Origin of the sequence: Streptomyces sp. DvalAA-43, assembly GCF_900091725.1 — a bacterium.
In the GTDB taxonomy this organism is placed as follows: domain Bacteria; phylum Actinomycetota; class Actinomycetes; order Streptomycetales; family Streptomycetaceae; genus Streptomyces; species Streptomyces pulveraceus.
Map to the genome: position 1 here is coordinate 1 of NZ_FMBW01000083.1, position 57,671 is coordinate 57,671.

Consider the following 57,671-nt stretch of genomic DNA (forward strand, 5'->3'; position numbering starts at 1 on the left):
GCAGCCCGCTCCGGCCGCCGCGCCGGACCGGGCCGCACCCGCGGCTCCGGCGCCCGGTGCCGCCGAGCCGGGGCCGGGAATGGCCCAGGGCGCCGGCCAGGTACGTAACATGTGGCCGGACATCCTGGAGGCGGTGAAGAACCGCCGCCGCTTCACCTGGATCCTGCTCAGCCAGAACGCCCAGGTCACCGGCTTCGACGGCAGCACCTTGCAGATCGGCTTCCTCAACGCGGGCGCGCGCGACAACTTCGCGAGCAGCGGCAGCGAGGAGGTCCTCAAGCAGGCCCTCGCCGAGCGGTTCAACGCGCAGTGGAAGATCGAGGCCGTCGTCGACCCGTCGGGCGGCGCCGGCGCACCCCCGCAGACCGGCGGAGGCCGCCCCCCCGCCCCGCCCGTGCAGCAGTACCAGGCCCCCGCGCCCCAGCAGAGCTACGAACCCCGGCCGGCCGCCGCTCCGCAGCCGCCGAGCCACCAGCAGCCGCCGAGCCACCAGCCGAAGCCGGGGCACCAGCAGTCGGCTGCCGCGGACTCCGCCCCGCAGTCGTACTCCGCTCCCGAGCCCCCGCGCGCGGTCGCTCCCGAGGACGACACCCCCGAGGCCGACGACCCGGACCTCGTCGACTCGGCGCTCTCCGGGCACGAGCTGATCGTCCGTGAGCTGGGCGCCACGGTCGTCGAGGAGTTCACCAACGAATGACGGACGGCGGGACGGCCCTCGGGCATCCCGCCCCGGCTTCCCCCGGCGTCCCGCCCCGGCTTCCCCGGGTGTCCGCCCCCGCTCCCCGGGGTGTCCACGGAGCGGCGCCCCGTCAAGGGCGCCGCGCCCCGGCGGCTAGGCTGCACCCCGTGAAGGTCCTCGTCATCGGCGGCGGCGCCCGCGAACACGCCCTGTGCCGCTCTCTGTCCCTCGACCCCGATGTCACCGCTCTGTACTGCGCTCCCGGCAACGCCGGTATCGCGGAGGTGGCCGAACTGCACCCGGTCGACGCCCTCGACGGTGAGGCCGTCGCGCGCCTCGCCACCGACCTGGGTGCCGAGCTGGTGGTCGTCGGCCCGGAGGCGCCGCTCGTCGCCGGGGTCGCCGACGCCGTGCGCGCCGCGGGCATCCCCTGCTTCGGCCCATCCCGCGAGGCGGCCCGGCTGGAGGGCTCCAAGGCGTTCGCCAAGGACGTGATGGCCGGGGCAGGCGTCCCGACCGCCCGTAGCTACGTCTGCACCACCCCCGCCGAGATCGATGCCGCCCTGGACGCCTTCGGCGCCCCGTACGTCGTCAAGGACGACGGCCTCGCCGCGGGCAAGGGCGTCGTCGTCACCGACGACGTCGAGGCGGCCCGCGCCCACGCCCTGGCCTGCGACCGCGTGGTCATCGAGGAGTTCCTCGACGGCCCCGAGGTGAGCCTCTTCGCGATCACGGACGGCACCACCGTGCTGCCGCTCCAGCCCGCGCAGGACTTCAAGCGCGCCCTGGACGGCGACGAGGGCCCGAACACCGGCGGCATGGGCGCGTACTCCCCGCTTCCGTGGGCCGCCCCCGGGCTGGTCGACGAGGTCATGGAGTCGGTGCTCCAGCCGACCGTCGACGAACTCCGCCGCCGCGGCACCCCGTTCTCCGGGCTGCTCTACGCAGGCCTCGCGATCACCTCGCGCGGCGTCCGGGTGATCGAGTTCAACGCCCGTTTCGGCGACCCCGAGACCCAGGTGGTCCTGGCCCGCCTGAAGACCCCGCTGGCCGGTGTCCTGCTCGGCTCCGCCAACGGCACGCTCGACGAGCTGCCCCCGCTCACGTGGCGCGACGAGGCCGCCGTCACCGTGGTCATCGCCTCGCACAACTACCCGGGTACGCCGCGGACGGGTGACCCGATCGAGGGGCTCGACGAGGTGGCGGAGCAGGATGCCCCGCACGCGTACGTCCTGCACGCGGGCACCAGGCGAGAGGGCGACACGATCGTCAGCGCGGGCGGCCGGGTGCTGTCCGTGACCGCGACCGGCAAGGACCTCGCGGGCGCCCGGGAGCGCGCCTACGCGGCGGCGGCCCGGATCCGGCTCGACGGCTCGCAGCTCCGTACGGACATCGCCCGGACGGCCGCCGAGGGCTGAGCCCGACCGGCGTCGTCGAGAACGGTGCAGCCGGGGCGGGCGTCGTCAGGACCGGTGCAGCCGGGGCCGGTGTCTTCGGTCCCGGCCTTGCCGGGTGTCGGCCTCGCCGGACCCCACCTCGCCGGAAACCCCGTCCGAACCCCGCCGCACCCACCCCGCCGACCCGCACCGACGCGCCGCTGCCCCAAGGACAGCGGCGCGTCAGCACCTTTGCCCAAAGCCATTCCATCGAGTGACGACTGCGCCATCCGGATGACGCCCGCCGAGGCCCCAACTAGGGTGCGGCGCAAGCATTCCGGCACTTGGCTCACTGGCATTGCGATGTCAGTGACGGGTGCCACAGTGGGGGAGTGAACAACACCGCCGCGGGGGCAGAGGGGGTGACGTCCGGCCGTGTCCGGTACCGGTACAAGTGAGGAGCTGGGCGCGCTGAGTGCGCGCGCCCGAGCTCATGCCCTGCTGCGCATCCGCGGCAGGGCGACAGCCGTGGCGATCCTGCCCGCCGCGGTGGCCGTCGTGCTGCTCGTGGCGGGCGCCCAGGGGTTCGCCGTGGGCAGCGGCTGGGACACGGCGCGCTGGGCCGTGACGCCCTGCGCGGTCGTCGTGCTTCTGATCGCCGTGGCCGTCGCGGTCGCGATCGTACGGGCGAGGCCGGCGGTCAGTCCGACCGTCCCGCTCCCGGAGGAGTCCGCCCCCGATCTCTATCGCCTGGTCAGGGACCTCGCCGACCGGCTCGGGGTTCCCGCGCCCTCGGCGATAGCCCTGACGCCCGACTGCGACAGCTGGCTGGAGGACCGTACCCACCCCTCGGCGCAGCCCGCCGCGGAGACCGGCCCGGAGCCGGCGGCGCGTTCGGCGTTCCGGGCCCGCCGCCGGGTCCAGGCCGCTCCGGTGCTGGTCATCGGATCGCCGTTCCTGTGGTGGATGCGGGTCGCGGAGCTACGGGCGGTGCTCGCCCCGGTCGTCGCGGGCACGGGCCCGTCCGCCCATCCCGACATAGCAGCGGCCCGCCGTTTCGTCCGGGGGCTCGACGGTGCGGTCGCCGACGCCGCCGTGCCCGTACCGGGACCGCTGGCCGGGGTGCGCAGAGTGCCCCGGGCCTTCGTCGGCCGGATCGCCAGGCTGTTGCTGCACAGGTGTCGTGGCCACGCCGCCGAGATGGAGCGGAGCGTCGCCGCCGCCGCGTCGTTCCGTGCACAGGGTGTGGATTACGGTCTGCGGATCGTCGCCCAGGAGCAGGTCGGCCTCGCCTACGCGGGCTGGGACCGGCTGCTCACCCGGGTCGCCCTGCCCGCCTGGCGGATGGGCCGCTGGCCGTCCCGGCTGGACGCGGGCGTGGTCTCCGCCCTCACCGAGCTGTCCCGGCGCGACCGGCTCGCCGACGGATTCGCCTCACGGCTCGGCGAGCGCCCCGCCTGCGACCTCCTGGAGGAGCCGGGCGCGGCCGACGAGGCGGCCTCGCTGCTGGCGGCCCGGCTCTTCCACGGCGGCCCGGCCCGGCCGGGTCCGGACTGGTCGCCGGTCGACTGGCAGCAGTACCCCGAAGAGGTCGTCGACCGGAAGTGGCGCAGCGAGGCCGCCCGCCTGCACCGCGTCCTCGACTCGATGACCGCCACGCCCGACGCTCCCGCCCCGGCGCCGGTGTCCGCACCGCTCGCCACGGGCCCCGGCGATCCCGGCGGCCCGGACGATCCCCAGGGCTTCCACGCCTCCCGGGGCCACCACGCCTCCCCTGCTCCCCACGCCTCCCACACCCCCTCCCCTCCCGTACGCCCCGTGGACACGGGGCTGCCCACGCTGGCCCGTGTCGTCGAGCATCTGGCCGGCCGGGCCGGGAGCGGTGAGGAGCTCGCCGCCGGGATCAGCGCCGCGGTGGCCCGCGAGGAGGCGGCGGCCCAGCAGCACCGGACCGGCGGCGCGGTGGGCGCCCCGTCCGCCTTCGGCGCGGGCGGGGACATCCTGGACCCCTGGGGCCCCGATCCCCTCCCGCTCTTCCCGCTCCAGCCGCCCCGTACGGGCACGGAGCTGCTCGCCGACCATGTCACGGCGATGGTCTGCTGTGCGGCGGTGGACACGGCGGGCGCGGCACCCGGTCTCGACTGGCTCGACGGCCCCGCCCTGCTGATCGACGGCGAGCGCCGTGCGGACCTGGGCAGTCCCGTCCTCAGCCTGGTCGAGGACGGCGACGCGGAACCGCTGCGTTCCTGGCTGGATGCGATCGGTGTACGCACCGACAAACCCGTCCGCCTCGTCTGAACCGCAGACAAACAGTCCGTCTCGCTCGAACCACAGACAAAACGTTCGTCTCACATGAACCACCAATCCCGCCCGTCACACCCCAACACCCGGAACGGTACGTTCCGTTCACGGCAATTCGCGACGAACGGTGACGGACCGCATGCGTTATGTGATGTGCTGTGGATCGACGCTGACAGTCGGCGCACCGCTGTTGGCGCACCGATGACGCATGACCACCGGCGATCGACCATCGGCGTCGACTGCTGCCCGGGGGACTCGCCATCGGCCATCGACTGATGTCCTGGGGGACTCAAGGGAGGGAAACGCCATGGGGGCGGAGCACATTCGACGCTGGGAGTCGGGCGCCCTCGCGCATGCCGTCTCCGATCCTTTCGGCCAAGGTCCAGTGCCTTGGCTGCGCGGCAGCGAGAACTACTTCGACGACACCGGGCACGTCGTCCCCTGGTACGCCGACCCCGCCCTGGGCCACGGCTCCACCGACGGCGGCACACGTACCGCCGACGACGTGCACCGCCAGATCAAGGGCTTCATCTCCACGGGCGCCGCGGCCCCCGGCGAGGCGATCGACTTCCACATCACCGTGGACCCGCCCCAGCAGTTCTCCGTGGACATCTACCGCATCGGTCACTACGGGGGCGACGGCGCCGCCCAGATCACTACGAGCCCCCGGCTCTCCGGCATCGTCCAGCCCGCGCCGCTCACCGCCGACCGCACGGTCTCCTGCCACCACTGGTGGCAGTCCTGGCGGCTGCAGATTCCGAGCTACTGGTCGATCGGCGCGTACGTCGCCGTGCTCACCACGGTGGACGGCTACCGCTCCCACATCCCGTTCACGGTCCGCGACGACCAGCCCGCCGATCTGCTGCTGGTCCTGCCGGACGTCACCTGGCAGGCGTACAACCTCTATCCGGAGGACGGCCGCACCGGCGCCAGCCTCTACCACGCCTGGGACGAGCAGGGCGGTCTGCTGGGCGAGGAGGACGCCGCGGTCACCGTCTCCTTCGACCGCCCCTACGCGGGCGCCGGTCTACCGCTCCACGTCGGCCACGCCTACGACTTCATCCGCTGGGCCGAGCGGTACGGCTACGACATCGCATACGCCGACACCCGCGATCTGCACGCGGGCCGCGTCGATCCGGCCCGCTACCGGGGCATGGTCTTCCCCGGCCACGACGAGTACTGGTCGGTGCCCATGCGCCGTACCGTCGAACGTGCACGCGACGGCGGCACCTCGCTGGTCTTCCTCTCCGCCAACACCATGTACTGGCAGGTCAGCCTCTCCCCGTCGCCGTCCGGCGTTCCGGACCGCCTGCTCACCTGCCGCAAGCGGCGTGGCCCCGGGAAGCCCGCCCTCTGGCGCGAGATCGACCGACCCGAGCAGCAGCTCCTCGGAATCCAGTACGCGGGCCGGGTCCCCGACCCCCACCCCCTGGTCGTACGGAACGCCGAGCACTGGCTCTGGGAGGCGACGGGCGCGGGCGAGGGCGACGAGCTCGACGGCCTGGTCGCGGGCGAGGCCGACCGCTACTTCCCGCGCACCCCGCTCCCCGAGCACGAGAGCCGCATCCTGCTCGCCCACTCCCCGTACCTGGACAGCGAGGGCGTCAAGCGTCACCAGGAGACATCCGTGTACCGGGCCCCGTCCGGGGCGATCGTCTTCGCCTCGGGCACCTTCGCCTGGTCTCCGGCCCTGGACCGCCCAGGCCATGTGGACCCCCGCATCCAGCGGGCCACCGCCAATCTCCTCGACCGCATCTGCAAACGCGACTGATCCACGCCGGACGACGACTGATCCGCGCCCGGCCAGCGCCGGACCACGACCACCGAACCGCGCCCGGACGACGTCGGCCGAACCGTGCCCGGACCCAAGGCGGTCGGCGCCACGGACGCCCCCGTTCCACCCCACCGCACCCGATACGGGAGAATCGGCACGACTCCTGGATCAACCTACGCGGAGGCAGCGTGTCCGGATTTGTAGAAAAGCCCGAGCCAGTGCAGGTCCCGGGGCTCACCCACCTGCACACGGGCAAGGTGCGCGACCTGTACCGGAACGAGGCGGGCGACCTCGTCATGGTCGCCAGCGACCGGATTTCCGCGTACGACTGGGTCCTGCCGACCGAGATCCCGGACAAGGGCCGCGTGCTCACCCGGCTCTCGCTCTGGTGGTTCGACCAGCTCGCCGATCTGGTGCCGAACCACGTCCTGTCCACGGAACTCCCCGCCGGAGCCCCCGCGGACTGGGCCGGCCGCACCCTGATCTGCACATCGCTGCGGATGGTCCCGGTCGAGTGTGTCGCCCGCGGCTACCTCACCGGCTCCGGCCTCGCCGAGTACCAGGAGTCCCGCACGGTCTGCGGCCTCGCGCTGCCCGAGGGGCTCGTCGACGGCTCCGAGCTCCCGGCGCCGATCTTCACGCCCGCCACCAAGGCGGCCGTCGGCGACCACGACGAGAACGTGAGCTTCGAGGAGGTGGCCCGCCAGGTCGGTACGGAGACCGCCGAGCTGCTGCGCCGCACCACGCTGGATGTGTACGGCCGGGCACGGGACATCGCGCGCGAGCGCGGCATCATCCTCGCCGACACGAAGTTCGAGTTCGGTTTCGCGCCCACGCCCGACGGCGGCGAGGAGCTGATCATCGCGGACGAGGTGCTGACCCCGGACTCCTCGCGCTTCTGGCCCGCGGCCACCTGGGAGCCGGGCCGGGCCCAGCCCAGCTACGACAAGCAGTTCGTACGCGACTGGCTGACCTCGCCGGCCTCCGGCTGGGACCGCAAGAGCGAGCAGCCGCCGCCGGCGCTGCCCCAGGAGATCGTGGACGCGACCCGGGCGAAGTACCTGGAGGCGTACGAACTCCTCACCGGCACGCCCTGGCAGTAGCGCCTGCCGTCGAACACGAAGAAGCCCCCGGCCGGAAGGCCGGGGGCTTCTTGCTGAACCGAGCGGACGACCAGGTTCGAACTGGCGACCTCAACCTTGGCAAGGTTGCGCTCTACCAACTGAGCTACGTCCGCAAGCGCCGAAGCGCGAGCACCACTATACCCATCCGCGCTGCCGTGCGAGACGCACCGCGGCGTGGCGATTCTCCGCGCCGAGCTTGGAAGCGGCCGCGGAGAGGTAATTCCGTACCGTTCCCTGCGACAGCGACGCCCGCTCGGCGATCTCCGCGACGGGCGCCCCGTCCGCCGCCAGCTCCAGCACCTCGGCCTCGCGGGCGGTCAGCGGCGAGTCCCCGGCGGAGATCGCGTCGGCCGCCAACTCCGGGTCCACATAACGGTTTCCGGCATGCACGGTACGGATGATCCCGGCCAGCTGCCGGGCGCTCACGGTCTTCGGCACGAAGGCCCGCACGCCCGCCGCGAGGGCCCGTTTGAGGTGTCCGGGCAGGCCGTGGCTCGTCACTATCATCGTCCGGCAGTCGGGCAGTTCGGCCCGCAGTGATGTGGCGACACTCACACCGTCTGCGCCCGGCATCTCCAGATCGAGGACCGCCACATCGGGCCGGTGGGCCAGCGCCATGGCCAGCGCCTCCGGGCCGGTCGCCGCCTCCGCGACCACCACGAGATCGTCCTCCAGGGCCAGCAGCGCGGCCAGCGCGCCCCGGATCAGATGCTCGTCGTCGGCGAGCAGCACCCGTACGGTCGTCATCGTCGTTCCTCCTGGAGGGCAGGCGCCTCCCGGCCGATAAGCGGCTTCTCGTCGTGAAGAGCGGGTGCCTCCGGGGCGGTGTGCGGCTCCGCGTCGCGAGGCCCCGTGTCGCGAGGAGCGGATGTCTCCGGAGCGGTGGCCTGCGGCTCCGCGTTCCGAAGAGCGAGTGTCTCCGGGGCGGCGGCCAGCGGCTCCGCGTTCCGAGGTTCCGCGTCGCGGGGGCCGGTCACCTCCCGGTAGGCCGGTGGCCTCTCCTGGCCAGTCGGTGGCTCCTCCCGGTCGGCGGAGGGCGCCGTCGGCGCGAAGGGGATCGTCGCGGTGAGCCGGAACAGGCCGTTGCCCGCCGGGCCCGCTTCCAGCGAACCGTCGAGCACGCGTAGCCGCTCCCGCAGCCCGGTCAGCCCGGAACCGCCCGGTCCGGGGGCGCCGCCGGCCCCGGCCCCCTCGTCCGGCCCCGAGGCTGCCACCGCCACCCCGTCGTTCTCCACCCGCAGCACGACCGCTTCCGCCGAGGACCCGAGCCGGATCGTGCAGTGGCGGGGATCGCCGTGCCGCAGCACATTGGTCGCCGCCTCCCGCACGACCCAGGCCAGCGCCGACTGCACGGGCGCGGGCAGCTCTCGGCCGGCGGCGCCCACCACCTCGCAGTCGATCCCGGCCGCTTTCAACACCCCCCGGGCACCGGCCAGTTCGGTGCTCAGATCCGCCTCCCGGTATCCCCGTACGACATCCCGTACCTCCTGCTGGGAGGTGCGGGCGATCCGCTGCACCTCGACCATCTGGTCCACCGCCTCCGGCCTGCCGCGCTGCGCCAGTTCCACGGCCAGTTCGCTCTTCAGGGCTATCACGGCGAGATTGCGGCCCAGCACGTCGTGCATGTCCCGCCCGAACCGCACCCGCTCCTCGGCGACCGCGAGCCGGGCCTGGAGGTCCCGGGCCTCCTCGGCCTGCCACATCACGCCCAGGCTCCAGGCACTGGGCCGTACGGAGATCAGGGCGAGCAGACAGGAGAAGAGCGTCGCCGGCGCCACCCCGAGAAGCGTCCCGCCCCGCACTCCGACCGCGGCGAGGACGCCGAGGTTCAGCGCGGTGAGGGCGCACGCCTGGATCAGGAAGGTGCGGACGGGGACCAGCAGGGTCTGCGTGATTGCGAACGCCATCGGCGCGTTCGAAGCCATGAGGAGCAACCCGGCGCCGTCCACCCCGTCTACCCCGACCAGCGCCGTCAGCAGGCCCAGATGCACCAGCAGCAGCGCCATCGGCGTCAGCTGCCGCCGTCGCGGAAAGACGGCGGTGCCGAGATAGTGCTGGTACGACAGCTGCACATTGCGGTTGCTCAGCAGACATTGCACGAGACTCACGAGCAGCAGTGCCACGCCCAGCGAGATCGGGAGCGGCGCGTGGCGGATGTCGGACTTGAAGGGGACCAGCTGCCACGACAGGGCGAAGAGCCAGGGGATCACCCAGAGGGTGAGCCGCGAGTACAGATCGATCCGCTCCAGCTTGCTGCGCCGCTGCCAGCTGCGGCGCAAGCCCCCTACGAGCACCGACACGGCACGTCCTCTCTCAGCTCTCAGCTCACAGCTTTCCGCTCTCAGCGTCGCGGATCCCAGCGGAACCGACGCTGCACAGCAAACACGGCGAAAGCGGTCCAGGCCAGCCCGGTCAGAGCAGCCACGAGCAGGTCGGAGCCCTCGGCCCCGCCCAGCCAGCCCGTCCGGACGAGCGTCATCACTCCGGTCGCCGGCAGCAGTTCGCACACCGATGCCATCGGGCCGGGCATGATCTCCAGCGGCACGAAGAGCCCCGAGCCCATCATCGAGATGAAGAACAGCGGGAGGGTGGTGAGCTGCGCCGTCTGCACGGTGCGGGTCACCACGGAGGTGGCCGCGGCCAGCGCCGTCAGCAGCACCGCACCCAGCAGCAGGCCCGTCAGCAGCAGCTCGGGCCGCTGCGGCGCGTCGAGGCCGAAGAAGGCCGTCCCCGCCACGATGATCACCACGGTCTGCGCGAGCGCCAGCGCGACCGACGGCAGGGCGGTGCCTATGAGGATCTCCCGGTCGGTGACCTCGCCGGTGCGCAGACGCTTCAGGACCAGGTCCTCGCGCCGTGCCACATAGGCCGAGACCAGGTTCATGTAGACGGCCTGGATCAGCACGATGCCGATGCCGCCGGTGAGCGCAGCGGCGGCGACGGTCAGTCCGGTCCCGTCGAGAACGGACTGCTTCATCGTCGACTTCATCGCCAGGACCATGGCGGCGGGCATCAGCAGCGCGACGAATATCGCCGTCCGGTTGCGGGCGAGCAGGGTGACCTCGGCCCTCCCGAGGGCGGTCAGCCGCCCCAGGAGCGTCGTGCCGGTCCTACCGGCTGTCGTGGCCGGGCCGGTATTCGTGGTTGTGCTGGTCGTCATCACGCAGCCACCTTTTCGGACTCCGACGCGCTCTGCGCGATATCGAGGAACGCCTCTTCGAGCGAGGCCGAGCGGGCATCGAGACCGTGCAGCCGGATGTCCGACTCCCGCGCCCAGGTCAGCAGTTCGTCCAAGGACTCCTGCAATCGGTGGGTGCGGATCTCGATCCGGCGGTCCTCGGCGGCGGCCCGCAGCCCCAGCGGAAGCCGGGCCGCGGGCACTCCCTCCGGCAGCTCGAACCGGATGCGTGCGGGGCGGGCGGCCGTCACCTCGGCGGTGGTGCCCGCCGTCACTATCCGTCCCCGGTGCATGATCGCCAGCCGGTCGGCGAGTGCCTCGGCCTCTTCCAGATAGTGCGTGGTGAGGAGCACGGTGGTACCTCCGTCGCGCAGCTCGCGTACCAACTCCCAGGTGTCGCGCCGCCCTTCGGCGTCGAGCCCGGTGGTCGGCTCGTCCAGGAACAGCACTTCGGGGCGGCCGAGCAGGGCCAGGGCCAGATCGAGGCGCCGCCGCTCGCCGCCGGAGAGCTGCTTGACCCGCACCCGCGCCCGGTGGGTGAGCCCGACCAGGTCCAGTGCCTCGCCGGTCGGGCGCGCGCCGCTGGTGCAGCCCGCCCACATCCGTACCGTCTCGGAGACCGTCAGGTCGGACGGGAAGCCGCCCTCCTGGAGCATCACCCCGATCCGCGGCCGGACGGCGGCGCGCTCGCGGAACGGGTCGTGGCCGAGCACCCGCACCGTGCCGGCGTCGGGCCTGGCCAGGCCCTCCAGCAGCTCGACGGTGGAGGTCTTCCCGGCGCCGTTCGTACCGAGCAGCGCGAAGAGCTCGCCGCGCCCCACCGAGAAGGAGACTCCGGCCACGGCCTCGAAGCCGCCCGCATAGCGCCGCCGCACCCCGTCCGCCTCGATCACCGCACCGGAGGCGGAGAAGGGTGTGGTGGATGCCACAGCCTTCTGGGCCGCCCCGCCCCCGGTCCTGTCCGCCGCCCTGCCCGTGCGGCCGCTTGGAATGTCGTTGCTGGTCATGTCTACAGATTCCCGCCGGATCGGCGCCGGGATCAGTGCGAGCTGTCATCACAGCTCATGACAAACGTCATGGGATGAGGGGCGCGGGGGCGGGGAGAGTCCAGAGAACGCAGAGGGCGCAGGAAGTGCACGGAGCGCAGAGAGCAAGGACACCGCGAGAATCGCAGGTGGGAACGGTGGGAACGGTGGGAACGGTGGGAACGGTGGGAACGGTGGGAACGGTGGGAACGGTGGGAACGGTGGGAACGGTGGGAATACGACGAAGGCTCTGGTCGATATCGACCAGAGCCTTCATTCGATCAAGAGCGGACGACGAGATTCGAACTCGCGACCCTCACCTTGGCAAGGTGATGCTCTACCAACTGAGCCACGTCCGCATTGCTGCCGCTCATTGTACTCCCCGAAAGGAGATTCATCGGGCGGTGCGAGCATCACCCTACCCGATCCACCGGAGTGGTCGATAAGAGCGATGCAGAGCGGGTGACAGGAATTGCACACTGCGCCTTCCCCCTGGAAGGGGGATGTTCTGCTACTGAACTACACCCGCACGCTGCGTGAGGTTCGGCTTTGCGGCCTTGCCCTTCGGCGTGCTCCAGACTTTAGCCGACCTGCGGGGGTGTTGCGCAAGTCGGTGCCCGCAGGGTGTCGCCGAGGAGGGTGCCGGCCGCTCCGGGAAGGCGGTGCGGGCGGCCGGATCCTGGCGCTCAATCAACTCGCTTCGCGGAACGCCTCGTAGACCTTCTTGGGAATCCGGCCGCGGGCCGGCACCTCCATCCGGTGGGAGCGGGCCCAGGCGCGCACGGCCGCCGGGTCGGGGGCGAGGGACGTGTGCCGGTACGACGCGGGGGTCTTGCCATGCCTACTGGCATTTGTCTGCTTTCGGCCCGCCGCCATGTACGGCGCGAGAGCCTTGCGCAGTTTCTTCGCATTGGACGGATTGAGGTCGATCTCGTACGACTTCCCGTCCAGGGCGAAGGTGACCGTTTCCGCTGCTGCTCCCCCGTCGATGTCGTCGGAGAGCGTGACCACTACGCGCTGAGCCACGGATATCGGTCCTTTCCTACGGTATCGGCGCGTCTGGCATGCGCTGATGCCGGCCTTCCGGCTGCTAGGCGGATACGGGGTCGACGGTTGCCGACTGTTTAGGGGCCAAGGTTGCATTCCCCGGTAATCATTTGTACAGCGGTGGGTGCCGCATTGTGAAGCCCACCCAATTACCTCCGCGTGTCAGCCTTCTATGTGTGCTGCCGGTGAGGATTTTTTTTGCAGGACTTTCCCCGTGCGTTGTCACGTCCGATATCTGGGCGTGATCAAGGAGTCATGCGAGGAGTCATGATATCTACCCGCGTAGAATTTCTGGCCAGGTACGCTGAGGGGACCTGCGGGGGTCTGGGGAGCCCCCCGGAGAAACAGCCGCACCACACCACCACCGGGAGTGCCAGTGGCACGCGTCGTAGTCGACGTCATGCTCAAGCCCGAGATCCTCGACCCGCAGGGACAGGCGGTGCAGCGTGCACTGCCCCGTCTCGGCTTCGAGGGAATCGCGGACGTACGTCAGGGAAAGCGTTTCGAGCTAGAGGTCGAGGGGCCGGTCGACGACGCCGCCCTCAGCCGTATTCACGAGATGGCCGAGACTTTTCTCGCCAACACCGTCATCGAGGACTTCACCGTGAAGGTGGAGAAGGCCGAGGAGTCGAAGTGACTTCCCGCCCGTCTCCCACCACCACCCGTGAGGGAGGCCCTTCGGGCCGCGGTAACACCCGAATCGGAGTCGTCACCTTTCCCGGCACGCTCGACGACCAGGACAGCCTGAGGGCCGTACGGCTCGCGGGCGCCGAACCCGTATCGCTGTGGCACCGCGACAAGGACCTGCACCAGGTCGACGCGGTCATCCTGGCGGGCGGCTTCTCCTACGGCGACTATCTGCGGGCCGGCGCCATCTCCCGCTTCTCGCCGGTCATGGAGACCATCATCGAGCAGGCGAAGGCGGGGATGCCGGTCCTCGGCATCTGCAACGGCTTCCAGATCCTGACCGAGGCGCATCTGCTGCCCGGCGCGATGCTGCGCAACAACCACCTGCACTTCATCTGCCGCGACCAGAAGCTGCGCGTCGAGAACGCGGAGACCGCCTGGACCTCGGACTACTCCGAAGGCCAGGAGATCTCCGTACCGCTCAAGAACATGGACGGGCGTTACGTCGCCGACGAGCGCGTGCTCGACGAGCTGGAGGCGGAGGGCCGTGTCGCCTTCCGCTACCTGGACATGAATCCCAACGGCTCGCTCCGCGACATCGCCGGCATCACCAACGCCGCGGGCAATGTCGTCGGCCTGATGCCGCACCCGGAGCACGCCGTCGAGCCGCTGATCGGAACCGGCCGCACCGACGGTCTCGGTTTCTTCACCTCGATCATCAAGAAGCTGGTCAACGCATGAGCCTGGATACGGTCAAGCACGCGGCCGGGACCCCGGACGTCGCGCAGCCCTGGAAGGAACTCGGCCTCAAGGAGGACGAGTACGCCCGGATCCGCGAGATCCTGGGCCGCCGTCCCACCGGTGCCGAGCTCGCCATGTACTCCGTGATGTGGTCCGAGCACTGCTCGTACAAGAGCAGCAAGGTCCACCTCAAGCAGTTCGGCGAGAAGGTCCCCGTCAACGACGCGATGCTCGTCGGCATCGGCGAGAACGCCGGTGTGGTCGACGTCGGTCAGGGGTACGCGGTCACCTTCAAGGTCGAGTCGCACAACCACCCCTCGTACATCGAGCCCTACCAGGGCGCGGCCACCGGCGTCGGCGGCATCGTCCGCGACATCCTCGCCATGGGCGCCCGCCCGGTCGCCGTCGTCGACCCGCTGCGCTTCGGCGCGGCCGACCACCCCGACACCAAGCGCGTCCTGCCGGGCGTCGTCGCGGGCATCGGCGGCTACGGCAACTGTCTGGGCCTGCCGAACATCGGCGGCGAGGTCGTCTTCGACGCCTGCTACCAGGGCAACCCGCTGGTCAACGCCGGCTGCATCGGCGTGATGAAGCACGAGGACATCCACCTGGCCCAGGCCTCCGGCCCCGGCAACAAGGTGATCCTCTACGGCGCCCGCACCGGCGGCGACGGCATCGGCGGCGTCTCGGTGCTGGCCTCGGAGACCTTCGAGTCGACCGGCCCGGCCAAGCGCCCGGCCGTCCAGGTCGGCGACCCGTTCCAGGAGAAGCTCCTCATCGAGTGCACCCTGGAGATCTTCAAGGAGAAGCTCGTCGCGGGCATCCAGGACCTCGGCGGCGCCGGGCTCTCCTGCGCCACGTCCGAGCTGGCCTCAGCCGGTTCCGGCGGCATGCGCGTCGAGCTGGACACCGTGCCGCTGCGCGACTCCTCCCTCTCGCCCGAGGAAATCCTCATGAGCGAGTCGCAGGAGCGCATGTGCGCGATCGTCGAGCCGCAGCACGTCGAGCGCTTCCTGGAGATCTGCGAGAAGTGGGACGTCATCGCCACCGTCATCGGTGAGGTGACCGAGGGCTCCCAGCTGGAGATCTTCTGGCACGGCGAGCAGATCGTCGACGTGCCGCCGCGGTCCGTCGCCCACGAGGGCCCGACGTACCACCGCCCGTTCGCCCGCCCGTCCTGGCAGGACGCGCTGCAGGCCGACGACGCGGGCAAGCTGGCCCGGCCGGCGAACGGCGCGGAGCTGCGCGAGCAGGTCCTCAAGCTGGTCGCCTCGCCGAACCAGGCGTCGAAGTCCTGGATCACGGACCAGTACGACCGGTTCGTGCAGGGCAACACCGTGCTCGCGATGCCCGAGGACGCCGGCATGGTCCGCATCGACGAGGAGTCCAACCTCGGCGTGGCCATGGCGACCGACGGCAACGGCCGGTACGCCAAGCTCGACCCGTACACCGGCGCGCAGCTCGCGCTGGCGGAGTCGTACCGCAACGTCGCCGCCTCCGGCGCCAAGCCGCTGGCCATCTCGGACTGCCTGAACTTCGGCTCGCCCGAGGACCCGGACGTCATGTGGCAGTTCGCCGAGGCCACCCGTGGTCTCGCGGACGGCTGCCTGGAGCTGGGCACCCCGGTCACCGGCGGCAATGTGTCGCTGTACAACCAGACCGGTGAGACGGCGATCCACCCGACGCCGGTCGTGGCCGTGCTCGGTGTGATCGACGATGTCACCCGGCGTACGCCGGTCGCCTTCGCGGAAGAGGGCCAGCTCCTCTACCTGCTGGGCGACACGCGTGAGGAGTTCGGCGGCTCGGCCTGGTCCGAGGTCGTCCACGGCCACCTCGGCGGCATGCCGCCCAAGGTCGACCTGGGCCGCGAGAAGCTGCTCGGCGAGATCCTGATCTCGGCCTCCCGCGACGGCATGATCGACGCGGCGCACGACCTCTCCGACGGCGGTCTGATCCAGGCGGTCACCGAGTCCTGCCTGCGCGGTGGGAAGGGTGCCCGGCTGGTCGTGCCGGACGGTCTGGACGCGTTCACCTTCCTCTTCTCCGAGTCGGCGGGGCGCGCGGTCGTCTCCGTACCCCGGAGTGAGGAGCTCCGCTTCAACGACATGTGCGGGGCGCGGGGTCTGCCCGTCTCCCGGATCGGTGTCGTGGACGGCGAGGAGATCGAGATCCAGGGCGAGTTCAGCATTCCGCTGAGCGAGCTGCGTACGGCGCACGAGGCGACCATTCCGGCCCTGCTCGCCTGATGTCGTCGGTTCCTTCGGTTCCTTCCTGACGAGGACGGCCCCGCCCGGTTCATGGGCGGGGCCTTTTTCGTGTCCCGATGAGGGCCGGGGAGGGGTCCGTAGGGGCTGGTGGGATTCCGTTTCACCGGTGGAGCGACGGCGTTCCGGCGCCCGCACCGGCCTCCGGCTCCGCTTCTGCCTGCACCTTCACCGGTTCTGGATTCACCGGTTCCGGTTCGCGCCGGGTGGGCAGCCGGGTCGCCAGTACGGTCGCCAGGAGCATCACTCCGGTCGCGGTCCAGAAGACCACGTTCGTCGAGGTGACGAAGGCGTCCAGCGCCTGCCGACGGGCATGGCCGGTCAGCCGGCCGATGGTGCTGGTCGTGCCGCCGGGCCCGTGGGCCGCGTAGACCCTGCTGAGTACGGTGCCGAAGAAGGCGGCGCCCAGCGCGCTGCCGAGGGTCTGGAAGAACCGGACGCCGGTGGTGGCCACGCCCAGCTGATCGGCGGGTGCGGTGTCCTGGACCAGGTGGATCAACTGCCCCACGAGCTGCCCGAAACCGATGCCCATCAGCAGCAGCGCGATGCGGACCGTCCAGAGGCTGGTGTCCGTGGAGAGCGTGGCGAGCAGTGCCAGGGCGGCGGACGCGCTGACGGTGCCGCTGACGACGAAGGTCTTCTGCGACCAGCCGGCCGTGGTGAGCCGTTCGGAGAGCAGGCCGACGGCCGCCATGCCGATCGCCATCGGGATCAGATAGAGCCCGGCCGACGAGGCGGCGATACCGCGGACGACCTGGAGATAGATCATCACGTAGACCATCGAGCCCATCATGGCCGCGCCGACCAGGCCCTGGATGGCGAAGCCGTACCGGAGCTCACGGATCCTGAACAGGCCGAGCGGCAGCACCGGTTCGGCGGCGGTGGCCTGGCGGCGTACGAAGAGGACGAGCGCGGCGACGGTCGCCACGAGGAGGCCGATGATCAGCGGGGACGACCAGGCGTGGTCCTTGCCACCCCACTCGGTGACGAGCAGCAGCAGGGTGGAGAAGGCGGCCGCGAGCCCGGCGCCCAGGAAGTCGATCGTGCGGCGGGTGGTCCGTACGGGCAGCTTCAGCACCCGGACCGCCGCGGCCAGGACGGCGAGGCCGAACGGCAGATTGACGTAGAAGATCCACCGCCAGTCGGCGTGGTCGGCGAGCGCCCCGCCGAGCCACGGCCCGAGCGCCATCCCCGCCCCCGCGACGATCCCGCCGACGCTGCCGCCCTTGCCGCCGTCCTTCTCCTCGGGGCCCTTCAGCTCACGCAGCACGACCATGGTGACGCTCATCAGCCCGCCGCCGCCGATGCCCTGGAGCGCGCGGGCGGCGATCAGCCACCCCATGGAACCGGCCATTCCGCACAGCGCCGAACCGGTGAGGAAGGTGGCGACGGCCCCGATGAAGACCTTCTTGGCGCCGAGTACGTCGCAGAGTTTGCCGTAGAGCGGCAGCGCGGCGGTCGCGGCGAGCTGATAGGCGGCGATCAGCCAGGGGATCTTGTCGACGCCGTGCACCGGGTCGAGATCCCTGACGATCGGCACGGTCGCCGACGAGACGATGTTCGTGTCGAGCACGGCCAGCAGGATCGTGGCGATGCAGAGCACGAACCCGATGATGCGCTGACGGTCGGTCATGACGGGTGGTCCGGCTGCGGACATGACGGGGCTCCCCCTCCGGAGCGGCGTGGTGCCGCTGTGGCAGGCACCACCATGACCCAAGAAAATATATTGAGTCAAGAATTAATCTAGGATCAAGATTCATCCTGGTACAGTGACGCCATGACCGAGGGGATGAGCCTGCGCGAGCGCAAGAAGCTCCGGACACGGCACCGCCTGCTGGCCGCGGCCACCGAACTCTTCGCCGAGCGAGGCTTCGACAAGGTCTCGGTCGCCGAGATCGCGGAGGCGGCCGACGTATCGAAGATGACCGTCTTCAACTACTTCTCCGGCAAGGAGGACCTGGTCCTCGCCCCCATGGAGGAGCACGTCGGCGATGTCGCGCGCGCGGTACGGGACCGGGCCCCCGGCGAATCCGCCCTGGCGGCCGTGCACGGGCAGTTCCTGGCCGGGGTCGAGAACCGCGACCCCTCGGTCGGAATGAGCGATGCGCCGGTGGTACTCAGGGTGCGCCGGCTGATCGTGGAGACCCCGGCGCTCCTCACCCGGGCCCACGCGTTCTCCATGCGCTCCTTCGACCTGCTCGCCGAAGCGCTGGTCGAGGAGGGCGAGGAGCCGTACATCGCCCGGATCGCGGCGGCCCAGCTGATCGGCACCCGTAACGCCCTCATCAACGCGAACCACGTGCGGCTGCTGGCGGGTGACCCGGCGGACGCGATCGCACCTGACGCCGTCGCGCTCGCCGAGCGCGGTTTCGGACTGCTCGCCGACGGCCTGGCCGACTTCGCGACCCGGGCCTGAGGCCGCCGGGGCCGTTCGCCCTCCGCGCCGCACCGGCCCCGGGCAGGCCGTAGGCTCCCGGGCATGCCGCCGTCCCAGAAACGCGCCCGCCGCTACGACCCGGTCCGGACCCGCAGCGCGGTCCTGGCGCAGTTCGCCCATGTCCGCGAGGCAGTCAGGACCCTGACGCCCGGACAGCTCGCGCTGCCGACCCGGCTCGGCGACTGGACCGTGCGCGAGCTGGCCGCCCATCTGACCATGGCGCTCTCCGGCGTCACCCGGAGCCTGGACATGCCCGCCCCCGCCCCGGCGAAGTCCGAGCTGACACTCGTCGAGTGGCCGGCCTCGACCGCCGACCGGGCCGCGCGCATCGCGGACGACACCCGCGCGCTCGCCGCCGGCCACCCCGACCTGGACGCGCTGTACGGGGAGGTCGCTGGGCGGTTCGAGGAAATGGTGCCCGGGGCCGGCGACGAACGGCTGCTGACGACGCGGGTCGGGATGATGCGGCTGGCCGACTTCCTCGTCACCCGTACCGTCGAACTCGTCGTGCACACCGACGACCTGAACGAGGCGGCCGGCCTCGACATCCCGTACGACCGGCAGGCGCTCGCCGCCTGCACCCGGCTGCTCGCCGACGCCCTCGCGGAGAAGGCCCCGGGCGGCTCGGTCGAGGTGCGGATCCCGCCGTTCGCCGTCGTCCAGTGCGTGCCCGGCCCCCGGCACACCCGCGGTACGCCGCCCAATGTCGTCGAGACCGATCCGCTCACCTGGATCCGGCTCGCCACCGGGCGTACGGAGTGGGCGCGGGCGCTCGACGAGGCGAAGGTCGGAGCCAGCGGGGAGCGCGCCGATCTCGCCGCCCTGCTGCCCCTGATGGGCTGAGCGGGGAACCGTACGGCCGCCCGCGCCGTCCCAGCCGCATGCGGAATCAATGGATGGCCGTAGCAGCGCTCGCTCTCCTCGCTCTTGCCGCCTGCGGCAGGGAGACGGGGTCCGGGGCCGGTTCGGGGGACGGCGACGGCAGCGGTTCGGTACGGACCGGGCCGCGCGTGACCGGCGTCCACTGGAACGTCGACTCGGTGACGGCCGGGGGGCGGCGGACCGCGGCCCCGGACGGCGCCCATGTCGTGATCGACGCCAAAGGCAGGGCCACCGGAAATTTCGGCTGCAACCGCTTCACCGCCGAGACCCGCACGGACGGCGACACGATCACCGTACGGCAGGCCACGACCACGGCGATGGGCTGCGAGAAGGACGCCGAGCGGTTCGAGAAGGCCATGTCCCGCGCCTTCGGCGGCGAACTCGCCGTCGCCGTCACGGGCAGGAACCTGACCCTGACCACGGCGACCGGCGACTCCATCGCCCTCACCTCGGAGCCCCCGGCCCCGCTCACCGGCACCACCTGGACCGTCACCTCGCTGGTGTCCGGCACGACCTCCTCGTCGCTGCCCGGGAACCCCGAGAACGCGGAGCGCAAGGCCCGGCTCACCTTCGGCGAGGACGGCTCCGTACGGGGCACCCTCGGCTGCAACTCGTTCCGCGGCACCGCGGAGGTCACCGGTTCCACCATCACCTTCGGCCCGGCCGGCGGCACCAAGATGATGTGCCCGGACCCCGGGATGAAGCTGGAACGCGCCCTGCTGGCGATCCTGGACGGGCGGACCACGTACCGGATCGACCACCGCACGCTGTCCCTCACCGCGGCGAACGGCGAGGGACTGAGGGCCGTCCCGCAGGCGTGACGGACCGAATCCGGCATCTGGCAAAGCCGGTCACGGGGGAGGAGGACGTGCGGACGGCGGTCCCGAAGGCCGCATCCCGGGCATCCCGGTGTGAGGCTCGCCACGAAACGCGTGTTCGGCCGGGCTCCGTACCGGGCCGCCGACCGCCTCACCGAGCGCCACCATCGGGCCCGGCGGGCCGCCCGGCCCGAATGGCCGGAATCCGACGGTAACCGGGCGCTGATCCGGGCGACCGCCGCCCCCTGGCCCGATCCGAACCCCGCCGGAGCCGGTGGATGATCACTCCGGGTGACGGCCGGAAGGCTCCTCCGAACCACCGCCGGGAGCGCTTCCCCGGTGGTCCGGCCCGGTATCCCTAATTCGGACCAGTGGTCGATCTCGCCTACACTCGGTGGCGTGCCTCGTGGTGATGGACGACTCAACCACGACCTGCTCCCCGGAGAGAAAGGCCCCCAGGACGCTTGCGGCGTCTTCGGTGTCTGGGCTCCGGGCGAAGAGGTCGCCAAGCTCACCTATTTCGGACTGTATGCCCTGCAGCACCGTGGACAGGAGTCCGCGGGCATCGCAGTGAGCAACGGGTCCCAGATCCTGGTCTTCAAGGACATGGGACTGGTCTCGCAGGTCTTCGACGAAACGTCTCTGGGATCCCTCCAGGGCCATATCGCGGTCGGTCATGCCCGCTACTCCACCACCGGTGCCTCGGTGTGGGAGAACGCGCAGCCGACGTTCCGTGCGACCGCGCACGGCTCGATCGCCCTGGGTCACAACGGCAATCTGGTCAATACGGCCCAGCTCGCCGAGATGGTCGCAGACCTTCCCCGCAAGGATGGCCGCGCCACCCAGGTCGCCGCGACGAACGACACCGATCTGGTGACCGCGCTGCTCGCCGGCCAGACCGACGACGACGGCAAGCCGCTCACCATCGAGGAGGCCGCCGCCAAGGTGCTTCCCGAGGTGCGGGGCGCCTTCTCCCTCGTCTTCATGGACGAGCACACCCTCTACGCCGCCCGTGACCCGCAGGGCATCCGCCCGCTGGTCCTCGGCCGCCTGGAGCGCGGCTGGGTGGTGGCCTCCGAGTCCGCCGCCCTCGACATCTGCGGTGCGAGCTTCGTCCGCGAGATCGAGCCGGGCGAGCTCGTCGCCATCGACGAGAACGGCCTGCGCACCTCGCGCTTCGCGGAAGCGAAGCCCAAGGGCTGTGTCTTCGAGTACGTCTATCTGGCCCGCCCCGACACCGACATCGCCGGGCGCAATGTCTACCTCTCCCGGGTGGAGATGGGCCGCAAGCTGGCCGCCGAGGCCCCGGTCGAGGCCGACCTCGTCATAGCGACGCCGGAATCCGGCACCCCCGCCGCCATCGGTTACGCGGAGGCCAGCGGCATTCCGTTCGGCGCCGGACTGGTGAAGAACGCCTACGTCGGCCGGACCTTCATCCAGCCGTCCCAGACAATCCGGCAGCTGGGCATCCGCCTCAAGCTGAACCCGCTCAAGGAAGTCATCAAGGGCAAGCGCCTGGTGGTCGTCGACGACTCGATCGTCCGCGGCAACACCCAGCGCGCACTGGTCCGGATGCTCCGCGAGGCCGGTGCCGCCGAGATCCACATCCGGATCTCGTCCCCGCCGGTGAAGTGGCCCTGCTTCTTCGGTATCGACTTCGCGACCCGCGCCGAGCTGATCGCCAACGGGATGAGCGTCGACGAGATCGCCACGTCGATGGGCGCGGACTCGCTCGCGTACATCTCGCTCGACGCCATGGTCGAGGCGACGACGATCGCCAAGCCGAATCTGTGCCGTGCCTGCTTCGACGGCGAGTACCCCATGGAGCTCCCGGACCCGGAGCTGCTCGGCAAGCAGCTGCTGGAGACCGAGCTGGCGGCAGGCCCGGCGGCGACCGCCGCGTCCGACGCACTGCGTCGTCCGTGACGGCCCAGCCGTACACCTCCGGCCACCAGCCCCGTATTTCCACACGAAAGATCCCAGGCAATGTCTGAGACAACAGGTGCTTCCTACGCGGCAGCGGGCGTCGACATCGAGGCCGGCGACCGCGCCGTCGAGCTGATGAAGGAGTGGGTGAAGAAGACGCAGCGCCCCGAGGTCGCGGGCCTCGGCGGCCTCGGCGGCTTCGCCGGCCTCTTCGACGCCTCGGCGCTCAAGCGCTACGAGCGTCCGCTCCTCGCCTCCGCCACCGACGGCGTCGGCACGAAGGTCGACCTCGCCCGCAAGATGGGCGTGTACGACACCATCGGCCACGACCTCGTCGGCATGGTCGTCGACGACCTGGTCGTCTGCGGTGCCGAGCCGCTCTTCATGACCGACTACATCTGCGTCGGCAAGGTGCACCCCGAGCGGGTCGCGGCCATCGTGAAGGGCATCGCCGAGGGCTGTGTCCTCGCGGGCTGTTCCCTGGTCGGCGGCGAGACGGCCGAGCACCCGGGCCTCCTCGGCCCGGACGACTTCGATGTCGCCGGTGCCGGTACGGGCGTGGTCGAGGCCGATCTGCTGCTGGGCCCGGACCGTATCCGTAAGGGTGACGTGGTGATCGCCATGGCGTCGTCCGGTCTTCACTCCAACGGGTACTCGCTCGTCCGGCACGTGGTCTTCGACCGGGCCGGCTGGTCGCTGGACCGGCAGGTCGAGGAGTTCGGCCGCACGCTCGGCGAGGAGCTCCTGGAGCCCACCAAGATCTACTCGCTGGACTGCCTGGCGCTCACCCGCACGACCGAGGTGCACGGCTTCAGCCACATCACCGGCGGCGGCCTGGCCAACAACCTGGCCCGGGTCATCCCGGACGGGCTGCACGCCCGGGTCGACCGCTCCACCTGGACGCCCGGCGCGGTCTTCGACCTGGTCGGCCGCACGGGACAGGTCGAGCAGCTGGAGCTGGAGAAGACGCTGAACATGGGCGTCGGCATGATCGCGATCGTCCCGGCCGAGTCCGTGGACGTGGCACTGACGACGCTGGCCGACCGCGGGGTCGAGTCCTGGGTCGCGGGCGAGATCACCGAGCGCGGGGCGCACACCTCGGGCGCGGAGCTCGTCGGTGGGTACGCGCGATAGCCGAGGGCGGGCACACCGGGTCGCCCCGGTGTCCGTCACTTCCTCGGCCGCCGGGATTCCCAGTGGATCCGGCGGTCGGGGAGAGCGTCAGGCAGTCCGGTTCCCCGACCGGACCGGGGCAGCACAGAACCCGGTCCGGGACAGGCCCGGACCGGGTTGATGTGTCAGCGCGAGGTCAAGCGCCGCGGCGCCGTGACGACGGACCGGACTTGTCGTCCTCGTCCTCGTCCTCGTCGTCGTTGTACAGATCCGCGTACTGTGCGTACGGGTCATCTTCCTCGTCGTCGTCCTCGAACGGCTCTGCGTTCGGTGGTTGACTCGAAGGCGATGCGCCCAGCTCATTGGCCAGACGCGACAGGTCAGTCCCGCCGCTGCTGTACTTCAGCTGGCGGGCGACCTTTGTCTGCTTGGCCTTTGCCCGGCCGCGCCCCATGGCTCGACCCCCTCGGTGACGGGGCTCGACGGCCCCAGAGTCTTGACACGCGTTCATGTTTCAGGACGGACTCTCGGCTGAGAGACCGTGCCCGTAGGGCTTTAACGGTACCTGCTTCCGCGGCCATACGGTACGCCGCCCGCATCACGCGCCCCGGAAGGAGACCTGCGAGAAGCCCCGTCCTCGCTGGTCAACTGCGATTTTAACCTCTTCTTGGCATGCGACCCGCCGACCGGCGTGAGTCTTGTCTCGCCGGTCGGCGGGTCGGTGGACCACGAGCGGTGCGGACGCGGGGTGACGCGTCCGGCACCGTCAGCGTCGGCGGGCTTCGGCCATTCGCTGCTCGGCGATCCGGTCGGCCGCGGCGGCCGGCGGAATACCGTCGGCCTTCGCACGTGCGAATATGGCCAGCGTGGTGTCGAAGATCTTCGTCGCCTTGGCCTTGCAGCGGTCGAAGTCGAAGCCGTGCAGCTCGTCGGCGACCTGGATGACCCCGCCCGCGTTCACCACGTAGTCGGGCGCGTACAGGATCGACCGGTCCGCGAGGTCCTTCTCGACGCCGGGGTGCGCGAGCTGGTTGTTGGCCGCCCCGCACACCACCGAGGCCGTGAGCACCGCGACGCTGTCGTCGTTCAGCGCGCCGCCGAGCGCGCACGGGGCGTAGATGTCGAGGCCCTCGGTACGGATCAGCGCGTCGGTGTCCGCGACGACGGCGACCCCGGGATGCTTGTCGGTGATCCGGCGTACGGATTCCTCCCGCACATCCGTGATCACGACCTCCGCGCCGTCCGAGAGCAGATGCTCGACCAGGTAGTGGCCGACCTTGCCGACCCCGGCGACCCCCACTTTTCGGCCACGCAGCGTCGGGTCGCCCCAGAGGTGCTGTGCCGAGGCCCGCATGCCCTGGAAGACACCGAACGCGGTGAGGACCGAGGAGTCGCCGGCGCCGCCGTTCTCGGGGGAGCGGCCGGTGGTCCAGCGGCACTCGCGCGCGACGACGTCCATGTCGGCGACGTAGGTGCCGACATCGCAGGCCGTCACGTACCGCCCGCCGAGCGAGGCCACGAACCGGCCGTAGGCCAGCAGCAGTTCCTCCGACTTGATCAGCTCGGGGTCGCCGATGATGACGGCCTTGCCACCGCCGTGGTCGAGACCGGCCATGGCGTTCTTGTACGACATTCCGCGCGCGAGGTTCAGCGCGTCCGCGACGGCCTCCTGCTCGGAGGCGTACGGATAGAAACGGGTGCCGCCGAGGGCCGGGCCCAGGGCGGTGGAGTGAAGGGCGATGACGGCCTTGAGGCCGGTGGCGCGGTCCTGGCAGAGCACGACTTGTTCGTGTCCACCCTGCTCCGAGTGGAACAAGGTGTGCAGTACATCAACAGGCGCGCCGGTCACATCGGTCACTGTGGTGACTCCCAAGTACGAAGCGGCGAGGACCCTCCTGAAGGTGGGGAGGGCCGTGGACCGGCCGGCACGGCCGGTCCGACAGGGCAAGAGGGTAAGTCCTCCGCGGACGCGGATCCGGTCCAGTGCCCGGGATCACCCCCCGGCGGAGTACGGGCGTGACACGATCTGCTGCATGTCGGTGGTGTCTTCGGTGCTCGTCCCTTACGCGTCCTACCTCCGGGTGTACGAGCCGCTGGCCGCCTTCCCGGAGCCCGAACGCGCCCACTGGGCGCGGTACGCCGGGCGGGCCCGGATCCCCACGGCCCAGGACGAACTGCGCCGCTCGCTGGCCGACTTGGCGGCCACGCCGCCGGTCGCTGTGCCGGTCCACGAGAGCGGGGACGCGTTCGTCGCCGAGGTCGACGGGGTGGTGTGCGTCTGTCCGTGGCGGACCAGGCTGCGCGGCTGGCTGGCGCTGGAGGGGCTGACGGAGATGTTCCCCGGGCCGGTGCTCGACGCGGTGCTGCCGCCGGTGGTGCGCGGGCAGGCGGCCGTGGACCACGAGCGGTGGGCGGAGCGGAATCCGGACGCCAGGCCGTGGATCCGTACCTCGGTGTGGCAGGTGCCGGTGCGGTGGTTCGTGCTCTTCTCCGACGAGGAGCGGGAGCACGTGGCGGCGGGCGAGGACGGTGCCGCGCCGGTGCTGCGGTACCGGACGCCGATGGTGCAGGCCCGCCGCAGGCTGGCCCGCGCGCTGAAGACGCTGCGGGACTCGGTGGACGGGGGAGGGCTGACCGAGGGGCTCGTGGACGTGGGGCGCTGGCTGGAGGAGTTCCATCCCCGTGCGCTGGTCGAGCTGGACTACGGCGGTCTGGTGCACGCGCTGTCGGCGGAGCAGCTCGCCGGGGACCGGTCGGCGGCCGATGTGGCCGAGGGCATCGCGGCGCTGCGGACCGGGGACACCGAGCGGGCGGGCGAGGCGTACAGCCGGCTGGCGGAGCGCTGGCGAGCCGTGAGGGATCGTCAGTTCGCGAACTGATGAGGCGGAATCCGCGTCTGTCCCTGTGTCCTGTGTGACGGGTGGGAACGAAGAGGCGGAATCGTACTCCTGTGATCTTGGGACCTACGTCCCGAACCGGGCCTTTGCCCTCAAGCGTGATGGATAGCACTAACTGGGCCCTTGCGCCCTTCCCTACTCCTCATGCCAAAATAGGACAAGGAGCCCCGGGAGGGCGCCTTCCGTCCAACTAAGGGCGGAATGCTCGGCATTGCACGCTATGGGGGGTCTGATGGCTCCTGATCGCTCTGTGACTGATCGTCACGGCGGGGTGACTGTCCGCTATGGCATGGTCCATCGGCTTCCGTCGCTGATGAACACCTGGGAGGGCAATTCCATCGGTTTGGCCGACGTGGCTGGACGGATGGTGTAGTTGTAGTGCCGAGGACAAGCCGTTCGTCCTATAACCGACTCGGCCCGCGTCCGCCATTTCGGGCAACGTGGGTCAAGGTGCAGAATTTAGAGGAAAGAACCGAGATGGTTCGGTTCTCCCGAGGAGGCCGCTCATGACCGCTCGCACCCCTGATGCCGAGCCGCTGCTGACCCCGGCTGAGGTTGCCACGATGTTCCGCGTGGACCCGAAGACGGTTACCCGCTGGGCCAAGGCCGGCAAGCTCACGTCCATCCGCACGCTCGGTGGACATCGCCGGTACCGCGAGGCAGAGGTCCGCGCACTGCTTGCGGGTATTCCGCAGCAGCGCAGCGAGGCCTGACACACCCCCTGTCACGCCGCAACAACCGGGCTTCCGGGTCCCCCAACCCGCACAGGCCCACCCATAGCTCCACATGACGGGCGCCCGCCCCAACGGGCGCCATACCTGTGCCTTACGGGTGCGTCATCCGATCGCGCTGGACTCCGCCGGGTCCAGCGCGATCTTTTTGTGCCCGCGTCCGTGCCCGCGCACCCGGCGGCCGGGACCGTCCGGCAGGGGTGCCGGAAACCGCGCGTGCGGTCCGGTCCGGACGGGTCGGCGTGCGGGCTTGGGCGGGTCTGTTCGGGACTGTTCCGGACTGGCCGGGGAGGCCGGGCCGGGTGAGTCCGGAAGGTTCTGCGGTGCCCCCGTCCGACAGGTGCAATTGCACATATTAAATTCGCCAGTTGTAGGAAGGGAGTAAAGTCACCACTTCGCAAAACTCTTTCGGTGACTCCCGTCACACTGCGCGAGCCTTGCCAAGTACGAGCCTGCCACCGCCGGGAAGGGGAATGCCCCGCCATTGGTCACCCGCTCGGGGGACTTTCGTCCCTGGCTTCCACGGGGCCGCCCTGGCGCCCTGTGCGGGGGTCCGGCGGTTCGGGGGCGGAATCGGTCCGGCGGGCCGTCACGGGCTCCATGGCGAGCCGCAGGAGCCGATGGCAGACCGGACAGTGGCGGGTGAGGTGGCGGCCGGAAGCGGCGGCCAGATGGGCGCGCAGCAGCGCGTGGGTCTGGTGTGCGACGGATGCGGCCATACGCGCCACCTTCCGGTGGACCGCCGCCCCGCACCGGGAAATCAGGGGCGGCCCCTCCTGTCTGACTACTCGTCGGCGGCCGCCGGAGTCAAGACACGCGAAAGCCCGGATCCAGAAGGATCCGGGCTTTCGTTACTGCGGTCCTGACGGGATTTGAACCCGCGGCCTCCACCTTGACAGGGTGGCGAGCACTCCAAACTGCTCCACAGGACCAGGTTTTCGCTGCCTTCCTTGCGGCTGGCTGCGAAGACAGACTGTACAGCAGGTCAGAGGGTCAGGTCGAACTCACCGTAGGTGGCGGCTCCGTCACGGCCGGAACGGACCGTCCGGACGGTCGGTCTCACGGTGCCGCGGCGTCGATCGCCTTCACGATCCGCTTGTCGGAGACCGGGTAGGCCGTCCCCAGCGCATGGGCGAAATAGCTGACCCGGAGTTCCTCGATCATCCAGCGGATGTCCAGGACCTCCTGCGGTACGGGCCTGCCCCGCGGCATCTGTTCGAGCAGCCAGGCGTACTCGTCCTGCATCTCGTGGACCTTCTCCATGCGCGTGGTGTCGCGCTGGACGGCCGTCGGCATCTGCTGGAGCCGGCGGTCCACGGCGACCAGGTAGCGCATCAGGTCGGGCAGCCTGCGCAGCCCGGTCTTCGTCACGAAGCCCGGCGGCACCAGGGCCGCGAGCTGGTCCCGCGCGTCGGTGACGTTGTTGACCAGGACCAGGCTGTTGGTGGCCTTCAGGCGCCGCTCGCAGGCCTGCCAGGCGGCCAGCACCTGCTGGACCTGCTTGACCGTGTGCTCGGTCAGGGCGACGAGGTCGGTACGGACCTTGTCGTAGAGCTTCCGGAACGATTCCTCGTCCCAGGCCGGGCCGCCGTGCGCGCCGATCAGCCGGTCGGCGGCCGCCGTCGCGCAGTCCTCGAACAGCGCCTGGATGGAGCCGTGCGGATTGCGGGACAGGGCGAGCTTCTGCTGGTTCGTCAGCTTGTCGGAGGCGAACTTCGCCGGGTTCACCGGGACGTTCAGCATGATCAGCTTCCGGGTGCCCAGCCACATCGCCTGCTGCTGCTCGGCCTCGGTGTCGAAGAGCCGTACGGCGACGGTCTCGCCCTGGTCCACCAGCGCCGGGTACGCCTTGACCGGCTGACCGGCCCTTCTGGTCTCGAAGACGCGGTTCAGCGTGCCGATCGTCCAGTCCGTGAGGCCCGAACGCTCGATGGACTCGCCCGAGGGCCCCGCGGTGGCCGCGGCGGCCTTGGAGAGCGCCTGACGGGCCTTGGGGCGCAGCTGGACCTTCAGCGCCTCCAGGTCCTTGTCCTCGGCCACCTTGCGGCGCCGCTCGTCGACGATCCGGAATGTGATCTTCAGGTGGTCCGGGACGCGGCCCAGGTCGAAGTCGTCGGCCGTGACCGGGACGCCGACCATCCGCTGGAGCTCCCGGGCGAGCGTGACCGGCAGCGGCTCCTGGAGCGGAACGGCCCGGTCCAGGAACTTGTCCGCGTAGTTCGGCGCGGGGACGTAGTGCCGGCGGACCGGCTTGGGCAGCGAGCGGATCAGCTCGGTGACCACTTCCTCCCGCAGGCCCGGGATCTGCCAGTCGAAGCCCTCGGCGGTGACCTGGTTGAGCACCTGGAGCGGGATGTGGACGGTCACACCGTCGGCGTCCGCGCCCGGCTCGAACTGGTACGTCACCTTGAACTTGAGCTTCCCCTGGCGCCAGGAGTCCGGGTAGTCGTCCTTGGTGACGGCCCCGGCCTTCTCGTTGATGAGCATCGAGCGCTCGAAGTCCAGCGCGTCCGGCTCGTCCCGGCGCTTGTGCTTCCACCAGGAGTCGAAGTGCGCCCCGGAGACCACGTGGTCGGGGATCCGCTGGTCGTAGAAGTCGAAGAGCGTCTCGTCGTCCACGAGGATGTCGCGGCGCCGGGCGCGGTGCTCCAGCTCCTCGACCTCGCCGAGCAGCTTGCGGTTGTCGTGGAAGAACTGGTGGTGGGTCCGCCAGTCGCCCTCGACCAGGGCGTTGCGGATGAACAGATCGCGGGAGGTCTCGGCGTCGATACGGCCGAAATTGATCTTGCGCTGGGCGACGATCGGCACCCCGTAGAGCGTGACCCGCTCGTACGCCATCACCGCCGCCTGGTCCTTCTCCCAGTGCGGCTCGCTGTAGGTGCGCTTGAGCAGGTGCTGGGCCAGCGGCTCGATCCACTCCGGCTCGACCCTGGCGTTGACCCGCGCCCACAGCCGGGACGTCTCGACCAGCTCGGCCGACATCACGAACCGCGGCTGCTTCTTGAAGAGCGCCGACCCCGGGAAGATCGCGAACTTGGCGCTGCGCGCACCCAGGTACTCGTTCTTCTCGGTGTCCTTCAGCCCGATGTGCGACAGCAGCCCGGCCAGCAGCGAGGTGTGCACCGACTGCTCCGGGGCGTCGTCCTCGTTGAGCTGGATGCCCATCTGCTTGGCGACCGTACGCAGCTGCGCGTAGATGTCCTGCCATTCGCGGATGCGCAGGAAGTTCAGATACTCCTGCTTGCACATCCGGCGGAAGCTGGACGAGCCGCGCTCCTTCTGCTGCTCGCGGATGTACCGCCACAGATTCAGGAACGCCAGGAAGTCGGACGTCTCGTCCTTGAAGCGGGCGTGCTGCTGATCGGCCTGGGTCTGCTTCTCCGAGGGCCGCTCGCGCGGGTCCTGGATGGAGAGCGCCGCCGCGATGACCATGACCTCGCGGGCACAGCCGTTCCGCTCCGCCTCGATGACCATGCGGGCCAGGCGCGGGTCGACGGGCAGCTGCGAGAGCTTCCGGCCCAGCGGGGTGAGCCGCTTCTTCGGATCCTTTTCCTCGGGATCGAGTGCGCCGAGCTCCTGGAGGAGCTGGATGCCGTCGCGGATGTTCCGGTGGTCCGGCGGGTCGATGAAGGGGAACTTCTCGATGTCGCCCAGGCCGGCCGCGGTCATCTGGAGGATGACGGAGGCCAGGTTCGTACGGAGGATCTCCGGGTCGGTGAACTCCGGGCGGGTCAGGAAGTCGTCCTCGGAGTACAGCCGGACGCAGATGCCGTCCGACGTACGGCCGCAGCGGCCCTTGCGCTGATTGGCGCTGGCCTGCGAGATCCGCTCGATCGGCAGCCGCTGGACCTTGGTGCGGTGGCTGTAGCGGGAGATGCGGGCGTTGCCCGGGTCGATCACGTACTTGATGCCGGGGACGGTCAGCGAGGTCTCGGCGACGTTGGTCGCCAGGACGATCCGGCGGCCGGTATGGCGCTGGAAGACGCGGTGCTGCTCGGCGTGCGAGAGCCGGGCGTAGAGCGGGAGCACCTCGGTGTGGCGGAGGTTCCGCTTGTTCAGGGCGTCCGCCGTGTCACGGATCTCCCGCTCGCCGGAGAGGAAGACCAGGATGTCGCCCGGACCCTCCGTCTGGAGCTCGTCCACGGCATCGCAGATCGCGGTGATCTGGTCGCGGTCGGAGTCGTCCGTGTCCTCTTCGAGGAGCGGGCGGTAGCGCACCTCGACCGGGTACGTACGTCCGCTGACCTCGACGATCGGCGCCTCGCCGAAGTGCCGCGCGAAACGCTCCGGGTCGATCGTCGCGGAGGTGATGACGACCTTCAGGTCCGGGCGCTTGGGCAGCAGCCGGGCCAGATAGCCGAGCAGGAAGTCGATGTTCAGCGACCGCTCGTGGGCCTCGTCGATGATGATCGTGTCGTAGGCGCGCAGCTCGCGGTCCGTCTGGATCTCGGCGAGCAGGATGCCGTCCGTCATCAGCTTCACGAACGTGGCGTCGGGGTTCACCTGGTCGGTGAAGCGGACCTTCCAGCCGACCGCCTCGCCCAGCGGCGTCTTCAGCTCGTCCGCGACGCGCTCGGCGACCGTACGGGCCGCGATCCGGCGCGGCTGGGTGTGCCCGATCATGCCCCGGACCCCGCGCCCCAGCTCCATACAGATCTTCGGGATCTGCGTGGTCTTGCCGGAGCCGGTCTCCCCGGCGACGATCACGACCTGGTGGTCGCGTATCGCCTCCAGGATCTCGTCCTTCTTCTGACTGACCGGGAGCTGTTCCGGGTACGACAGGGCAGGCATCCGCGCGGCACGCGACGAAAGCCGCTCGGCCGCCTGCCCGGCCTCGGCGGCGATCTCGTCCAGCACGGCCTGCCGGGCCTCGGGCTTGCGGATGCGGCGCGCCCCTTCGAGGCGGCGGCCGAGCCGGTGCGCGTCGCGGAGCGAGATCTGTCCGAGCCGGTTCTGGAGATCAGCGAAGGAAGTAGACATACGGAGCCCAGGATCTCACCCGGGCCCGAGGAAGGGCGAACACATTTCGTGCGGCCCGGGTCACCCCCGGGCACCGCGCGGAGGCGTGGGATCACAGCACGTACCATTTCGGGCAGCTGATCCCGTCGCCCCTGTCACCCCTGTCGCCCCCGTCCGGAAAGGCCGGTCGCCGTGTCCCGTACGCAGTGGTGCTGCCTGTCGGCGGTGCTCGCGGTCGTGCTGGGGCTGTTCTGCGGACCGGCGACGGCCGCCCCCGGCGACGTCGCGTCCATGACCGCCGTCGTGGCCGCCGCCACGCCCCCGGACGCACCCGCGACCACGGACGGGGCCACGAGCGCGGACGCTCCGGCCGACCCCGGGCCCGCGGTGGCGGCGCCCGCCGACCGGCCCCCGGCGCCGGGCTGCCGCAAGACCAGGAAGCACGACGGCGAACCCGCGCTCCCGGGCCGGGCGCGGGCCGCGTACGACCAGGCCCCCGGCCTCGCCGGGTGGGGCCTGCCCGCCGCCATCGGCCAGGGCCCGCTCCACCCGCCCGTACGGCTGAAGCTGCGCGCGCCCGCGCCCGCCGCGCCCACTCCCGTCGAACTCTCCGTGCTGAGGGTGTAGCCGGCCGCCTCCACCCGGCCGTCCCCCTTCCCTCCCGCATCACCAGCACGGAGTCCCGCATGCCCGAGTCCACGCCCGCACGCAAGCCCTCGTCCGCACGCAAGCCGTCGCCCGCACGCAAGCCCACGCCCGGGAACAAGAACAGGAAGCCGCTGATCTACGGCGCCGGAGTCGTTCTCGCCGCCGCGCTGCTCGGCTTCGTCTCCTACCGGGCCACCGCCCCCGACCACTCGTCCCCCGGCTCCTCCTCGGTCGCCGACACCACCGCCGACCCGGACACCGGCGTCTACCCGGAGCTGGCGAAGCTCGCCCGCCGCGACGCCGCCGACAAGCTCGCCCAGGGCCGGGCCGACGCGCCCGTGGTCCTCATCGAGTACGCCGACTTCAAGTGCGGCTACTGCGGCAAGTTCGCCCGCGACACCGAACCCGCCCTGGTGAAGAAGTACGTCGACAACGGCACCCTGCGCATCGAGTGGCGCAACTTCCCGATCTTCGGCGCCGAGTCCGAGGCCGCCGCCCGCGCCGCCTGGGCCGCCGGGCAGCAGGACCGCTTCTGGCAGTTCCACGCCGCCGCGTACGCCGAGGGCGCCAAGGAGAAGGGCTTCGGCAAGGACCGGCTCAAGGAGCTCGCCCGCCAGGCCGGGGTCGCCGACCTCGCCCGCTTCGCCCGCGACGCGGACAGCCCCGCCGCCTCCGCCGCCGTGTCCGAGGACCAGGAACAGGGGTACGGGATCGGCGCCACCTCCACCCCGTCGTTCCTGATCAACGGCCGCCCGATCGCCGGAGCCCAGCCCATGGAGACCTTCACCTCGGCCGTCGAGGCTGCGGCCGAGAAGGCCCGCGCCACCGAGGACGCCAAGAGCGGCAAGGGCGCCGGGGACGGCGAGAAGTGACCGCCGACATCGGCTACTTCGCGGCCTTCCTCGGCGGACTGCTCGCCCTGGTCAGCCCGTGCAGCGCACTGCTGCTGCCCGCCTTCTTCGCCTACTCCATCGACTCCGCCTCGCGGCTCCTGGCCCGTACCGGCATCTTCTACGCCGGACTGGCCACCACCCTGGTCCCGCTCGGCGCGGCGGGCTCGTTCGCCGGACGGCTCTTCTACCGCCACCGCGACGCGCTCGTCCTCGGCGCGGGCTGGCTGATCATCGCGCTCGGTATCGCCCAGATCGTGGGTCTGGGCTTCGCCTCGCGCCGGATCGCCGCCCTCAGCGGCAGGATCCGCCCGACCACCGCCCTCTCGGTCTACGCGCTGGGCGCCGTATACGGACTGGCCGGCTTCTGCGCCGGTCCGATCCTCGGCAGCGTCCTCACCGTGGCGGCGGTCAGCGGCAGCCCGGTCTACGGCGGACTGCTGCTCGCCGTCTACGCCCTGGGCATGGCGGTCCCGCTCTTCCTGCTCGCGCTGCTCTGGGAACGCTTCGACCTGGGGCGCCGGGCCTGGCTGCGCGGCCGCACCTTCCGGCTCGGCCGCTTCGAGCTGCACACCACGACCCTGCTGTCCGGTCTGTTCTTCATCGCGCTCGGCGCGTTGTTCCTCGTGTACGACGGGACGACGGCGCTGCCCGGACTGCTGGACGTGGACGATTCGTTCGCCGTCGAGCAGTGGGCCCAGCGCATCGGCGAGCATGTGCCGGACGCCATGGCGCTGGTGGCCGTGGTCGCGGTGGTCCTGCTGGTTCTGGCGGTACGGGCGTGGCGCGGCCGGGCCGGTGTGAACTCGGCGGACCAAGAAGAGGTCTGACACGGCGAAGGCCCCGTCCAGTGGACGGGGCCTTCGGGTGGTGGCTGGGGCCGGGATCGAACCGGCGACCTATCGCTTTTCAGGCGATCGCTCGTACCAACTGAGCTACCCAGCCACGCAGCTCAAAAAGCTGCAGCGGTCCTGACGGGATTTGAACCCGCGGCCTCCACCTTGACAGGGTGGCGAGCACTCCAAACTGCTCCACAGGACCAAGCTAATGTGCGAGACAAGTCTCGCACACAGTAAAGCGTGCCCCCAACGGGATTCGAACCCGTGCTACCGCCTTGAAAGGGCGGCGTCCTGGGCCACTAGACGATGAGGGCTAAGGGCCCACCTGCGCGCTTTCCAGCGCGTCGGGGACGTGAGAAGCATATGGGATGGCGGCGGCTATCGCCAAAACGGTTTACGGCGGGGGAGAAGCGGGGGTGTGGGCGCCGTCGCGGAGGGGCGGTCGGGCCGGGGCGCCGCGGCCGGTCGTACGGGACAATGGCGGGGTGCTGGAGATGACGCGCGAAGAGTTCGAAGAACTGGTCGCCGAGGCGCTGGACCGGATCCCGCCGGAGCTGACGCGGCTGATGGACAACGTCGCGGTGTTCGTCGAGGACGAGCCCGATCCGGGCGATCCGGAGCTGCTCGGGCTGTACGAGGGCACGCCGCTGACCGATCGCGGCGAGTGGTACGCGGGGGTGCTGCCGGACCGGATCACCATCTACCGCGGGCCGACCCTCCGGATGTGCGAGTCCCGCGAGGACGTGGTCGCCGAGACCGAGATCACGGTCGTCCACGAGATCGCCCATCACTTCGGCATCGACGACGCGAGGCTGCACGCGCTCGGCTACGGGTGAGCGCCCTCCCCGGGGGCGTTCGACGGGGCGTCCGCCGGGGGGTTCACGGCGGCGCGCGGGCGGGGCGTGGCGGGTGTGCGGGTGGTGTGCGGGCCGGGTCGGGGCGTGTCCCCGGCGGGGCAAAGGAAGTTGGGCACGGCGCCCCCTCTCCTTCCCGTACCGCCCCGCTCCCTACCCCGTATCCCGGAGGTGCCCCTCGTGCGCCAGTTGTCCGTTCCTCTCCGATGGGCGGCCGTCATCGCCGCGACGGTCGCCGCGTCCACCGGCTGCATGAGCATCGGCGACGACGAGGGGAAACCGGAGCCGTCGCCCACCCCGTCGACCGGGCACGGGGGGAGCGCGGCCCGGCCGGACGGCGGCACCGTGGCGGGCACGGGCCGGGTCCGTACCGGTGGCGGTGGGGCCGAGGCGCACTCCGAGCGGGAGGCCGTCGAGTCACCGGAGCCGAGCGGTTCCGCCGGGTCCTCGTCCGGCCCCGGCGACCCGCGCCCGGGGGCGGAGCCGGGCAGCGCGGAGCCGACGCGGGGCGGCCCGCTGCCGACGCCCTCGGCCTCGAAGCCGGGGCCCGGGGTGCCGCAGCAGTCCGCGTCCCCGGAGCCGTCCGGGCCGGCGACCCCCGAGCCGCCGAGCTCGCCCGAGCCGGAACCGTCCGAACCTCCGCCTCCGCCGCCGTCCGCCTCGCCGGCGGCGCGGCTGCGCAGTGAGGCGATGCGGGCTCTGGGGGAGTCGGTGCCGCTGCGGACGCCTGAGGCATCGCCGCAGGTGGGGCCGGTATAGCGGGGGGCTGGGAACGGCCGGTTTGCGCGATGTGGGGGGGAGTGCGTATGGTAGTAGATCGTTTGATCCCATTGCCCGGCGCCGAAACAGAAGCGCGCCGTGTGGCGCGTACTCTCCCTTGCCGTGGCTGGACCGCATTGAGGCGGTCGAAATTGCGAATCACGGAGTTACGGGCGCGTGCCGAGACTCCGGAAGGTTTCGCATTTCGCATGTCAATTTCCAGTTCTGACCACACCGTCATGCCCGAGAACATCGAGAACGACGAGCTCGTCGAGGCCGCAGAGGCCGTCGTCGCCGAGTCCGCCGACTCCATCGAGGCCGACGCCCCCCTGGCCGAGCAGGCCGACACCGACTCCGCCGACGCGGAGGCGGACGCCGACGCCGAGCCGACCATCTCCTTCGCCGACCTGGGCCTGCCCGAGGGCATCGTCCGCAAGCTCGCGCAGAACGGTGTGACGGCGCCCTTCCCGATCCAGGCCGCGACCATCCCGGACGCCCTGGCCGGCAAGGACATCCTGGGCCGCGGCCGTACCGGCTCCGGCAAGACGCTCTCCTTCGGTCTGCCGACCCTGGCCACGCTGGCCGGCGGTCACACCGAGAAGAAGAAGCCCCGCGCGGTCATCCTCACCCCGACCCGTGAACTCGCGATGCAGGTCGCGGACGCGCTCCAGCCGTACGGCGACGTGCTCGGCCTGAAGATGAAGGTCGTCTGCGGCGGTACGTCGATGGGCAACCAGATCTACGCGCTGGAGCGCGGTGTCGACATCCTCGTCGCCACCCCGGGCCGGCTGCGCGACATCATCAACCGGGGCGCCTGCTCCCTGGAGAACGTCCAGGTCGCCGTCCTCGACGAGGCCGACCAGATGTCCGACCTGGGCTTCCTGCCCGAGGTCACCGAGCTGCTCGACCAGGTTCCGGTCGGCGGCCAGCGCATGCTCTTCTCCGCCACGATGGAGAACGAGATCGGCACGCTGGTCAAGCGCTACCTGAACAACCCGGTGAGCCACGAGGTCGACAGCGCCCAGGGCAACGTCACGACCATGACGCACCACGTCCTCGTCGTGAAGCCGAAGGACAAGGCGCCGGTCACCTCCGCCATCGCCGCCCGCAAGGGCCGCACCATCATCTTCGTCCGCACCCAGCTGGGCGCCGACCGCATCGCCGAGCAGCTCGTCGAGGCGGGCGTCAAGGCGGACGCGCTGCACGGCGGCATGACGCAGGGTGCCCGCACCCGCGTGCTCGCCGACTTCAAGGACGGTTACGTCAACGCGCTCGTCGCGACCGACGTCGCCGCCCGCGGTATCCACGTCGACGGCATCGACCTGGTGCTGAACGTGGACCCGGCCGGTGACCACAAGGACTACCTGCACCGCTCGGGCCGTACCGCGCGGGCCGGCAAGTCCGGTGTCGTCGTCTCGCTGGCGCTGCCGCACCAGCGTCGTCAGATCTTCCGTCTGATGGAGGACGCGGGCGTCGACGCCTCGCGTCACATCGTCGGCGGCGCGGGCGCCTTCGACCCGGAGGTCGCCGAGATCACCGGTGCCCGTTCGCTGACCGAGGTCCAGGCCGACTCCGCGAACAACGCCGCCAAGCAGGCCGAGCGCGAGGTCGCCGACCTGACCAAGCAGCTGGAGCGCGTCCAGCGCCGCGCCGGTGAGCTGCGCGAGGAGGCCGACCGCCTCGTCGCCCGTGCCGCGCGCGAGCGGGGCGACGACCCCGAGGCCGCCGTGGCCGAGGCCGCCGCCGAGGCGGAGGCCGCCATCGAGGCCGCCGTCTCCGTGCCGGAGCAGCCCGCCGCCCGTGACGACCGTCGCGACGACCGGGGCAACTTCGACCGCCGGGACAACCGTGGGGGCGACCGCGGTGGCTACCGCGGTGGCAACGACCGCCGGGACGACCGCGGTGGTGACCGCGGTGGTTTCCAGCGTCGTGACGACCGTTCGTCCGGTGGCTTCCGCCGGGACAACGACCGTCCGTCGTTCAACCGTGACCGTCGTGACGACCGTCCGTCGGGCGGCTTCCGCTCCAACGACCGTCGTGACGACCGTCCGTCCGGTGGCTTCCGCCGCGACAACGACCGTCCGTCGTTCAACCGTGACCGTCGCGACGACCGTCCCTCGGGCGGCGGCTTCCGTTCCAACGACCGTCGTGACGACCGTGGCGGCCGCTCCTTCGAGCGCCGCGACAACGACCGCCCGTCGTTCAACCGCGACCGTCGTGACGACCGTCCCTCGGGCGGCTTCCGCTCCGGCGGCAGCGACCGTCCGTTCAATCGCGACCGTCGTGACGACCGTCCCTCCGGCGGCTTCCGCTCCGGTGGCGGCGACCGTCCGACCGGCCGCCGCGACGACCACCGGGGCACCGGCACCAACACCGGTTCCTTCGGCCGCCGTGACGACAAGCCGCGCTGGAAGCGCAACGGCTGAACACCGTGAGGACCTGCTGAAGGTCCGCTGAACGGTCTGCGGAAAGCGGGCCCGCTCTTCACGAGCGGGCCCGCTTTTCTTTTCGCTTCCCTCACATGAGCGACCGCTGCTAACATCCGGCGACTTGCACAGGGGCGGGGCCGGGGCCGGGGGGCTTTGCGGGCTTTACGTGATTCCTTTGCGGCGGGCCGCCGTCGATCACCTGTGCCCTTCATGCCTTCGGGCATTTCGGGGAGGACTGACCCTTTTGGCTCGCCTTGCTTCTCCACGCGGTCGTGGCGCCCGGCGCCGTACCGCCGCGCTGGCCGCTCTCACCGTGGTCGCGGCCGGTCTCGGTACGGTGCCGAGCGCCGTCGCCGCGGATGCGCCGACCCCCATCGCGACGAACGGTGTCTGGGGCATCGACTTCGCCGGCGGAGTGCTGAACACGGTGGAAGTCGCCCCGAGCGGCCCGCAGTTCGCGTTCGCCCGCCAGATCTCCCCGGGCGGGACGACGGTGGGCGCTCCCACCTCGATGGGGTACGTGGACACCTACGCGACCGGCGCGCATGCGAAGCGGGTGCCGTGCGACGCCGGTGACTGCGTACTCCTGCGCGCCACCGGCAACGGCCATCTGGGCCGCTTCTTCGTCGACAACGGCCAGGAACGCGCCCAGATCTGGCTGACGGGGAACACGCTCCACGGTTTCGACGAACCCGCCGTGACCGGGGGCCGGTTCGTGGACGCGACCGGACGCTACTTCGTCTACGAGGCGGCGTCGACCGGCAAGCAGTACATCGACGACGTCGGGATCCGCAGGTCGGACGTGCGGATGACCCGGTCCATCACCGCGGCCTCCGTCTGGGGATCGGTGCTGTGGACGGCGGCCTCCACCGCCGGAGCGGTCACCGCGACCGACCTCGAACAGAAGAAGGTCGTCCAGACCGTCGCCACCGGCGCCCCGTGCGTGATCAAGGAGCTCCAGACCATCGGCCGCTGGATCTACTGGAACTGCGGCCCGAACGGTGCCGCCGGGGTGTACGACCGTACGGCGAAGAAGAGCGTCACCGTGCCGTCCGGCGCCGCGCTCGTCGGCGACGGCTATCTCGTCCGGCACGACCGCACCGCCGGGAAGCTGCTGCTCACCGACTTCCACACCGGGAAGGCCGCACCGCCCCGGGAGATCGCGGACCTGCCCGCGGGCAGCACCGCCGACCAGCGCCGGCTGACCTGGGCCGTGGACAAGTTCGGCGGCGACGTCGCGTACGTCGGCCCGGACAAGGCGATCCGGATCGTGGAGAGCGGGGTGCCCGCGCAGCCGCTCGCGAAGATCGAGTCGGACCTCAACGCCGGGTACGTCGATCTCAAGAACGACGGCGGCGGCCAGATCTGGGAGAGCACCTGGCAGCTCAACGCCCCCGCGACCTGGACCTTCGTGGTCAAGGACATCCGCGGCCGGGCGATCCGTACCCTCTCCGGCGGCCCCGGTGCCGAGGTGGCGGTCGCCTGGGACGGCAGGATGGACACCGGCCGTCCCGCCGCCAACGAGATCCACACCTGGACGCTGACCGCCAAGGCCGTCAAGGGCGGCGGCACGTACACCACGAGCGGGAAGATCTCGGTCTCCGGCGGTGTCCAGGGCCATCACGACCAGGGCGGCAACGACTTCGGCGAGCTGGTCACGCTCAACTCCGCCGGCGGACTGACCCTGCACTACACCGAGGGCAAGGGGAAGCTCGACTGGAAGCGCTCCGGCGCCGGCTGGCCCAAGGGCACGGTCGCGGTCCCGTTCGGGGACATGGGCAGCGACCGGTGCGCCGAGATGCTCGTACGGATGCCGAACGGGGAACTGCGCCGGTACGCCGGGAAGTGCGGCTCCCCGTACACGCCGAACAGCAGCCACACCTCGCTGGGCACGGGCTGGAACGCGTACGACGTCCTGACCGTGCCCGGCGATCTGACCGGTGACGGCCGTCCCGACCTGCTCGCGCGCAAGGCGTCCACCAGCGATGTCTACCTCTTCGCCAACGACGGCCACGGCAAGCTGAAGGCCGGGGTGAGGATCCGCTCGTCCTGGACCGGCTACACCAAGGTCGTGGGTGCCGGGGACCTCAACGGCGACGGGTACGGCGATGTGCTGGCCCACCACAAGGACGGCACGCTCTACCGCTACGACGGCACCGCGAGTGGAAAGCTGAAGGAGCGGGTGAAGGTCTTCGGCGCGTGGGGCACCTCGTACGACACCGTCGTCGGGGTGGGCGACATCACCGGCGACGGGAAGGCCGACCTCGTCGAGCGGGACCGCTCGGGCAACCTCTTCCGGAACAACGGCAACGGCAAGGGGTCGTTCGGCTCCCGTACGAAGATCGCCACCGGGTGGCAGGTCTACAAGGGGGTCTTCTGATGCGCAGGGCGTTCCCGGCGCGGGCGCTCATGACCGCGGCAGCGGCCGGAGCCGTGCTCGCCGGCCTGCTGGGCTCCGCGCCGCAGGCGCGGGCGGCCACCACGGTCCCCTCCTGGCTGATCCCGCTGCACTACACCGACGACGCGGACGGCTCCCACCGCGCCTGTACGGGCATCACGCTGTCCAGGACCCGGACCCTGGCCACGCCCGACTGCTTCACCGGCCGCAGCCACGCCGACATGGAGTGGGACCACGACCTGTCGAGCGGCCGGCTGTCGAGCGGCGTCAGCGATCCGCGCTACCGCAGCCACCCGACGTACGACGCGGCCACCCGCCGGGGCGCGGTCTCGGTGGCGGTCAAGGCGACCCCGGCCTCGTACGGCAAGCCGGTGCTCGCGTCGTCGGCCGACACCGCGCTGTACGCCTCGGGCGCCAAGGCCACGTTCTACTCGTGGTCCGGACTGGACCTGGACGACGCGCCACGGGTCCGCCACAGCGAACAGGTGGTGCTGAAGCCGGCGGCGTCCTGCGCCGCGCTGCTCGGCCGCACGCTGCCGTCCGGCACGCTCTGCACCGTGCCGGCCCCGGGCGCGCCGCCCGTCGCGGACGAGGACCAGTGCTTCGGGGACGCGGGCGGGGCGCTCGTCGGCGGCGGCCGGCTCCTCGCGATCTCGGCCACCAGGGCCACCGGCTGTGTGACGGGAGGGGTGCGGCTCTACACCCGGATCTCCTCCTACCGGTCCACGATCGTCGACTGGACCCGTGACGTCGACCTCGACGAACGGATCAGCGGCTCGGTCCTGGCGCGGGAGCCCGGTCGTCTCATCGACCTCTGCACGACGGACCAGCGGGGCAAGCTCGACGACTGCTACGTCGACGGCATCGGCTCGATGATCGACGGGCGCGAAGAGTTCGACTTCATGACCGAGGCGGGCGACCTGGGCGGCGACGGCGGGGGCGACCTGCTGGCCCGTACGCGGGGCGGCACGCTCTACCGCATCCCCAGCCCGCTGAGCCGCAGCGATCTCAGCAAGGCCCCGAGGGTGAAACTGGGCACCGGCTGGTCCAAGTACAACCGGATCGTGGCCACCCGCGACCTCAGTGGGGACGGCCTGCCCGACATCCTCGCCCGTGACGCCGCGGGCGTGATCTGGCTCTACCGGGGCAAGAGCGGCGGCTCCTTGGCCGGCCGTACGAAGGTCACCACCTGGAAGGGCTACACCGCCTTCGCCGGACGCGGGGACCTCTCGGGCGACGGGCGTGCGGACGTCGTGGCCCGGGACGGTGCCGGGGTGCTCTGGCTCTACCGGGGCAACGGCAAGGGCGGTTTCGCGCCACGTACGAAGATCGGCTCGGGCTGGGGCAAGTACAACGTGATCGTCGGCAGCGGGGACATGGACCACAACGGCCGCCAGGACATCCTGGCGCGGACCCCGGCGGGCGCGGTGTATCTCTACAACGCCGACCACACCGGGGGTTTCTCGGCGCCGAGGAAGCTGGCCGACACGCGCTGGAAGAAGTACGCGAAGATCACCTGAGCGCTGCGACGGTTCCTGGGGGGCGTGGCCTGCGGGCCGCGCCCCCCTTCGTTGCCGGGGCGCGCGGTCCTCTGTCGCCGGGCCGCGCCCTCCTCTGCTGCCAGGGCGTGCTTTCCCCAGTCGTGACCCCGGCGGCCGCATGTGTGCTCCGACCCCAGGGAATCGCTGGGGACATGACAAATGACTTGAGTGAGGACCCACCCCCGGGCGTCTCCGACGAGGAGCGCCTCGCACAGCTCGGGTACACACAGACGCTGGCCCGGCGGATGTCGGCATTCTCCAACTACGCCGTCTCGTTCACCATCATCTCGGTGCTCTCCGGCTGCCTCACGCTCTACCTCTTCGGCATGAACACCGGCGGACCCGCCGTCATCACCTGGGGCTGGATCGGCGTCGGCCTGATGACGCTCTTCGTCGGCCTGGCGATGGCCGAGATCTGTTCGGCGTACCCGACCTCCGCCGGTCTCTACTTCTGGGCCCACCGCCTGGCCCCGCCGCGCACGGCCGCGGCCTGGGCGTGGTTCACGGGCTGGTTCAACGTACTCGGCCAGGTCGCCGTCACCGCCGGGATCGACTTCGGGGCGGCGTCCTTCCTGGGCGCGTATCTGAACCTCCAGTTCGGCTTCGGGGTCACCCCCACCCGTACGATCCTGCTCTTCGCCGCGATCCTGCTGCTGCACGGCCTCCTCAACACCTTCGGGGTGCGGATCGTCGCGATCCTGAACAGCGTGAGCGTCTGGTGGCACGTCATCGGGGTCGCCGTCATCGTCGGCGCCCTGACCTTCGTACCGGACTCGCACCGGTCGGCGTCGTTCGTCTTCACCGAATTCGTCAACAACACCGGCTGGGGCAGCGGCCTCTACGTCGTGATGATCGGCCTGCTGATGGCCCAGTACACCTTCACCGGCTACGACGCCTCCGCCCATATGACGGAGGAGACCCACGACGCGGCGACGGCCGGACCGCGCGGCATCGTCCAGTCGATCTGGACCTCCTGGATCGCCGGCTTCGTCCTCCTCCTCGGCTTCACCTTCGCCATCCAGTCGTACGACGGAGCGCTGAACTCCCCGACCGGCGCCCCGCCCGCCCAGATCCTGCTGGACGCGCTCGGCGCCACCACCGGAAAGCTCCTGCTGCTGATCGTGATCGGCGCCCAGCTCTTCTGCGGCATGGCGTCCGTGACCGCCAACAGCCGCATGATCTACGCCTTCTCACGCGACGGGGCCCTGCCCTTCTCGCACGTCTGGCACACGGTCAGCCCGCGCACCCGCACCCCCGTAGCCGCGGTCTGGCTCGCCGCCGCCGGAGCCCTGGCGCTGGGGCTGCCGTACCTGATCAACGTCACGGCGTACGCGGCGGTGACCTCGATCGCGGTGATCGGCCTCTACATCGCCTACGTCATCCCCACCCTGCTCCGGCTGCTCCGGGGCGACGACTTCACCCCGGGCCCCTGGCACCTGGGCCGCTGGTCGCGCCCGATCGGCATCGTGGCGGTGGTCTGGGTCCTGATCATCACGGTGCTCTTCATGCTGCCGCAGCTCTCGCCGGTCACCTGGGAGACGTTCAACTACGCGCCCGTCGCGGTCCTGGTGGTCCTGGGCTTCGCGGCGGCCTGGTGGCTGGCGTCGGCGAGACACTGGTTCCTCGCACCGGATCACAAGCGCACGATCACCCCGGACGAATCCCCCTGACGGCCCGGTATGTCACCATGCCGGGGCCCAGTGGCCGATACCCGATCGGCGACCGGGCCCCGGCGGGCTATGCTCAGGGGTGATTCGCCGAGGGCCGTTAGCTCAATTGGCAGAGCAGCGGACTTTTAATCCGTTGGTTGTGGGTTCGAGTCCCACACGGCCTACCGCCAGCAGTGCGGGGAAACCCCCCTCTGAGCTGCTACTCAGCGCCTCGATCGGTTTCGTCCGGTCGGGGCGCTCCGTCGTTCCCGGGCTCTTGCGTGAGCGGACGGCCCGGCAGCAGGGGCTACGGAGGGGGCCTTACGGGTACGTTGCACCAGCGCGGCGGCGGCTTCTGCCGCGGCTTTGTCGACCTCGGGCAGCAGGCTCGTGTACGTGTCCGACGTGAGCGTGATCGTGGAGTGGCGCAGGGTCTCCTTGATCGTGTAGAGGTCACCACCCCCGCCGTGGGTGAGAGTGGCCGCGACGTGACGCAGGTCGCGCAGAGTGATCGGCGACAGGTCGGTGGTGGCGAGGACGCGGCGGAACGTCTCGGAGACCGTCTCCGGGTGCAGCCCAGGAGCCGTCCTCGCGGGTGAACACCTTGCCGCTCTCGTTCCAGGCGTCGCCCCACTTCTCCCGGGCGCTCAGCATCGCCTTGTGGTGCTCCCGCAGAAGAGCGGCGTTGACGCTGTCCAACGCGATCGTGCCGGCGCTGCCGCCAGGGAGGGATGAGCCAGGCCAAGGTGCTTTTTGATCGAGTATCCGATGCGTTCGGCCACAATTCGCGTCCAGTCCCTGTTGGCGCGGCGTTGAGGAGCCGCCCCAGTCATGGTTCGAAGGGTGCACTTTCCAGACACCTGATTCCGACTCCCCAGGGGCGTCCAGATGAGCGACGTCGCCTTCGGCCCCTTCCTCCGCTGCTTCGTGTCGAAGGCCGGAGCCGTCAGCAGCGGGCTGATCTGTGCCACCCGGTGTCGGCCATGTCCGAGGGAGCGCCGCACACGTCCGGCCGGTCCGCCGCGTTGCCGTACACGTGCGCGAGGCGTCACGCGAAAGAGCCGCCGAGTCGAACTCCAATGCCTCAATCGCGTACAGCTGCGACAAGCCTTTGAATTCGAAGGGCGCCGTGCTGGAGAGTGGGCGCCTCGGTCTCGGTAATTCGGCTCCGGCCGGAGACGGGCCGTCCTGGACGGACTGCTCCGCCTGCCGCCGCTCCGCCTGCCGCCCACGGGGCGTACCGCCTCGTGGCGGACAACCGCGAACGGATGCCGGGAGGCGCCTCGACGTATGCGATCAACTTCCCGCACTGACCATTCCCGCGTACGCGTAAATCGCGCCGAATTTTCTTGATCGGCTTACGCCCTGCTGTGCCGAACAGGCCTGGCCCATGGCGCCCGTGCTGGCATCTCAACACACTTTGTATTAATTGCCTTTAAGTCCTTTCGGGTTGCGCCCGGGCGTGGCGCGAGAATTCTTCTATCCTGTCTAGCCATGACTGCGACCTGGGCATATGCCGATCGCGGGGCGTCGATTGACACCCTTCTGGATCATTCACTCGTTCGCGCATCACCCCCTGTCCGCTTCCTGCCTACTCTTGTACGCATCTCTTTCCATGGGCTCCCGCCGCTCAGGTAAATGGCTATTTTCAGGCTGCCGTTGGAAAGAGGGGATTGATGAATTGCTGTCCGTGGGCGGGATGTCCGACGGACTCTCGCCTTTCCCCACGAAGAGAGTGGAATCATCGATGAAATTCAGTGCTCGGGGCTTGCCGGGTCGGCGTGCCCTGGCAACATCGATCGCGTCGGCTGTGATGGTTGCCGTTGCCGGGGTGGTGGTCACACCGACCCCTGCCGCCGCGATCGCGACGGCCGTTCCCCTCGGTACCGCCGACAGCTTCGCGGTGCTTGCCGGTCAGTCCGTGACCAACACCGGCGCCTCAACGGTCACGGGTGACCTGGGCGTCAGCCCGGGTACGGCGATCAGCGGCTTTCCACCAGGACTGGTGAACGGCGCGACACACTCCGCCGATGCGGTCGCGCTCCAGGCCCAGACCGACCTGACCACCGCGTACAACAACGCTGCGGGACAGGCGCCGGACGCGAGTCTCTCCGCGGACCTCGGCGGCCTGACCCTGGCCCCCGGCGTCTACAACGCGTCGTCCTCCATCGGGCTCACCGGCACACTCACCCTCGACGCCAACAACAACCCCAACGCGGTGTGGGTCTTCCAGATCGGCTCGACGCTGACCACCGCGTCCGCCAGTCGGGTTCTGCTGGTCAACGGCGCCTCGCCCTGCAACGTGTTCTGGAAGATCGGTAGTTCGGCCACACTCGGCACGAATACCACGTTCGTCGGCACGATCATGGCGCTCACCTCGACCACCCTGAACACCGGCGCGTCGATCACCGGCCGCGCGCTGGCCCGCAACGGCTCCGTGACGATGGACACGAACTCCATCACCAGGCCTTCGTGCGCCACCACCACCGGCGGCACGACCACCGGCAGCACCACAACCGGCACGACCGCAGGCACAACCACCGGCACCACAACCGGCACGACCGCAGGCACAACCACCGGCACGACCGCAGGCACAACCACAGGCGGGCTTCTCGGCGGTGTCACCACGGGTGGCCTGCTGGGCGGGGTCACCACCGGCGGCCTGATCGGCGGCAGTTCCATCGCGGGCAACACCGTCGGCGGCAACACCGTCGGCGGTGGGAACACGGTCGGTGGCAACACGGTGGGCGGCGGCAACACCGTCGGCGGAACTGTGGGCGGCAACACGGCGGGCAACACGGCGGGCAACACGGCGGGCAACACGGCCGGGAACACCGGCGGCAACATCGGGGGCGGCCAGGGCAAGCCCCCGCACCACGGAAAGCCGGTCCACGAGGGCAAGCCCCCGCACCACGGAAAGCCGGTCCACGAGGGCAAGCCCCCGCACCACGGAAAGCCGGTCCACGAGGGCAAGCCCCCGCACCACGGAAAGCCGGTCCACGAGGGCAAGCCCCCGCACCACGGAAAGCCGGTCCACGAGGGCAAGCCCCCGCACCACGGAAAGCCGGTCCACGAGAGCAAGCCGGGCGAGTCCGATAAGTGGGACAAGAAGCAGGACTACGGAAAGTCGGTCCAGCAGTACTGACGCTTCGCCGTTCCGGCCCTGCGGGCGCAGCGATGCGCTCGCAGGGCCGGACGCCGTACGCCCGTCAGGCACAAGGAAGTTCAGCGGAAGAGTTGTGAGAGGAGGGCCGGGATGACACCGACTGGCCCAGGAGACGTACTGAACGGGGGCGAACCGGTGAGTTTTCCGCCCGGTAGCCCCGTCACCGTCCGTCGTACGGTGACGGGAAAGCAGGGGGGCGCCCAGCCCGGCCCCGACGAGTTGTCGCGGCTGCCGTTTCCGTTGCGCACCGCGACGAAGGGTGCCGCGGTCCTGTTGGTGTGCGTGTCCCTGCTGCACATGTTCTTCCTGTTCCTGCACGTAGCCCCGCCGAACCAGATCTCGCAGCGGTACGCCCGGCAGGTCCAGAGTTGGGTGTACCCGCTGTTCGAGCAGAACTGGCGGCTCTTCGCCCCCGAGCCGGAGTCGTCCGTCCCCCAGATCTCGGCTCGTACGGTCAGGACCACCGCTGACGGCTCGCAGCGGATCAGTGGCTGGTTCGACCTGACCGCCGTGGACGACGCCGAGGTCCGGCACAACCCCTTCCCGAGCCACACCAACCAGAACATGCTCCGCAGGGCGTGGACGGGCTATCTCGAATCCCACGGCAACAGCGACGAGTCCTACTCGGATCGTGCGGTGATGTGGCAGGAGTACCTGCGGAACATCGCCGTGGACCGGATCACCGCCAAGCGGCCGGGCGCCGTCGAGGGAGTTCAACTCCGCGTCCTCACACGGCCGGTGGCCGCCTTTGACGCAACCGGCCAACGCCGCCCGGTATCGCGGTCGGTAGTCGACACCCGCAATCTGCCCTGGTGGAAGGTGCCCGCGCATGGCCACTGACCGGACTCCGATGCCCTTGCTCAGCAAGGACGATGCCTCACGAGCGTCCACGGCGGAGAACGTGCCGGTGACGTTCCGGCACCTCGGCGACCTGCTCACGCTGCTCACTCGCCGCCCCGTCTCGCTGTACGCGGCCGCGACGCTGCGCATCGGCTACGGCCTGTGCTATCTCGTGTTCCTGTTGCGCGAACTCCCGCACCGGGACGAGATCTGGGGGCCGGGCTCCCAGTGGACCCCGGCGCTGGCGAACCGGCTGTTCGACCAGACCGGCTGGTTCAGCGTCCTCACGCTCTCCGACAGCAAGGTGTACTTCAACCTCTGCTACGTGGCGGCGCTCGCCGTCTGCGTGATGTTCCTGCTCGGTTGGCGGACCCGGGCGACGTCCGTGCTGTTCGCCCTCGTCGTGGTGTCGTTCCACGCGCGGTCGATCTTCATGACCGACGGGGGAGACAACCTGATCCTCCTGATGGCTCTCTACCTCACCGTGACCGCCTGCGGGCGCCGCTGGTCACTCGACGCGCGCCGAAATGTCCTCCGCGCCCGGACCGACCGGCCCGGCCGCTGGGCGCTGTGGCGCGCGGGCAGCGACCTGTGGCCCCAACTCGCCGTGGCCCGCGCGTCACTGACCACGGTCCTGCACAACTGCGGCATGTTCGTCATCGCCGCCCAGGTCTGCCTGCTCTACGGCTCGGCGGGCCTGTACAAGGTGCAGGGTGGCTCGTGGCAGGCGGGAACCGCCCTGCACTACGTCGTCAACCTCGACCTCTTCCGGCCCTGGCCGGCTCTGTCCGCCTTGGTCGACAGCTACCCGCTGTTCATCGCGGCGGCCGGCTACCTGACCGTACTGATCCAGGTCGCCTTCCCGTTCACTCTGTTCAGCCGCTTGAAGTACGCCCTCCTCGTGATGCTCCTGGGCATGCACATCGGCATCGCGGTCCTTCTGGGCCTCCCGATCTTCTCCGCCGCCATGATCGTCGCCGACGCCGCCTTCCTCCCGGACCGCTTCTACCGCGCAGCGGACCGAGCCACCCGCCGTACCCTCGCCCGCCTGCGCTCCCGCGAGTCCCCGGCTGTCCCTCGGCGAGTCCTGCTCGTCCCGCCCCAGTCGCCCGCCCGCACCCTCCTCCCGACACCACCCGCCGGACCGGCCGCAGCGCAGGACCGGGCACGGGCCAAGCCGTAGAGCCGCCGGCGCGGGCGGTGCGTCACCCGGTTGACGCACCGCCCGCGCCGCTCCGCGTACGCGGCAGGGCGGTGTCGGCCGACGGTTTCGTCCGGTCGGGGCGCTCCGTCTTTCCCGGCCCCGTGAGTGAACGATGGGTGAGCGGACGGCCCGGCAGCAGGGGCTACGGAGGGGGCCTTACGGGTACGTTGCACCAGCGCGGCGGCGGCTTCTGCCGTGGCTTTGTCGACCTCGGGCAGCAGGCGCAGCCAGGAGCCGTCCTCGCGGGTGAAGACCTTGCCGAAGCAGAGGCTGCCGGGCACAACGCGGCAACTGTCCTCGGTCAGGCGCTCGACCAGCGCACCCTGGACGATGCCCACAGCCCCGCCCACGCGCTGACCTGGCGGCCCTCCGCCGCCTCGGCGAGCGCCACGCCCCTGGCCCCCGCGCCCAGGGCCAGCAGCGCCACACACATCGCGCTGCCCGCCCCGATCCACCTGCCAGCAGCCACTCCACCGCCGCAGGTCAAGTTCAGGCCGCGAGACCGCCGCCATCGGCTCGTGGCTGCGGTGGAATGTGGCCGAGGGCATGCGGCGTCATGGGTCGGTGCACTGCGAACAGGCGGCCCAGGGGATAGCCCAGGGGATAGCCCAGGGGATAGGCGACCGTCGATGCGGCCAAGGCCACCGGACCGGGATGTGGTCGACCGGTGCGGGTGGTCAGCAGGCGTCCTCGGCGAGGACGGAGGTGTCGGTGGGGGCCGGGTGCTGGTGGCGGATCTGACCGGGGTTCAGGACGCCGAGTTCGGCTGCCCTGAGGCCCGCCTCGAAACGGGTGCTGACGCCCAGGGACTTCAGGATCGCGGCGACGTGTCGCCGGTAGGTGCGGACGGAGACGTCCAGCTGTCGTGCGGCGGTGTCGTCCTTCGTTCCCGAGCCGAGCATCTGCAGGACCTTTGAAAGGATGGGGTCCAACTGGACGGATTCCGCGGTGGCCTGACGCGGCTGGAGCAATTCCGCGGCGTGGTCCCACAGGGGTTGCTGGAACTGGTGCAGGGCGTTGGTGGCCTCCCGCCGGACGACCAGAATCCTCGACTGCTCGCTTCCGGCGCGGGTGTCCACGACGGCGAGGTCGGTGGCCACGAGCGCGAGGTCGGGCAACGGGCCCGAGGAGAGCCTGATGCGCGTCCCCTCGGCCATCAGCCGGGCCATGCGGGAACGGAATCCCGGCTTGAGCGACGCCGGCTGGCTGAGTAACAGTCGTAAATTGTGCCCGCGTTCCAGGACCTCGCCGTGGATGAACCGTGAGAGGTCCGAGTCGGGGCGCCCGACCATCTCGACGGCGAAGCGGCCCACCAACTGCACGCCGCAGTGCGGAGTCCGGCGTTGGACAAGGGCCTGCCGCAACATCTCATAGGCAGTGGCCGGATCGCAGATGGTGACCAGCTGTCCGGACCACTGCTCGGGTCTCTCATGCGCACTACGGCAGCCCGCGCCGCCACGGCATACTGCATCCACGGTAGTCCCCCCCCGGGAGTAAGACGTCTCAACCGCAGACGGGCTGAGTGCCTTCGCTTTTTCGGCTGACATGATCGCGGGCACATTGGATTCGCGCATGAAAATTACGTCAAGCCCCACGTGGGGTGGGATATAGGTCATGCGCAGATCTTTTATGAACGCGACGACAGTAAGGATGCTATTAGCCGTTCCCTACCGAAGCCGGGCTCCATCGACTATTTGCGCAGATTTTACAGAATGCGTGATCATGCTCCGCGCGGGCGGATGGAGCGGTGCGGGGAATCAGGCGAGTGGCAGATCGGGGACGGCGATCAGGCTGGTCCGCGGGGCTGACAGGTCCTGCGGACCACCCTGCGCCGGGCCGCCGCACGGTGGCCGGCCGCGCACCACGTCGCGCAGCGGCACCTGCGGATCGGCGGCCAGGCGGATGTCGAGTTCGGCGGATTCGGCGATGAGGCGGCGGCCCTGGACCAGGTCGCGAGGACGGTCCACGGCCAGGACCGCCTCCAGCCGGTTGCCGTTCACCCACAGCGCTGTCCAGCAGGAGCTGTCGGGCGAGCAGCGAAAGACCATCTGGTCCGCTGCCGAGTGGTGGCCCGCGTACTGCACCGTGCGCCCGAACTGCTCGGACCAGAAGTACAGCGGAGGGTCGTACGCCGCGGGCCGGCCGAGGAGGGCCGCGGCAGCCGCCTCGGGGGCCTTGTCGGCCGTCTCCCAGTGCTCGACCAGCAGTCGGCGGCCGTAGCGCTCCGACCACCAGGCCGCGCAGTCCCCCACCGCCACCGCCTCGGCCCTGGTGGTCCGTAACGCGCTGTCGACCACCACCCCCCGCTGCACGTCCAGCCCCGACCCGGCCAGCCAGCCCACCTCCGGCCGCGCTCCGACACCGGCCACGACCACGTCGGCCTGCACGGACCGTCCGTCGGCGAGGGTCACCCCGCCGTGGTCCACCGAGGCGACCTCCACTCCGAGCCGGAGCTCGACCCCGGCCTCGGCGTACCAGCCCACGGTCAGCACTCCCAGCTCGGGGCCGAGTACCGCTGCCAGCGGAGTGGCCGCTGCCTCCAGGACCGTGACCCGGCAGCCCTTCTTCGCCGCCGCGGTCGCCACCTCGGCGCCGATCCAGCCCGCGCCGACAATGAGCACGCGCGCGCCAGGGCGCAGCGAGGCGCGCAGCCCGCGCGCGTCCTCCAAGGTCCTGACGACGTGCTGGGGCCCGTCGCCCGGCAGCCTGATCGGCGTGGCGCCGGTCGCGATCACCAGCCCGTCGAAGTCCAGCGGTCCCGCTGTCGTCTCCAGTACCCCGCCGGGCCTGCCGTCGTGGAACCGCAGTGCCCGTGCCCGCTGTCCGAGCCGGAGTCCGCAGCGGAGCCGCTCCCAGTCCGCGGGGAGGGTGGTGTCGTCGGACTCCCCGGCCAGGACGGCCTTGGTGAGCGGCGGCCGGTCGTACGGCCGGTGGTGCTCGGCCCCGACCAGCGTCAGCTCCCCCTGGTACCCCTGCGTTCGCAGTGCCCCGGCCGTGCGCAGGCCCGCGAGTCCGCCGCCGACCACGATCACGTTCTTCATGAACCAGCCCTCTTGTCCTCTGCCAGGCCCTCGGCCGCGGCGATCGATCCTGCTAGAGCTGTCTTCAGCGGAATCCCGAGGTGTTCCGCCGCGGCGGCCACGTCCTCGTACTCCGGTTGGACGTTGACGACCCGTCCGAGATGGCGCGCGACCTTGACCCGTACCGTGGCGGTGCCCACGGCGACGGTGGTGATCTCGCGTTCCAGCTCGCGCTTGGTGACCCGGTACTCCCGGGCGCCGATGCTGGAGGTCTCGGTCAGGACCAGCTCGCGCACGGCCGGGAGGACGGACGGGGCGCAGAGGACCGAGAGGGTGTGCGCCGGGCGCCCCTTCTTCATCAGGATGGGGGTGAGCCAGGCGTCGGACGCCCCGAGCTCCATCAGCCGGGCCAGGACGTGCGGCCAGATCCGCGGGTCGAGATCGTCGACGTTCGCGTCGAGCACCATCGCGTCCGTGCCGGGCGGCGAGTCGTCCCGGGCATCGCGGGAGGCGTCCGGGGCCCCCAGGACGACGCGGACGACGTTCGGAGTGTCCGGGAGGTCGCGGGTACCGGCTCCGACACCGCCGCCGAGCAGGCGGAACTCGGGCATCGGGCCCCAGTCGGCGCAGAGCGCGAGGACCAGCGCCGCCCCGGTCGGCGTGCACATCTCGAACGGGGAACCGCCGGACCTGGCCGGCGCCCCGTGGTCGGCCAGGAGCCTGAGCACGGCGGGGACCGGGACCGGGATCTCGCCGTGGGCGCTGCGGGCACGGCCGCTGCCCAGCGCGATCGGGGTCGCGGTCGCGCTGCCGATGCCGAGGTCGTGGTAGGCCGCGCACGTCCCCACCACGTCGCCGATCGCGTCCAGCGCGCCGACCTCGTGGAAGTGGACGTCGTCGACCGGGATTCCGTGGACGGCGGCCTCCGCGCGGGCCAGGCGGGCGAAGACGGACTGGGCCCGCTCCCGCACGGGTTCGGGGAGCGCGGCTTCCGCGAGCGTCGCGCGGATCGAGTGCCAGGTGCGGTGCGGGGTGCGGGTGGCGGTGTCGACGTGCACCTTCGTCGCCGACAGGCCGCACCGCAGCACTTTCTCGGCCCGGATCCGGATGTCACCGGGAGCGACCGCCTCGACGGCGCACCGGACGGCGGCCACGGATGCTCCGGCGTCGAGCAGCGCGCCCAGGAGCATGTCCCCCGAGGCCCCGGACGAGCAGTCGAACCAGGCTGAGGCCACCGTGCTCATGAACCCACCGGAACCGTGGTTGCCGGAGTTACCGGGGGGACCGGCTGAGCGGCGTCGGCGTGCGCCACGCGGCGGAGCATCCGCGCGGCCGCGACCGCTGCCCCGAAGCCGTTGTCGATATTGCACACCAGGACGCCCGGACCGCAGGAGTTGAGCATGGTGAGCAGCGCGGCGATGCCGCCGAAGGAGCTGCCGTAGCCGACGCTGGTCGGCACCGCGATGACGGGGGTGCCGACCAGTCCCGCCACCACGCTGGGCAGCGCGCCGTCCATGCCGGCGACGACGATCAGGCAGTCCGCCGCGTCCAGGTCCTCCCGGACCGCCAGCAGCCGGTGGATCCCGGCCACGCCGACGTCCCGGACGATACCGGTGGAGCAGCCGAACTCCGTTGCCACGAAGGCCGCTTCGCGTGCCACCGCTTCGTCCGACGTCCCGGCGGAGACCACCAGGACCCGGCCCCGGGGGCTCAGCGGCTCTCCCACCGCCGCGCAGCGGGCGTCCGTGTCGATCCTGGCTTCCGGGAAGGCGAGCGACACCGCGTCCAACGCCTCGTCCGGCAGCCGGGTGGCGAGGGCCGCGCGGTCGCCGGGCTGGGCGAGCAGGGCGGTCAGCAGGGCCACGGTCTGGGCGGGTGTCTTGCCCGCGCCGTAGACCACCTCGGGGTCGCCGGTGCGCAGGGCCCGGTGGGTGTCGAGCCGGGCGAACCCGAGGTCCTCGAACCCCGCGCCGGAGCGGCCCGACAGCGGGCCCCGCACCAGCTCGCCGAGCGCCTCCTCGGCGGTCGCCGTTCCTGCGGACACCTTGTGCAGCAGCGCCCGGACTTCGTCACGATCCACTGGTGATCCGCTCCGTGATCTGGTTGAGGGAACCGGACCTGAATCCGCGGGGGTCGACCTCGACCGACGCGAAACCGGTCGCGCGTACCGCGTCCAGCGCCTCCCGGCAGGCGGCGACGGCGGCCACGGCGGGCCGGTCGACCTGGATCAGCGCGCTGTCCCCGAGGTCCCTGACCCGTAGGTCGTACGAGGCGATCCCGGCCCCGCGCAGGCTGTCCCGGAGCGCCTGCTCGGCCGCGTCGACCCGGGCGAGCCGCTCCCTGGTGATGGTCAGGCCGTAGGCGACCCGGCTGGACAGACAGGGTGAGGCGGGCTTGTCCCAGGTGGGGAGGGACCAGGCCCGGCTCGCCGCGCGCACCTGCTCCTTGCTGAGGCCCACGTCGGCCAGCGGGGTGACCACCCCCTGGAGCGCGGCCGCCCGGATGCCAGGGCGGAAGGGGTCCGCCAGGTCGTCATGGTTGGTCCCGGTCGCGACCTGGGCGAAGCCGACCCGGTCCGCCAGCTCCCTGAGCCGCGTGGCCAGTTCGTCCTTGCAGAACCAGCAGCGGGACGTCGAGTTCTCCCGGTAGCCGGCGGTATCCAGCTCATGGGTGCCGACGAAGACGTGGTTGGCTCCCAGCTCCGCCGCGATGTCCCGCACGGCGCCCCGCTCCCTCCGCGAGAGGCTCGCGGAGTCGCCGGTGGCGGCGATCACGTGGTCGGGCCCGAGTGCGCGGACCGCGGCCGCCAGCAGCAGCGCGGAGTCCGCGCCGCCGGAGAACGCCACCACGACCGAGCCCAGTTCGGTCAGCCGCCGGTGCAGCAGGCCGATCCGAGTGGCCAGGACCTCTCCGGGGCCGGGCGGCGGGGCGGCGTCTGTGCGGGATGTCGGATGTGGCAAGGAGATCACTCGATTCCCAGAGCGGACATCATCGGGCGCAGCTTCGCGCAGGTCTCCGCGTACTCGGCCTCCGGGTCGGAGTCCGCCACCAGTCCGCAGCCGGCGTACAGCGAGGCGGTGGGGCCGTCGAGCAGCGCGGAGCGGATCGCGACCGCGAACTGGCCCTGGCCCGAGCGGTCGGCCCAGCCGACCACGCCCGCGTACCAGCTGCGGTCGAGCCCCTCGTTGTCGGCGAGCCAGCTCAGCGCCTGCGCGCGGGGGTGGCCGCCGAGGGCCGGTGTCGGATGGAGCGCCTCGACGAGGTCCAGGACGCCTGCCGTGGAGTCCTCGGCCAGTCGGCCGCGCACCTTGGTGGACAGGTGCTGCACATTGGCCAGCTTGACCACCTGGGGCGGGGTCTCGGCCGTGACGTCGGTGCAGGAGTCGGCCAGCGCGTCGCGCAGCATGCTGACGACCACCTCGTGTTCGTGCTGGATCTTGGCGCTGCCGACCAGCTCGCGTTCGCATGCCTCGTCCTGCTCGGGGGTGGCCCCGCGCGGGGTGGTGCCGGCCAGGCCCAGCGCATGCACGGTGCGGTCGCCGACCTGCACCAGGTACTCCGGGGTCGCGCCGAGGAAGGTGTACTCCTCGTGGTCGACCGCGAAGACCGTGGTGCCGGGGTTGGCACCGCGCATCCTTTCCACCGCGGCCGGCAGGTCGAACGGCGCGGAGGCGGTGACCCTGACCTCGCGGGCCAGCACCACCTTCTCGAACTCACCCGCACGGATACGGTCGGTGGCCCCGCGGACCAGTCCCTTCCAGTCCTCGGCGCCCGGTAGCTCGGTGCTGCGGCAGGTCCGTCCGGGCCGGTCCCGCCGCTTCCTCCGCTCGGCGTCGGGGTCGGGCGTGAGGCAGAGGCGGGCGAGGTGGACCAGGCTGTCGGCCACCTGCTCAGGATCGCTGTCGTGCAACAGGACCGCGTTGAGCCGCAGTTCGGCCGGTACGGGCCGGCCCTCGGCCCCCGGGACCGGCACAGCGCTGCGGATCTGGAGCGCGGGCACCCACATCAGCGCGTCGGGGAGCCGGCCCGTCTCGTAGGCGTCCTCGGCGCGGAAGGAGAAGCCGCCGATCGCCAGCGGACCCTCGCCGACCGGCAGCCCGGTGGCCGCGACGCCCCCGGTGACCAGGTCCTTCACCAGCGTCCGCCAGCCGTCGCGGACGGCGCGGACCCGGTGTTCACCGCGCCCGCGCAGGGCACGGGCGGAGCCGATCGCGACGAGCGAGCCACCGTCCCACGGTGACTGCCAGAGGAAGGAGCGCTGGGTGCTGCGGCGAGCCCTGCTCCAGACCGAGACGGGGTCGCCGACGTCCAGCGGGCGGCTCCAGCTGGCGAGTATCGGGCGCTGGAACCCGCGTGCCCTGCCGAGTGCCCGCTCACAGGTGTCGAGCAGGCTCCCGTGGTCGGCGGGGCCCAGTGAACCGCCGCTCCCCTCGGGGGACATCACGGACGTGGAGGTGAAGGGCATGCTCAGTACACCCCTTCGATGGTGGCCGGACCGCCCGCGGCGACGGGGGGCTGGATGTCGGCGAGCCCGTCCTGCGGGTACGCGGCCGTGGGCTCGATACGGAGCAGGGTGTCGCGTTCCAGGGTCCACGGCAGCAGCAGGTCGCGGGAGACCAGACTGATCCGTGCCAGCCCGCGCTCGCCGTGACCTACCGAGGTCACGGTGTCCTCGGGATCGACCACCTGCACCCGGCTGAACGGGTGGTAGGGGACGAAGACGCAGGACTGCTCGTCCTGCGGGCCGCGGGGGCGCTGCGGGGCGATGCCCATCATGGTGTTGCCGTACAGGCCGACCACGGCCGCCTGCGCGAAGACCTCCTCCTCGAAGAACCGGAGGGTCTCGGGGCTGACGCTGGTGCCCGCCCAGATGATGCCGCGCACCTTCTGCCGGACCAGTCCGAGCAGCTTCTCGTCGGCGGCCAGCGCCTCCAGCACCGGCGGGGTGGCGAAGAGGACCGACACCGGCTGGGTGGACAGGATGTCGTGGGCCTGCGCCAGGATGTGCTTCACATAGCGGCCCGCCTCTTCGCCCCGGCCCTGCTTCACACTGGCCTTGACCCAGCGCGGGTCGAAGTCGATGTAGTGGCAGAAGGTCCTGCGCAGCTGGGCCAGCAGCCCGACCGAGCGGCCGACGATGTGCGGTCCGGTGGGTCCGATGTGCAGCCAGTGCCCGTCGCCCTCGCCGGGGACGCGGTGCTCGGCGAGGACTTCGCTCACCCAGCGGACGCCGTTGCGGCGCGACACCGACTCCACGATGCGCTTGGGACGGCCGGTGGTGCCGCCGCTGTCGAAGACCTGGAAGTCCCAGCCCTCCCTGCCGATCCCGGCGGGCACCAGGGCGTCCACCGGCACGTCCCGCCACTCCTCGCTCACGTCGGGAAAGAGCGCGAGGTCTTCCCAGGTGCGGATGTCGGTCAGCGGGTCGAAGTCCAGTGCGGCGGCCCGCTTCACCCAGTACGGAGATCCGGTCTGCGGGGAGAAGTGCCAGCGCATGGCGGCCTGGATGAAGTCCTCGGGCGCGAGGTCGGCGGT

General features: G+C 70.8%; 44 protein-coding genes, 8 tRNA genes and 1 pseudogene (1 of these 53 running past the window's edge). 28 read left to right on the forward strand and 25 right to left on the reverse strand.

Annotated features, from left to right (window positions below; translation table 11 throughout):
- From GA0115234_RS34035 to GA0115234_RS34055, 5 genes and pseudogenes are all read left to right on the forward strand, one after another.
- Nucleotides 1–697, forward strand: a pseudogene (locus GA0115234_RS34035) (DNA polymerase III subunit gamma and tau); the annotation flags it as partial.
- A 149-nt stretch (nucleotides 698–846) separates the two neighbouring features.
- Complete coding sequence (purD, locus tag GA0115234_RS34040) at nucleotides 847–2,097, forward strand: phosphoribosylamine--glycine ligase (RefSeq protein WP_093549468.1); 1,251 nt, start codon at nucleotides 847–849, stop codon at nucleotides 2,095–2,097.
- 393 nt (nucleotides 2,098–2,490) lie between these two features.
- Nucleotides 2,491–4,353 (forward strand): hypothetical protein, encoded by a 1,863-nt coding sequence (locus GA0115234_RS34045; protein ID WP_093549470.1) that lies wholly within the window; start codon nucleotides 2,491–2,493, stop codon nucleotides 4,351–4,353.
- A gap of 310 nt (nucleotides 4,354–4,663) precedes the next feature.
- A complete protein-coding gene (locus GA0115234_RS34050) occupies nucleotides 4,664–6,127 on the forward strand; it encodes a N,N-dimethylformamidase beta subunit family domain-containing protein (RefSeq protein ID WP_093549472.1) in 1,464 nt (487 codons plus the stop codon).
- 191 nt (nucleotides 6,128–6,318) lie between these two features.
- Nucleotides 6,319–7,233 (forward strand): phosphoribosylaminoimidazolesuccinocarboxamide synthase, encoded by a 915-nt coding sequence (locus GA0115234_RS34055; RefSeq protein WP_093549474.1) that lies wholly within the window; start codon nucleotides 6,319–6,321, stop codon nucleotides 7,231–7,233.
- Between the two features lie 61 nt (nucleotides 7,234–7,294).
- On the opposite strand, the gene GA0115234_RS34060 is transcribed toward GA0115234_RS34055, so the two are convergent.
- The 8 genes from GA0115234_RS34060 to GA0115234_RS34095 form a co-directional block, all read right to left on the reverse strand.
- A tRNA-Gly gene (locus tag GA0115234_RS34060) sits at nucleotides 7,295–7,367 on the reverse strand.
- 22 nt (nucleotides 7,368–7,389) lie between these two features.
- Nucleotides 7,390–8,001, reverse strand: a complete 612-nt coding sequence (locus tag GA0115234_RS34065; protein ID WP_093549476.1) for a response regulator transcription factor — start codon at nucleotides 7,999–8,001, stop codon at nucleotides 7,390–7,392.
- A complete protein-coding gene (locus GA0115234_RS34070) occupies nucleotides 7,998–9,554 on the reverse strand; it encodes a sensor histidine kinase (RefSeq protein ID WP_370804673.1) in 1,557 nt (518 codons plus the stop codon). Before GA0115234_RS34070 ends, GA0115234_RS34065 begins: the two co-directional genes overlap by 4 nt.
- A 41-nt stretch (nucleotides 9,555–9,595) precedes the next feature.
- Complete coding sequence (locus GA0115234_RS34075) at nucleotides 9,596–10,414, reverse strand: ABC transporter permease (RefSeq protein WP_093549478.1); 819 nt, start codon at nucleotides 10,412–10,414, stop codon at nucleotides 9,596–9,598.
- Complete coding sequence (locus tag GA0115234_RS34080; RefSeq protein WP_093549480.1) at nucleotides 10,414–11,439, reverse strand: ABC transporter ATP-binding protein; 1,026 nt, start codon at nucleotides 11,437–11,439, stop codon at nucleotides 10,414–10,416. Before GA0115234_RS34080 ends, GA0115234_RS34075 begins: the two co-directional genes overlap by 1 nt.
- Nucleotides 11,440–11,743: 304 nt before the next feature.
- Nucleotides 11,744–11,816: transfer RNA gene (locus GA0115234_RS34085), tRNA-Gly, on the reverse strand.
- A gap of 98 nt (nucleotides 11,817–11,914) precedes the next feature.
- Nucleotides 11,915–11,986: transfer RNA gene (locus tag GA0115234_RS34090), tRNA-Gly, on the reverse strand.
- Nucleotides 11,987–12,147: 161 nt separating this feature from the next.
- A complete protein-coding gene (locus GA0115234_RS34095) occupies nucleotides 12,148–12,483 on the reverse strand; it encodes a histone-like nucleoid-structuring protein Lsr2 (RefSeq protein ID WP_176729352.1) in 336 nt (111 codons plus the stop codon).
- Between the two features lie 397 nt (nucleotides 12,484–12,880).
- On the opposite strand from GA0115234_RS34095, the gene purS reads away from it, so the two are divergent.
- The 3 genes from purS (at nucleotide 12,881) to purL (ending at nucleotide 16,118) form a co-directional block, all read left to right on the forward strand.
- A complete protein-coding gene (gene purS / locus GA0115234_RS34100) occupies nucleotides 12,881–13,141 on the forward strand; it encodes a phosphoribosylformylglycinamidine synthase subunit PurS (protein WP_176729353.1) in 261 nt (86 codons plus the stop codon).
- A 62-nt stretch (nucleotides 13,142–13,203) separates the two neighbouring features.
- A complete protein-coding gene (gene purQ, locus GA0115234_RS34105; RefSeq protein WP_093549594.1) occupies nucleotides 13,204–13,872 on the forward strand; it encodes a phosphoribosylformylglycinamidine synthase subunit PurQ in 669 nt (222 codons plus the stop codon).
- Nucleotides 13,869–16,118, forward strand: a complete 2,250-nt coding sequence (gene purL, locus GA0115234_RS34110; protein WP_093549484.1) for a phosphoribosylformylglycinamidine synthase subunit PurL — start codon at nucleotides 13,869–13,871, stop codon at nucleotides 16,116–16,118. Before purQ ends, purL begins: the two co-directional genes overlap by 4 nt.
- Nucleotides 16,119–16,239: 121 nt before the next feature.
- On the opposite strand, the gene GA0115234_RS34115 is transcribed toward purL, so the two are convergent.
- On the reverse strand, nucleotides 16,240–17,793 hold the full coding sequence (locus GA0115234_RS34115; RefSeq protein ID WP_237541960.1) for an MFS transporter: 1,554 nt from the start codon (nucleotides 17,791–17,793) through the stop codon (nucleotides 16,240–16,242).
- A gap of 120 nt (nucleotides 17,794–17,913) precedes the next feature.
- Here GA0115234_RS34115 and GA0115234_RS34120 point away from each other — a divergent pair, with 120 nt between their 5' ends.
- From GA0115234_RS34120 to purM, 5 genes are all read left to right on the forward strand, one after another.
- Complete coding sequence (locus GA0115234_RS34120; protein WP_093549488.1) at nucleotides 17,914–18,552, forward strand: TetR/AcrR family transcriptional regulator; 639 nt, start codon at nucleotides 17,914–17,916, stop codon at nucleotides 18,550–18,552.
- A gap of 63 nt (nucleotides 18,553–18,615) precedes the next feature.
- Nucleotides 18,616–19,416: a maleylpyruvate isomerase family mycothiol-dependent enzyme gene (locus GA0115234_RS34125; protein WP_093549490.1), complete on the forward strand. Its 801-nt coding sequence runs from the start codon at nucleotides 18,616–18,618 to the stop codon at nucleotides 19,414–19,416.
- A gap of 53 nt (nucleotides 19,417–19,469) precedes the next feature.
- Nucleotides 19,470–20,276: an META domain-containing protein gene (locus tag GA0115234_RS34130; RefSeq protein ID WP_237541962.1), complete on the forward strand. Its 807-nt coding sequence runs from the start codon at nucleotides 19,470–19,472 to the stop codon at nucleotides 20,274–20,276.
- A gap of 396 nt (nucleotides 20,277–20,672) precedes the next feature.
- Nucleotides 20,673–22,199 carry an amidophosphoribosyltransferase gene (gene purF / locus GA0115234_RS34135; RefSeq protein ID WP_093549494.1) on the forward strand — a complete coding sequence of 509 codons (1,527 nt, stop codon included), beginning with the start codon at nucleotides 20,673–20,675 and terminating at the stop codon, nucleotides 22,197–22,199.
- Between the two features lie 60 nt (nucleotides 22,200–22,259).
- Nucleotides 22,260–23,333, forward strand: a complete 1,074-nt coding sequence (purM, locus tag GA0115234_RS34140) for a phosphoribosylformylglycinamidine cyclo-ligase (protein ID WP_093549496.1) — start codon at nucleotides 22,260–22,262, stop codon at nucleotides 23,331–23,333.
- Nucleotides 23,334–23,508: 175 nt separating this feature from the next.
- Here the strand turns inward: purM and GA0115234_RS34145 are convergent, their stop codons facing one another.
- Nucleotides 23,509–23,766, reverse strand: a complete 258-nt coding sequence (locus GA0115234_RS34145; RefSeq protein ID WP_093549498.1) for a DUF3073 domain-containing protein — start codon at nucleotides 23,764–23,766, stop codon at nucleotides 23,509–23,511.
- A 312-nt stretch (nucleotides 23,767–24,078) separates the two neighbouring features.
- A complete protein-coding gene (locus tag GA0115234_RS34150) occupies nucleotides 24,079–25,170 on the reverse strand; it encodes a Leu/Phe/Val dehydrogenase (RefSeq protein WP_093549500.1) in 1,092 nt (363 codons plus the stop codon).
- A gap of 175 nt (nucleotides 25,171–25,345) precedes the next feature.
- On the opposite strand from GA0115234_RS34150, the gene GA0115234_RS34155 reads away from it, so the two are divergent.
- Together GA0115234_RS34155 and bldC are read left to right on the forward strand one after the other, a co-directional pair.
- Nucleotides 25,346–26,191 (forward strand): hypothetical protein, encoded by an 846-nt coding sequence (locus tag GA0115234_RS34155; protein WP_093549502.1) that lies wholly within the window; start codon nucleotides 25,346–25,348, stop codon nucleotides 26,189–26,191.
- Nucleotides 26,192–26,715: 524 nt separating this feature from the next.
- A complete protein-coding gene (gene bldC, locus GA0115234_RS34160) occupies nucleotides 26,716–26,922 on the forward strand; it encodes a developmental transcriptional regulator BldC (protein WP_003949541.1) in 207 nt (68 codons plus the stop codon).
- Nucleotides 26,923–27,428: 506 nt separating this feature from the next.
- Here bldC and GA0115234_RS34165 read toward each other — a convergent pair.
- The 3 genes from GA0115234_RS34165 to hrpA all read right to left on the reverse strand — a co-directional run bounded on the left by GA0115234_RS34165 (nucleotide 27,429) and on the right by hrpA (nucleotide 31,920).
- Nucleotides 27,429–27,659 (reverse strand): DUF6274 family protein, encoded by a 231-nt coding sequence (locus tag GA0115234_RS34165; RefSeq protein ID WP_093549504.1) that lies wholly within the window; start codon nucleotides 27,657–27,659, stop codon nucleotides 27,429–27,431.
- 138 nt (nucleotides 27,660–27,797) lie between these two features.
- Nucleotides 27,798–27,872, reverse strand: a tRNA-Asp gene (locus GA0115234_RS34170).
- Nucleotides 27,873–27,999: 127 nt separating this feature from the next.
- Nucleotides 28,000–31,920 carry an ATP-dependent RNA helicase HrpA gene (hrpA, locus tag GA0115234_RS34175; RefSeq protein WP_093549506.1) on the reverse strand — a complete coding sequence of 1,307 codons (3,921 nt, stop codon included), beginning with the start codon at nucleotides 31,918–31,920 and terminating at the stop codon, nucleotides 28,000–28,002.
- Nucleotides 31,921–32,091: 171 nt separating this feature from the next.
- Here hrpA and GA0115234_RS34180 point away from each other — a divergent pair, with 171 nt between their 5' ends.
- The 3 genes from GA0115234_RS34180 to GA0115234_RS34190 are packed head-to-tail and all read left to right on the forward strand — an operon-like array spanning nucleotide 32,092 to nucleotide 34,267.
- Entirely contained in the window at nucleotides 32,092–32,526 is a 435-nt protein-coding gene (locus GA0115234_RS34180) for a hypothetical protein (protein WP_093549508.1), read from the forward strand.
- 59 nt (nucleotides 32,527–32,585) lie between these two features.
- Nucleotides 32,586–33,419, forward strand: coding sequence for a DsbA family protein (locus GA0115234_RS34185; RefSeq protein WP_093549510.1), 834 nt, complete (start codon nucleotides 32,586–32,588; stop codon nucleotides 33,417–33,419).
- Entirely contained in the window at nucleotides 33,416–34,267 is an 852-nt protein-coding gene (locus GA0115234_RS34190) for a cytochrome c biogenesis CcdA family protein (RefSeq protein ID WP_093549512.1), read from the forward strand. Before GA0115234_RS34185 ends, GA0115234_RS34190 begins: the two co-directional genes overlap by 4 nt.
- 38 nt (nucleotides 34,268–34,305) lie before the next feature.
- On the opposite strand, the gene GA0115234_RS34195 is transcribed toward GA0115234_RS34190, so the two are convergent.
- The 3 genes from GA0115234_RS34195 to GA0115234_RS34205 all read right to left on the reverse strand — a co-directional run bounded on the left by GA0115234_RS34195 (nucleotide 34,306) and on the right by GA0115234_RS34205 (nucleotide 34,590).
- Nucleotides 34,306–34,382, reverse strand: a tRNA-Phe gene (locus GA0115234_RS34195).
- A gap of 21 nt (nucleotides 34,383–34,403) precedes the next feature.
- A tRNA-Asp gene (locus GA0115234_RS34200) sits at nucleotides 34,404–34,478 on the reverse strand.
- A 39-nt stretch (nucleotides 34,479–34,517) separates the two neighbouring features.
- Nucleotides 34,518–34,590, reverse strand: a tRNA-Glu gene (locus GA0115234_RS34205).
- 171 nt (nucleotides 34,591–34,761) lie between these two features.
- Between GA0115234_RS34205 and GA0115234_RS34210 the strand changes: the two genes are divergently transcribed.
- From GA0115234_RS34210 to GA0115234_RS34260, 10 genes are all read left to right on the forward strand, one after another.
- Nucleotides 34,762–35,112 carry a metallopeptidase family protein gene (locus tag GA0115234_RS34210; RefSeq protein ID WP_206433537.1) on the forward strand — a complete coding sequence of 117 codons (351 nt, stop codon included), beginning with the start codon at nucleotides 34,762–34,764 and terminating at the stop codon, nucleotides 35,110–35,112.
- 198 nt (nucleotides 35,113–35,310) lie between these two features.
- A complete protein-coding gene (locus tag GA0115234_RS34215; RefSeq protein ID WP_093549514.1) occupies nucleotides 35,311–35,889 on the forward strand; it encodes a hypothetical protein in 579 nt (192 codons plus the stop codon).
- A 239-nt stretch (nucleotides 35,890–36,128) separates the two neighbouring features.
- Complete coding sequence (locus tag GA0115234_RS34220) at nucleotides 36,129–38,315, forward strand: DEAD/DEAH box helicase (protein ID WP_093549516.1); 2,187 nt, start codon at nucleotides 36,129–36,131, stop codon at nucleotides 38,313–38,315.
- A gap of 247 nt (nucleotides 38,316–38,562) precedes the next feature.
- A complete protein-coding gene (locus tag GA0115234_RS34225; RefSeq protein WP_093549518.1) occupies nucleotides 38,563–40,698 on the forward strand; it encodes an FG-GAP-like repeat-containing protein in 2,136 nt (711 codons plus the stop codon).
- Nucleotides 40,698–42,236, forward strand: a complete 1,539-nt coding sequence (locus GA0115234_RS34230; RefSeq protein ID WP_093549520.1) for an FG-GAP-like repeat-containing protein — start codon at nucleotides 40,698–40,700, stop codon at nucleotides 42,234–42,236. The genes GA0115234_RS34225 and GA0115234_RS34230 overlap by 1 nt, the downstream gene beginning before the upstream one ends.
- A gap of 173 nt (nucleotides 42,237–42,409) precedes the next feature.
- Nucleotides 42,410–43,927 (forward strand): amino acid permease, encoded by a 1,518-nt coding sequence (locus GA0115234_RS34235; protein ID WP_093549522.1) that lies wholly within the window; start codon nucleotides 42,410–42,412, stop codon nucleotides 43,925–43,927.
- Nucleotides 43,928–44,018: 91 nt separating this feature from the next.
- A tRNA-Lys gene (locus GA0115234_RS34240) sits at nucleotides 44,019–44,091 on the forward strand.
- Nucleotides 44,092–45,737: 1,646 nt separating this feature from the next.
- A complete protein-coding gene (locus GA0115234_RS34250) occupies nucleotides 45,738–47,051 on the forward strand; it encodes an ice-binding family protein (protein WP_343335965.1) in 1,314 nt (437 codons plus the stop codon).
- A gap of 198 nt (nucleotides 47,052–47,249) precedes the next feature.
- Nucleotides 47,250–47,912 (forward strand): DUF5819 family protein, encoded by a 663-nt coding sequence (locus tag GA0115234_RS34255; protein ID WP_256088890.1) that lies wholly within the window; start codon nucleotides 47,250–47,252, stop codon nucleotides 47,910–47,912.
- The gene (locus tag GA0115234_RS34260; RefSeq protein WP_237541968.1) at nucleotides 47,902–49,095 is read left to right on the forward strand and encodes an HTTM domain-containing protein; all 1,194 of its coding nucleotides are present in this window, start codon (nucleotides 47,902–47,904) and stop codon (nucleotides 49,093–49,095) included. The genes GA0115234_RS34255 and GA0115234_RS34260 overlap by 11 nt, the downstream gene beginning before the upstream one ends.
- A 322-nt stretch (nucleotides 49,096–49,417) precedes the next feature.
- Here GA0115234_RS34260 and GA0115234_RS42625 read toward each other — a convergent pair whose 3' ends face one another.
- The 8 genes from GA0115234_RS42625 to GA0115234_RS34295 form a co-directional block, all read right to left on the reverse strand.
- Nucleotides 49,418–49,585, reverse strand: coding sequence for a hypothetical protein (locus GA0115234_RS42625; RefSeq protein ID WP_176729355.1), 168 nt, complete (start codon nucleotides 49,583–49,585; stop codon nucleotides 49,418–49,420).
- A gap of 208 nt (nucleotides 49,586–49,793) precedes the next feature.
- The gene (locus tag GA0115234_RS34265) at nucleotides 49,794–50,438 is read right to left on the reverse strand and encodes a helix-turn-helix transcriptional regulator (protein WP_141718522.1); all 645 of its coding nucleotides are present in this window, start codon (nucleotides 50,436–50,438) and stop codon (nucleotides 49,794–49,796) included.
- Between the two features lie 435 nt (nucleotides 50,439–50,873).
- Entirely contained in the window at nucleotides 50,874–52,157 is a 1,284-nt protein-coding gene (locus tag GA0115234_RS34270) for an NAD(P)/FAD-dependent oxidoreductase (RefSeq protein ID WP_093549528.1), read from the reverse strand.
- Complete coding sequence (gene larC / locus GA0115234_RS34275; RefSeq protein WP_093549530.1) at nucleotides 52,154–53,380, reverse strand: nickel pincer cofactor biosynthesis protein LarC; 1,227 nt, start codon at nucleotides 53,378–53,380, stop codon at nucleotides 52,154–52,156. Before larC ends, GA0115234_RS34270 begins: the two co-directional genes overlap by 4 nt.
- A complete protein-coding gene (larB, locus tag GA0115234_RS34280; RefSeq protein WP_093549532.1) occupies nucleotides 53,377–54,216 on the reverse strand; it encodes a nickel pincer cofactor biosynthesis protein LarB in 840 nt (279 codons plus the stop codon). Before larB ends, larC begins: the two co-directional genes overlap by 4 nt.
- Nucleotides 54,206–55,096: an ATP-dependent sacrificial sulfur transferase LarE gene (larE, locus tag GA0115234_RS42630; protein WP_161275716.1), complete on the reverse strand. Its 891-nt coding sequence runs from the start codon at nucleotides 55,094–55,096 to the stop codon at nucleotides 54,206–54,208. The genes larB and larE overlap by 11 nt, the downstream gene beginning before the upstream one ends.
- A gap of 5 nt (nucleotides 55,097–55,101) precedes the next feature.
- On the reverse strand, nucleotides 55,102–56,601 hold the full coding sequence (locus GA0115234_RS34290; RefSeq protein WP_237541969.1) for an isochorismate synthase: 1,500 nt from the start codon (nucleotides 56,599–56,601) through the stop codon (nucleotides 55,102–55,104).
- A 2-nt stretch (nucleotides 56,602–56,603) separates the two neighbouring features.
- Nucleotides 56,604–57,671 carry the 3' portion of an AMP-binding protein gene (locus GA0115234_RS34295; protein WP_093549535.1) on the reverse strand. The gene runs 27 nt beyond the window's last position, so the window shows 1,068 of its 1,095 coding nt (coding positions 28–1,095); its start codon lies beyond the right edge, outside the window; it ends in the stop codon at nucleotides 56,604–56,606.

Bases quoted from the DNA above. Each gene is read 5' to 3' on its own strand.
- GA0115234_RS34050 (WP_093549472.1), top strand. From the start codon at position 4,664: ATGGGGGCGGAGCACATTCGACGCTGGGAGTCGGGCGCCCTCGCGCAT.
- GA0115234_RS34065 (WP_093549476.1), bottom strand. From the start codon at position 8,001: ATGACGACCGTACGGGTGCTGCTCGCCGACGACGAGCATCTGATCCGG.
- GA0115234_RS34075 (WP_093549478.1), bottom strand. From the start codon at position 10,414: ATGACGACCAGCACAACCACGAATACCGGCCCGGCCACGACAGCCGGT.
- GA0115234_RS34080 (WP_093549480.1), bottom strand. From the start codon at position 11,439: ATGACCAGCAACGACATTCCAAGCGGCCGCACGGGCAGGGCGGCGGAC.
- purL (WP_093549484.1), top strand. From the start codon at position 13,869: ATGAGCCTGGATACGGTCAAGCACGCGGCCGGGACCCCGGACGTCGCG.
- GA0115234_RS34115 (WP_237541960.1), bottom strand. From the start codon at position 17,793: ATGTCCGCAGCCGGACCACCCGTCATGACCGACCGTCAGCGCATCATC.
- GA0115234_RS34120 (WP_093549488.1), top strand. From the start codon at position 17,914: ATGACCGAGGGGATGAGCCTGCGCGAGCGCAAGAAGCTCCGGACACGG.
- GA0115234_RS34125 (WP_093549490.1), top strand. From the start codon at position 18,616: ATGCCGCCGTCCCAGAAACGCGCCCGCCGCTACGACCCGGTCCGGACC.
- GA0115234_RS34130 (WP_237541962.1), top strand. From the start codon at position 19,470: ATGGCCGTAGCAGCGCTCGCTCTCCTCGCTCTTGCCGCCTGCGGCAGG.
- purM (WP_093549496.1), top strand. From the start codon at position 22,260: ATGTCTGAGACAACAGGTGCTTCCTACGCGGCAGCGGGCGTCGACATC.
- GA0115234_RS34145 (WP_093549498.1), bottom strand. From the start codon at position 23,766: ATGGGGCGCGGCCGGGCAAAGGCCAAGCAGACAAAGGTCGCCCGCCAG.
- GA0115234_RS34155 (WP_093549502.1), top strand. From the start codon at position 25,346: ATGTCGGTGGTGTCTTCGGTGCTCGTCCCTTACGCGTCCTACCTCCGG.
- bldC (WP_003949541.1), top strand. From the start codon at position 26,716: ATGACCGCTCGCACCCCTGATGCCGAGCCGCTGCTGACCCCGGCTGAG.
- GA0115234_RS34165 (WP_093549504.1), bottom strand. From the start codon at position 27,659: ATGGCCGCATCCGTCGCACACCAGACCCACGCGCTGCTGCGCGCCCAT.
- hrpA (WP_093549506.1), bottom strand. From the start codon at position 31,920: ATGTCTACTTCCTTCGCTGATCTCCAGAACCGGCTCGGACAGATCTCG.
- GA0115234_RS34185 (WP_093549510.1), top strand. From the start codon at position 32,586: ATGCCCGAGTCCACGCCCGCACGCAAGCCCTCGTCCGCACGCAAGCCG.
- GA0115234_RS34220 (WP_093549516.1), top strand. From the start codon at position 36,129: ATGCCCGAGAACATCGAGAACGACGAGCTCGTCGAGGCCGCAGAGGCC.
- GA0115234_RS34230 (WP_093549520.1), top strand. From the start codon at position 40,698: ATGCGCAGGGCGTTCCCGGCGCGGGCGCTCATGACCGCGGCAGCGGCC.
- GA0115234_RS34235 (WP_093549522.1), top strand. From the start codon at position 42,410: ATGACAAATGACTTGAGTGAGGACCCACCCCCGGGCGTCTCCGACGAG.
- GA0115234_RS34260 (WP_237541968.1), top strand. From the start codon at position 47,902: ATGGCCACTGACCGGACTCCGATGCCCTTGCTCAGCAAGGACGATGCC.
- GA0115234_RS34270 (WP_093549528.1), bottom strand. From the start codon at position 52,157: ATGAAGAACGTGATCGTGGTCGGCGGCGGACTCGCGGGCCTGCGCACG.
- larC (WP_093549530.1), bottom strand. From the start codon at position 53,380: ATGAGCACGGTGGCCTCAGCCTGGTTCGACTGCTCGTCCGGGGCCTCG.
- GA0115234_RS34290 (WP_237541969.1), bottom strand. From the start codon at position 56,601: ATGCCCTTCACCTCCACGTCCGTGATGTCCCCCGAGGGGAGCGGCGGT.